Annotated in this window: 41 protein-coding genes, 3 rRNA genes and 1 riboswitch (2 of these 45 cut by a window edge); of the genes, 14 read left to right on the top strand and 30 right to left on the bottom strand. The window is 70.0% G+C overall.

Annotated features, from left to right (window positions below; all coding sequences use genetic code 11):
* Positions 1 to 31 carry the 5' portion of a CPBP family intramembrane glutamic endopeptidase gene (locus OG206_RS27730; protein WP_327120794.1) on the bottom strand. The gene continues 749 nt to the left of window position 1, outside the view, so only the first 31 of its 780 coding nucleotides appear in the window; its start codon is at positions 29 to 31; its stop codon lies beyond the left edge, outside the window.
* 91 nt (positions 32 to 122) lie between these two features.
* Positions 123 to 1,628, bottom strand: coding sequence for a glutamate-cysteine ligase family protein (locus OG206_RS27725; RefSeq protein WP_327120792.1), 1,506 nt, complete (start codon positions 1,626 to 1,628; stop codon positions 123 to 125).
* A gap of 493 nt (positions 1,629 to 2,121) precedes the next feature.
* On the opposite strand from OG206_RS27725, the gene OG206_RS27720 reads away from it, so the two are divergent.
* Both OG206_RS27720 and OG206_RS27715 read left to right on the top strand, forming a co-directional pair.
* Complete coding sequence (locus tag OG206_RS27720; protein ID WP_327120790.1) at positions 2,122 to 2,718, top strand: hypothetical protein; 597 nt, start codon at positions 2,122 to 2,124, stop codon at positions 2,716 to 2,718.
* Between the two features lie 284 nt (positions 2,719 to 3,002).
* Positions 3,003 to 3,209, top strand: a complete 207-nt coding sequence (locus OG206_RS27715; RefSeq protein ID WP_103759919.1) for a DUF5999 family protein — start codon at positions 3,003 to 3,005, stop codon at positions 3,207 to 3,209.
* A 70-nt stretch (positions 3,210 to 3,279) separates the two neighbouring features.
* Here OG206_RS27715 and gcvP read toward each other — a convergent pair whose 3' ends face one another.
* The gene (gene gcvP, locus OG206_RS27710; RefSeq protein WP_327120787.1) at positions 3,280 to 6,165 is read right to left on the bottom strand and encodes an aminomethyl-transferring glycine dehydrogenase; all 2,886 of its coding nucleotides are present in this window, start codon (positions 6,163 to 6,165) and stop codon (positions 3,280 to 3,282) included.
* A gap of 192 nt (positions 6,166 to 6,357) precedes the next feature.
* A riboswitch (glycine riboswitch) is annotated at positions 6,358 to 6,453 on the bottom strand.
* 134 nt (positions 6,454 to 6,587) lie between these two features.
* On the opposite strand from gcvP, the gene OG206_RS27705 reads away from it, so the two are divergent.
* Positions 6,588 to 6,974 (top strand): PRC-barrel domain-containing protein, encoded by a 387-nt coding sequence (locus tag OG206_RS27705; RefSeq protein ID WP_327120785.1) that lies wholly within the window; start codon positions 6,588 to 6,590, stop codon positions 6,972 to 6,974.
* On the opposite strand, the gene OG206_RS27700 is transcribed toward OG206_RS27705, so the two are convergent.
* The 13 genes from OG206_RS27700 to OG206_RS27640 all read right to left on the bottom strand — a co-directional run bounded on the left by OG206_RS27700 (position 6,881) and on the right by OG206_RS27640 (position 22,137).
* A complete protein-coding gene (locus tag OG206_RS27700; RefSeq protein WP_327120783.1) occupies positions 6,881 to 8,344 on the bottom strand; it encodes a DNA polymerase IV in 1,464 nt (487 codons plus the stop codon). The genes OG206_RS27705 and OG206_RS27700 overlap by 94 nt on opposite strands.
* Positions 8,345 to 8,419: 75 nt before the next feature.
* Positions 8,420 to 9,037, bottom strand: coding sequence for a MerR family transcriptional regulator (locus OG206_RS27695; protein WP_327120781.1), 618 nt, complete (start codon positions 9,035 to 9,037; stop codon positions 8,420 to 8,422).
* Between the two features lie 169 nt (positions 9,038 to 9,206).
* Complete coding sequence (locus OG206_RS27690) at positions 9,207 to 9,680, bottom strand: bifunctional nuclease family protein (RefSeq protein WP_006123076.1); 474 nt, start codon at positions 9,678 to 9,680, stop codon at positions 9,207 to 9,209.
* A gap of 53 nt (positions 9,681 to 9,733) precedes the next feature.
* On the bottom strand, positions 9,734 to 10,477 hold the full coding sequence (gene ftsR, locus OG206_RS27685; protein ID WP_327120779.1) for a transcriptional regulator FtsR: 744 nt from the start codon (positions 10,475 to 10,477) through the stop codon (positions 9,734 to 9,736).
* A gap of 42 nt (positions 10,478 to 10,519) precedes the next feature.
* On the bottom strand, positions 10,520 to 11,269 hold the full coding sequence (locus tag OG206_RS27680; protein WP_327120778.1) for an FHA domain-containing protein: 750 nt from the start codon (positions 11,267 to 11,269) through the stop codon (positions 10,520 to 10,522).
* Between the two features lie 190 nt (positions 11,270 to 11,459).
* A complete protein-coding gene (locus OG206_RS27675; protein ID WP_327120776.1) occupies positions 11,460 to 12,281 on the bottom strand; it encodes a DUF881 domain-containing protein in 822 nt (273 codons plus the stop codon).
* A 5-nt stretch (positions 12,282 to 12,286) separates the two neighbouring features.
* Positions 12,287 to 12,619, bottom strand: coding sequence for a small basic family protein (locus OG206_RS27670; RefSeq protein WP_003970459.1), 333 nt, complete (start codon positions 12,617 to 12,619; stop codon positions 12,287 to 12,289).
* Entirely contained in the window at positions 12,616 to 13,536 is a 921-nt protein-coding gene (locus OG206_RS27665) for a DUF881 domain-containing protein (protein ID WP_327120774.1), read from the bottom strand. Before OG206_RS27665 ends, OG206_RS27670 begins: the two co-directional genes overlap by 4 nt.
* Before the next feature lie 98 nt (positions 13,537 to 13,634).
* Positions 13,635 to 16,130, bottom strand: a complete 2,496-nt coding sequence (locus OG206_RS27660; protein ID WP_327120772.1) for a mannose-1-phosphate guanyltransferase — start codon at positions 16,128 to 16,130, stop codon at positions 13,635 to 13,637.
* 109 nt (positions 16,131 to 16,239) lie between these two features.
* Positions 16,240 to 16,848, bottom strand: coding sequence for a CDP-alcohol phosphatidyltransferase family protein (locus OG206_RS27655; protein ID WP_327120770.1), 609 nt, complete (start codon positions 16,846 to 16,848; stop codon positions 16,240 to 16,242).
* A 146-nt stretch (positions 16,849 to 16,994) separates the two neighbouring features.
* Positions 16,995 to 17,111, bottom strand: a 5S ribosomal RNA gene (rrf, locus tag OG206_RS27650).
* 79 nt (positions 17,112 to 17,190) lie between these two features.
* Positions 17,191 to 20,315, bottom strand: a 23S ribosomal RNA gene (locus OG206_RS27645).
* A 296-nt stretch (positions 20,316 to 20,611) separates the two neighbouring features.
* Positions 20,612 to 22,137: ribosomal RNA gene (locus OG206_RS27640) — 16S ribosomal RNA — on the bottom strand.
* The 16S, 23S and 5S rRNA genes sit together here, the layout of an rRNA operon.
* A 685-nt stretch (positions 22,138 to 22,822) precedes the next feature.
* Here OG206_RS27640 and OG206_RS27635 point away from each other — a divergent pair.
* Both OG206_RS27635 and ptsP read left to right on the top strand, forming a co-directional pair.
* Positions 22,823 to 23,272 carry a PTS sugar transporter subunit IIA gene (locus tag OG206_RS27635; RefSeq protein ID WP_327120768.1) on the top strand — a complete coding sequence of 150 codons (450 nt, stop codon included), beginning with the start codon at positions 22,823 to 22,825 and terminating at the stop codon, positions 23,270 to 23,272.
* Positions 23,273 to 23,348: 76 nt separating this feature from the next.
* Positions 23,349 to 25,019 (top strand): phosphoenolpyruvate--protein phosphotransferase, encoded by a 1,671-nt coding sequence (gene ptsP, locus OG206_RS27630; protein ID WP_327120765.1) that lies wholly within the window; start codon positions 23,349 to 23,351, stop codon positions 25,017 to 25,019.
* Positions 25,020 to 25,093: 74 nt separating this feature from the next.
* On the opposite strand, the gene OG206_RS27625 is transcribed toward ptsP, so the two are convergent.
* Positions 25,094 to 26,008, bottom strand: coding sequence for a hypothetical protein (locus OG206_RS27625; protein WP_327120763.1), 915 nt, complete (start codon positions 26,006 to 26,008; stop codon positions 25,094 to 25,096).
* Positions 26,009 to 26,086: 78 nt separating this feature from the next.
* Positions 26,087 to 28,063 carry an acetoacetate--CoA ligase gene (locus OG206_RS27620; protein WP_327120762.1) on the bottom strand — a complete coding sequence of 659 codons (1,977 nt, stop codon included), beginning with the start codon at positions 28,061 to 28,063 and terminating at the stop codon, positions 26,087 to 26,089.
* 221 nt (positions 28,064 to 28,284) lie between these two features.
* Between OG206_RS27620 and OG206_RS27615 the strand changes: the two genes are divergently transcribed.
* Positions 28,285 to 30,654, top strand: coding sequence for a glycoside hydrolase family 31 protein (locus OG206_RS27615; protein WP_327120760.1), 2,370 nt, complete (start codon positions 28,285 to 28,287; stop codon positions 30,652 to 30,654).
* An 18-nt stretch (positions 30,655 to 30,672) separates the two neighbouring features.
* On the opposite strand, the gene OG206_RS27610 is transcribed toward OG206_RS27615, so the two are convergent.
* The gene (locus OG206_RS27610; RefSeq protein WP_327120758.1) at positions 30,673 to 31,170 is read right to left on the bottom strand and encodes an NUDIX domain-containing protein; all 498 of its coding nucleotides are present in this window, start codon (positions 31,168 to 31,170) and stop codon (positions 30,673 to 30,675) included.
* A gap of 60 nt (positions 31,171 to 31,230) precedes the next feature.
* Between OG206_RS27610 and OG206_RS27605 the strand changes: the two genes are divergently transcribed.
* Both OG206_RS27605 and OG206_RS27600 read left to right on the top strand, forming a co-directional pair.
* Positions 31,231 to 32,037 (top strand): M15 family metallopeptidase, encoded by an 807-nt coding sequence (locus OG206_RS27605; RefSeq protein ID WP_327120756.1) that lies wholly within the window; start codon positions 31,231 to 31,233, stop codon positions 32,035 to 32,037.
* 121 nt (positions 32,038 to 32,158) lie between these two features.
* A complete protein-coding gene (locus OG206_RS27600; RefSeq protein WP_327120754.1) occupies positions 32,159 to 32,506 on the top strand; it encodes a DUF962 domain-containing protein in 348 nt (115 codons plus the stop codon).
* A gap of 142 nt (positions 32,507 to 32,648) precedes the next feature.
* Here OG206_RS27600 and OG206_RS27595 read toward each other — a convergent pair whose 3' ends face one another.
* The 4 genes from OG206_RS27595 to OG206_RS27580 are packed head-to-tail and all read right to left on the bottom strand — an operon-like array spanning position 32,649 to position 36,936.
* Positions 32,649 to 33,254: a GTP-binding protein gene (locus OG206_RS27595; RefSeq protein WP_327120752.1), complete on the bottom strand. Its 606-nt coding sequence runs from the start codon at positions 33,252 to 33,254 to the stop codon at positions 32,649 to 32,651.
* A complete protein-coding gene (locus tag OG206_RS27590) occupies positions 33,235 to 33,672 on the bottom strand; it encodes a DUF742 domain-containing protein (RefSeq protein WP_327120750.1) in 438 nt (145 codons plus the stop codon). The genes OG206_RS27595 and OG206_RS27590 overlap by 20 nt, the downstream gene beginning before the upstream one ends.
* A 10-nt stretch (positions 33,673 to 33,682) precedes the next feature.
* A complete protein-coding gene (locus OG206_RS27585; protein ID WP_327120748.1) occupies positions 33,683 to 34,126 on the bottom strand; it encodes a roadblock/LC7 domain-containing protein in 444 nt (147 codons plus the stop codon).
* Positions 34,123 to 36,936, bottom strand: a complete 2,814-nt coding sequence (locus OG206_RS27580; protein ID WP_327120746.1) for a sensor histidine kinase — start codon at positions 36,934 to 36,936, stop codon at positions 34,123 to 34,125. Before OG206_RS27580 ends, OG206_RS27585 begins: the two co-directional genes overlap by 4 nt.
* A gap of 508 nt (positions 36,937 to 37,444) precedes the next feature.
* On the opposite strand from OG206_RS27580, the gene OG206_RS27575 reads away from it, so the two are divergent.
* Positions 37,445 to 37,909, top strand: coding sequence for a hypothetical protein (locus tag OG206_RS27575; protein ID WP_442805905.1), 465 nt, complete (start codon positions 37,445 to 37,447; stop codon positions 37,907 to 37,909).
* Positions 37,910 to 37,928: 19 nt separating this feature from the next.
* On the opposite strand, the gene OG206_RS27570 is transcribed toward OG206_RS27575, so the two are convergent.
* The 6 genes from OG206_RS27570 to OG206_RS27545 form a co-directional block, all read right to left on the bottom strand.
* Complete coding sequence (locus OG206_RS27570; protein WP_327120744.1) at positions 37,929 to 42,665, bottom strand: hypothetical protein; 4,737 nt, start codon at positions 42,663 to 42,665, stop codon at positions 37,929 to 37,931.
* A 65-nt stretch (positions 42,666 to 42,730) separates the two neighbouring features.
* The gene (locus OG206_RS27565; RefSeq protein WP_327120742.1) at positions 42,731 to 43,642 is read right to left on the bottom strand and encodes a hypothetical protein; all 912 of its coding nucleotides are present in this window, start codon (positions 43,640 to 43,642) and stop codon (positions 42,731 to 42,733) included.
* 67 nt (positions 43,643 to 43,709) lie between these two features.
* Positions 43,710 to 45,236: a hypothetical protein gene (locus OG206_RS27560; RefSeq protein WP_327120740.1), complete on the bottom strand. Its 1,527-nt coding sequence runs from the start codon at positions 45,234 to 45,236 to the stop codon at positions 43,710 to 43,712.
* 90 nt (positions 45,237 to 45,326) lie between these two features.
* Entirely contained in the window at positions 45,327 to 48,938 is a 3,612-nt protein-coding gene (locus OG206_RS27555) for a hydantoinase B/oxoprolinase family protein (protein ID WP_327120738.1), read from the bottom strand.
* Between the two features lie 121 nt (positions 48,939 to 49,059).
* Complete coding sequence (locus OG206_RS27550; protein WP_327120736.1) at positions 49,060 to 50,478, bottom strand: HEAT repeat domain-containing protein; 1,419 nt, start codon at positions 50,476 to 50,478, stop codon at positions 49,060 to 49,062.
* A 242-nt stretch (positions 50,479 to 50,720) separates the two neighbouring features.
* Positions 50,721 to 51,113, bottom strand: a complete 393-nt coding sequence (locus tag OG206_RS27545; protein ID WP_327120734.1) for an ankyrin repeat domain-containing protein — start codon at positions 51,111 to 51,113, stop codon at positions 50,721 to 50,723.
* A 319-nt stretch (positions 51,114 to 51,432) separates the two neighbouring features.
* Between OG206_RS27545 and OG206_RS27540 the strand changes: the two genes are divergently transcribed.
* Together OG206_RS27540 and OG206_RS27535 are read left to right on the top strand one after the other, a co-directional pair.
* Entirely contained in the window at positions 51,433 to 51,627 is a 195-nt protein-coding gene (locus OG206_RS27540) for a hypothetical protein (protein ID WP_056787333.1), read from the top strand.
* Between the two features lie 37 nt (positions 51,628 to 51,664).
* Entirely contained in the window at positions 51,665 to 53,290 is a 1,626-nt protein-coding gene (locus OG206_RS27535; RefSeq protein WP_327120730.1) for a hypothetical protein, read from the top strand.
* Between the two features lie 14 nt (positions 53,291 to 53,304).
* On the opposite strand, the gene OG206_RS27530 is transcribed toward OG206_RS27535, so the two are convergent.
* On the bottom strand, positions 53,305 to 54,804 hold the full coding sequence (locus OG206_RS27530; RefSeq protein WP_327120728.1) for an SCO1417 family MocR-like transcription factor: 1,500 nt from the start codon (positions 54,802 to 54,804) through the stop codon (positions 53,305 to 53,307).
* Positions 54,805 to 54,904: 100 nt separating this feature from the next.
* On the opposite strand from OG206_RS27530, the gene yczE reads away from it, so the two are divergent.
* The 3 genes in view from yczE to OG206_RS27515 are tightly spaced (at most 46 nt apart) and all read left to right on the top strand, a layout consistent with a single transcriptional unit that may run on beyond the window.
* Positions 54,905 to 55,573 carry a membrane protein YczE gene (gene yczE / locus OG206_RS27525; RefSeq protein WP_327120726.1) on the top strand — a complete coding sequence of 223 codons (669 nt, stop codon included), beginning with the start codon at positions 54,905 to 54,907 and terminating at the stop codon, positions 55,571 to 55,573.
* On the top strand, positions 55,570 to 56,334 hold the full coding sequence (locus OG206_RS27520; protein ID WP_327120724.1) for a glycerophosphodiester phosphodiesterase family protein: 765 nt from the start codon (positions 55,570 to 55,572) through the stop codon (positions 56,332 to 56,334). Before yczE ends, OG206_RS27520 begins: the two co-directional genes overlap by 4 nt.
* A 46-nt stretch (positions 56,335 to 56,380) precedes the next feature.
* On the top strand, positions 56,381 to 57,671 hold the 5' portion of the coding sequence (locus OG206_RS27515; protein ID WP_327120722.1) for an MFS transporter. It continues 74 nt past the right edge of the window; 1,291 of the gene's 1,365 nt are visible here — the first part of the coding sequence; it begins with the start codon at positions 56,381 to 56,383; the stop codon falls past the right edge of the window.

The following is a 57,671-nucleotide window of genomic DNA, read 5'->3' as shown; positions in this document are numbered from 1 at the left end:
ACGCCTCCTCCCGGGGAATGGTTGCAGTCACGCGACCCGCCTTACCTGTACGCCTGCCGTCGGTTGTGCGTCCTAGCTTGCCCGACGGCGCGGCGGTGGCGGGACACCGGGCGGCCCGCTCCTCAGGGGGCGGGAAAGCCGACGGGCCAGGTGTGGACCGGTTCGCCGACCTGCATCAGCTCGCCGTAGCGCCGGGTCATGGCCGCGAGGGCGCCCTCCCGTTCGAGACCGGCCTCCAGCGCGCGGTGGTAGGTGTCGACCTGCCACGAGGCACCGTTCACGCGGAGCCGGCAGCGCTCCTCGATCACACCGAGGTAGCGGTCCCGGTCGGAGGGCTCGATGTTCCAGGCGTCGAGCCCGGCAGCGGCGAGCGGCAGCAGTTCGTCCCGGACGAGCTTGACGGCGGGCACCTTCGCCACACCTCCCGAACGGCCCGGGCGGGGCCACAGCAGTTCGGCGTCGATGCCGTGGCGGCAGGCCGCGTCGAAGTTCTCCTCGGCCGCCTCGAAGGACAGCCTGGTCCACACCGGCCGGGACTCGTCGGCGAGCGCGCGCACGAGCCCGTAGTAGAACGCGGCGTTGGCGATGACGTCGGTGACGGTCGGCCCCGCGGGCAGGACCCGGTTCTCCACCCTGAGGTGCGGGACGCCGTCGGCCAGTCCGTAGACCGGCCGGTTCCACCGGTAGACCGTGCCGTTGTGGAGGACGAGCTCGCCCAGGGCAGGAACCCCGCCCTGGTCGAGGACCCGCAGCGGCTCCTCGTCCTCGCAGATCGGCAGCAGGGGCGGGTAGTAGCGCACGTTCTCCTCGAAGAGCGCGTACGCCGAGTCGATCCAGCGCTCCCCGAACCAGGTGCGGGGCCGTACCCCCTGGTTCCTGAGCTCGGGCGGGCGCACGTCCGTGGCCTGCTGGAACAGCGGCGGCCTCGACTCGCGCCACAACTCCTTGCCGAAGAGGAACGGGGAGTTGGCGCCGAGGGCGATCTGCACGGACGCGATGGCCTGCGCGGCGTTCCAGACGTCGGAGAAGCGGTCCGGTGTCACCTGCAGGTGCAACTGCACCGATGTGCAGGCCGATTCGGGGGCGATGGAGGCGGAGGTGGAGACCAGCCGTTCGACGCCTTCGATATCGAGGACGAAATCCTCTCCGCGGGCCGCGGCCATTTGATCGTTGAGCAGGGTGTAGCGATCGACGTCCGAGAGGTTCGCGGACACCACGTCGTCCCGTCCGAGTGTGGGCAGGATGCCGATCATCACGATCCCCGCGTCGACCTCGGCCGCCTTGCGATGCGCATAGGCGAGTCCGGTGCGCAACTCCTCGGCGAGCTGATCGAATACCCGGCCGCTCAACCGGTGCGGAAGAATGTTCACTTCCAGATTGAACATCCCCAGTTCCGTCTGGAAATCCCGGCTCGCGATGCGTTGGAGCACCTCAGCATTCCGCATCCTCGGCATGCCGTCGGAACCCGCGAGATTCAGTTCGATCTCCAGCCCCATGAGATTCCGGGGCCGGTCGAACCGTCGCTCCGACAGGAGCCTCTCCAGCCCGCTCAGGCACTGGACGAGCTTCTCGCGGTACGCCTGCCGATCGGACGGGGCGAAGGCTCCCGCCACGATCTTCTCGCCCATCGAAGGGTCCCTCCTCGAGTGGGCGGCCCACGGCACAGGCCGCTCGTATCAGGATCGATAATGCCCCGCCGAGATGATCCGTAACGCCCCCGCGGCCCGCGGACTCCCAGTAGTGTGTCGACTGAGACCGGAGGCACATTCCGTCGGCATGAGGCATATGCAGCGTGCGGTGTTGCGCCGCAAGTGGAAACACCGACGGGTTTCAGCCTACCGCCGTGGAGGGAAAATACCTGGCGGCAGACGTCCGGACCGGACTGAATCCACAGGAACTCCGCAATTCAAAGGCTCGAATCCGCCTTGCGCGCAATGCGCGGGAAGGCTAGCCGAAACATCGTGTGAACATTTGTCGTATAAACTCTGCGGACGAGGCAGAGAGTTGACGCATCGGCCAGTCCGCCCGTCACCGGCCTTCCTCTGGCCCCGTTGCACGCCGACAGCGCCGTCTGCACCCGCCCACGCACCACCGTGTCTCCGAAGTGAGAGGCGACCCACTATGCCGCTGCATGTTTCACCGGCTCCCGCGCCCGCACTGCGCAGCGTTCTCGCGGCACTCGGTTCTCCCACCGCCGTCCGAGAAGCCCACACGCCCGCCCTCCGGTCCGTCCAGGGATCGATGAGCCCCGAACTCCCGCTCCCCGTGCACGTGCTGGACCGGATCGCGCCGCACGAGGCAGCACCCCTCACCCGCCTCGCGGGCTGGCGGTTCCTCATCCGGGGCAAGGAACGCGCCGTCGCCGCCGCGGACACCATGCTGACCGCCGACGGCTGGACCTTCTCGCACTTCTTCGAGGGCCCGTACATCGTCTCCACCGAAATCGCCGTACGCCAGGCGGAGTCGTCGACGACGCACTACCAGCCGCGCCTGCTCTCGATCCCCGAGCTGTACATGCTCACGCTGTGGCTCCACCGCGACACCGAGGACGACGCGGGCGCCGGAGCACTCGCACCGAACGACGTCCTGGTGCCCCTGGCTCCCGCGCCTCCGGGCATCACGCCCCACCGTCCGCACCGGGTCGCCGACCTGCTGCCGGTCATGACCCTGCGTGTCACCCCGGCTCCGCTCCCCGGTCTGCTCGGCACGCCGGCCTGATCCTCGTCGTCACGCCCCCGCCGACCATTCGGCGGGGGCACACGTGTACCCGGCCGGACTAGTCCGGCCGGGTCACCCCGAACCATCCGAACGGACAGTGCAGTTGGATTGAACCGTCCGGCCGGGTGATGCGTCATGGGAGGAGAACAGCAGCTGCCGCGAAATCCCTGCGGATCGACGCCCGTAGGGCAACACTGGGAACGGACCGACTTGATACGGGGACGGCCATGAACACCTCGTCCAGCCGCAGCACACTCGAATCGACGCAGCGAAAGAACCCATCCATGTGCCAGCACCAGCCACCCTGCCCGACCGCCGACTCCAACGACCGGGAGGCGGCACGCCTGATGGCCCACCACCCGGAACAGGGCTGGAGCCTGCTGTGCAACGGCGTCCTGCTCTTCGAGGACACCGGCGAGCTGCTCCCGGACGGCCAGATCATCGCACCTCACCGGCCGCTGAAAAGCGGTCAGGTGATGAAGGCCGCCTGACCGCGGCCGGGGAAACACGGGGGCCGGCCCGGAGGAGTCTCCGAACCGGCCCCGACGCGCGTCCGCGTGCCTACTGGTCGTACGCGTCCAGGGGCGGGCAGGAGCAGACCAGATTGCGGTCACCGAAGGCACCGTCGATCCGGCGCACCGGCGGCCAGTACTTGTCCGAAGGCGTGACGCCTGCCGGGAAGACCGCCTCCTCGCGGCTGTAGGCGTGCGCCCACTCGCCGCCGAGCGCGGCCGCGGTGTGCGGGGCGTTGCTCAGAGGGTTGTCCTCGCCGCTCCAGGTACCGTCGGCGACCTTCTCGATCTCGCCACGGATGGCGATCATCGTGTCGCAGAAACGGTCGAGCTCCGCGAGGTCCTCGCTCTCGGTGGGCTCGATCATCAGGGTCCCGGCCACCGGGAACGACATGGTCGGCGAGTGGAAGCCGTAGTCGATCAGCCGCTTGGCCACGTCGTCGATGCTGACGCCGGTCGCCTTGGAGATGGGCCGCAGGTCGACGATGCACTCGTGCGCGACCAGTCCGGCCGGGCCGTTGTACAGGATCGGGAAGTGCGGCTCCAGCCGCTTGGCGATGTAGTTGGCCGCGAGTACGGCGACCTGCGTCGCACGCTTCAGCCCCTCGCCCCCCATCAGGCGTACGTAAGCCCACGAGATGGGCAGGATGCCGGCGGAGCCCCACGGGGCGGCCGAGATCGGTCCGACACCCGTCTCCGGGCCCGCGGCGGGCTGCAGCGGGTGGTTGGGGAGGTACGGCGCCAGGTGGGCGCGCACGCCGACCGGGCCGACGCCCGGGCCGCCGCCGCCGTGCGGGATGCAGAACGTCTTGTGCAGGTTGAGGTGGGACACGTCGCCGCCGAAGTGGCCCGGCTTGGCGAGACCGACCAGGGCGTTGAGGTTGGCGCCGTCCACGTAGACCTGGCCGCCCGCGTCGTGCACCTCGCCGCAGATGTCGGCGACGTGCTCCTCGAAAACACCGTGCGTGGAGGGGTAGGTGATCATGAGGACGGCGAGCTCGTCGCGGTGCTTGGCGATCTTGTCCCGGAGGTCCGCGATGTCGACCTCGCCGTCGTCGGCGGTCTTCACCACGACGACCTTCATGCCGGCCATCACGGCGCTCGCCGCGTTGGTGCCGTGCGCCGAGGACGGGATCAGACAGACCGTACGTCCGTGGTCCCCGTTGGCGCGGTGGTAGGCGCGCACGGCCAGCAGACCGGCGAACTCGCCCTGCGAGCCGGCGTTCGGCTGGATCGAGACGGCGTCGTAGCCGGTGACCTCGGCAAGGCGCTCCTCCAGCTCACGGATGAGCGTGAGGAAGCCCTGCGCCTGCTCGGCCGGTGCGAACGGATGCAGCGCACCGAACTCGGGCCAGGTGATCGACTCCATCTCGGCAGTCGCGTTGAGCTTCATGGTGCAGGAGCCCAGCGGGATCATGCCGCGGTCCAGCGCGTAGTCGCGGTCGGCGAGCTTGCGCAGGTAGCGCAGCATCGCCGTCTCGGAGCGGTGCTGGTGGAAGACCGGGTGGGTGAGGACGGCGTCGGTGCGCAGCCCGGACTCGGGAAGCGCGTCGGGCTCCGAGGCGTCCAGCGCCTCGATGTCGCCTTCCGCCCCGAAGGCGGCCCAGACCGCGGAGAGCGCGCTGCGGGTGGTGGTCTCGTCACACGCGACGGAGACGTGGTCGCCGTCGACGAGGCGCAGGTTCACGCCGCGGCCGCGCGCGGCGGTGACGACATCGGCCGCCGCGCCGGGGACGCGGACGGTGAGGGTGTCGAAGTACGCGTCGTGCACGACGTCGATCCCGGAGGCACGCAGTCCGCCGGCCAGGATGGCGGCCAAGCGGTGCGTGCGCCGCGCGATCGTGCGCAGGCCGTCAGGACCGTGGTAGACGGCGTACATGCCGGCCATGACCGCCAGCAGCACCTGGGCGGTGCAGATGTTGCTGGTGGCCTTCTCACGGCGGATGTGCTGCTCGCGCGTCTGCAGGGCCAGGCGGTAGGCCTTGTTGCCGTCCGCGTCGACGGAGACACCGACCAGGCGGCCCGGCAGGCTGCGGGCGAACTTCTCGCGTACGGCCATGAAGCCCGCGTGCGGTCCGCCGAAGCCCATGGGGACGCCGAAGCGCTGCGTGGTGCCCACCGCGATGTCGGCGCCCAGTTCGCCGGGCGACGTCAGGAGGGTCAGCGCCAGCAGGTCCGCGGCGACGGAGACGATCGCCCCGAACTCGTGCGCCTGGTCGATGACGGGCTTGATGTCCCGCACCGCACCGGATGCGCCCGGGTACTGGAGCAGCACACCGAACACGCCCCGCTCGGCGATCTCGGCCGGGATACCGGCCGAGAGGTCGGCGACGACCACCTCGACGCCGGTCGGCTCGGCGCGGGTCTCGATCACGGCGACGGTCTGCGGCAGGGTGTCGGCGTCGACCAGGAAGACACCGTTCTTCACCTTGCCGACGCGCCGCGCGAGGGCCATGGCTTCCGCGGCGGCCGTCCCCTCGTCCAGGAGCGAGGCACCTGAGGTAGGCAGCCCCGTCAGGTCGGCGACCATCGTCTGGAAGTTCAGCAGGGCCTCCAGCCGGCCCTGGGAGATCTCCGGCTGGTACGGCGTGTAGGCCGTGTACCAGGCAGGGTTCTCCATGACGTTCCGCAGGATGACCGGCGGGGTGAACGTGCCGTAGTAGCCGAGCCCGATCATCGGGGTGAGCACCTGGTTACGGTCCGCGAGGCTTCGCAGCTCGGCCAGGACCTCGGCCTCGGTGCGCGCCGAGGGAAGGTCCAGGGCCTCGGCGCTCCGGATCACGTCGGGCACCGCGGCGGCGGTGAGCTCGTCGAGGGAGCCGTAGCCGACCTGGGCCAGCATCTTCGCCTGGGCCTCGGCATCGGGCCCGATGTGACGCTGCTCGAAGGGGATGCCCTGCTCCAGCTGGGAGAGCGGAGTGCGACGGGGGGTCATGATGGAGGCCTCCTGGTCTGTCACGACCTGCGAGGGGCGCCACGGCGTGGCTGCCCGAACGGCCTCCCCCTCTGTCATCTCGACCTGAGAGCTTCACCGGCACGCCTGCGGCACGCCGGCTTTCACCGTCGGTGAGGGCGGTGCCCGTCGCGGCGTGTGCCGTACGGACTCCGTCCTGCTTTCCAGAGTGGCCTCGTCCGTGCGGTACGGGGGCCTGAGAGATTCCGGGGAGGAGTTGCTCCTTCGGCGCCTCCGGATCGCTCCGAAGGACTCTCCCGCGCGGGGTCAGCAGCCGTGTTCCAGCCTACCAGCGGGCCGGGCGATGCCCGTCTCGAGTGGCCGATGCCACGGATCTGGCCTTGTGTAGTGCCTGTGGAGCAGTCGCGACCACCCCGACGCAGTTGCGAGCAGTGGGAGGCACCGTGCAGACCGACATCGATCCGCGCAGCCTGATCGGCCGCAAGGCCTTCGACCGCCTGGGGGCCAAGATCGGAACCGTGGACGAGGTCTATCTCGACGACGCGACGGGCGTACCCGAGTGGGCGGCGGTGCGCACCGGCCTGTTCACCCGGGACGCGTTCGTCCCGCTGGAGCCGAGCGAGTTCGTCGACGGCACCCTGGTGATCCCCTTCGACCGGGCGCTGATCAAGGACGCGCCGGACTTCGGGGTGGGCCGCCACCTCTCACCCGAGCAGGAGCTGCAGCTCTACCGCCACTACGGGCTGGACTCCGTTCCGCCCGCCCCGTCCGCCCCGTCCGCCCCGGAGAGGGACCGCGACTTCGGGAAGCTGGCCGGCCAGGAGGAGTAGTCCACCGGGTCACGCACCAGAGGAAGCGGATCGGCCGGGTGGAGCTCCGGGTCGTCGACGCGGAACGTGCGCACCCTTCCCGGCGCCGTCCACGGTTCCTCGAACCGCACGGTGACCCGCCCGACACCGCTGCCCTGAACCCAGCCGTGTCCGTGGACCTCGTGACGTACGTCGTGTCCGGCGGACCAACGGCGGCCGGACAGCAGTGCGGTGCTGTCGAGGGCCGCCTCCTCGGTGGTGACGACGGGTTCCGCCGCGTCGGTGTCCGCCGCGGCGGACACCTCGGCCTGCTCCGCCTCGGCGGCCTGAGCGAACAGGTCTTCCTGCGTGAAGTCTGCGAGCCCCGTGACACCGACCCCGAGGAGGCGCACGCCGCCGGTGGTGTCCACGGCCTCCAGGAGCCTCGCGGCGGCCTCCCGGACCACCCCGGGGTCGTCGGTGGGGCCACGCAGGGTCTCGGACCTGGTGAGCGTCGAGAAGTCGTAGCGGCGCACCTTGAGCACGACGGTCCGTCCTGACCGTCCCGCGCCCCGCAGCCGTCGCACACAACGGTCCGCCAGACGTTCCACCTCGGTCCTGACCCGTACACGGTCGTGCAGGTCCACATCGAAGGTGTCCTCGACCGACACGGACTTCGCGTCGCGCTCCGCGACGACCGGCCGGTCGTCGAAGCCCTGTGCCATGCGATGGAGCGCGACCCCGTGTGCCTTGCCCAGCAGACGCACGAGCTCCGCCTCACCGGCCTCCGCGAGGTCCTGGACGACCGTCATCCCGGCGCGCCGCAGGTGGTCACCGGTGGCGGGCCCCACACCGGGCAGGATCCGCACCGACTTCGGCGCGAGAAGCTCGCGCTCGGTGCCCGGTTCGATCAGCATCAGACCGTCGGGCTTCGCCTCCTCCGAGGCGATCTTGGCCAGCATCTTGGACCCGGCCAGGCCGACGGATCCGCTGAGTCCGGTGACCGCCCTGATGACCGTGCGCAGCTGTACGCCGAGGGCCCGGGCCGAGGCGGAGTCGTCGGCGACGCCACCGGCCTCCAGGTCGACGAAGGCCTCGTCGAGGCTGAGCGGCTCGACGAGCGGTGAGAGCCGGCCGAGCAGTTCCATCACCTGGTCACTGACGGTCCTGTACAGCGAGAAGCGCGGGACGAGGTACGCCGCGTTGGGGGCCAGCCGTCTGGCCTGCGCCGTCGGCATCGCGGAGTGCACTCCCAGGCGCCGGGCCTCGTAGGACGCGGTGGCGACGACGCCGCGCATGCCGAGGCCGCCCACCACCACCGGCTTGCCGCGCAGGCTGGGCTTCGCCGCCTGCTCCGCAGAGGCGTAGAAGGCATCCATGTCCAGATGCAGGATGGTGGGCACGGGTCTCACAGGAACCGATGCTGCCCTACGCCACTGACAACCGCCCCGCACGGCACGTGCGGGGCGGTCGGGGGAGGTGCCTTGTCAGCCCGCGCGGTTGCGCCGCCGGGCCAGTTCATCGGCCGGGTTGTTGCCGACCAGCGTCTCGCCGGTGTCGATGCGCTCACCGTGAAGCTGCGAGAGCGCCACGTCCACGTCACGCCACACGACACCGACGGCGATACCGAAGACCCCCTGTCCCCCCTGGAGGAGGCTGACGACCTCGTCCGGCGAGGAGCACTCGTAGACCGTCGCGCCGTCGCTCATGAGGGTCATGCGCTCGAGGTCCGTGAACCCGCGGGCCCGCAGATGCTGGACGGTCGTGCGGATGTTCTGGAGCGCCACACCGGTGTCCAGGAACCGCTTGACGATCTTGAGGAGTACGACGTCCCTGAAACTGTAGAGGCGCTGCGTCCCCGAGCCGTACGCCGGACGGACGCTCGGTTCCACCAGCCCCGTGCGCGCCCAGTAGTCGAGCTGTCGGTAGGTGATCCCGGCCGCCGCGCACGCTGTGGGCCCCCGATAGCCGATGTCCCCTGCCACTGCCACACCGTCCGCTGCCACCACCGCCGGCTGAACCGGCTGTCTGATGGAGTGGCCGGCCGCACTGCCGTGCTGCCGGTACGGCCCACCCTCAGCCGTACCGTCGCCGCTGCTTCTCACGCCGACCTCCGTCCTTGACCTGCCATCTCGAAGGTAGGCAGTCACCAGGGGTGCGTCAACGATCGCCACACTCGGCACGCCGAGTGATAATCACCCTGAGGGTGGTTTCCCGTGACTGATTCGCGGGAACGGCTTGTCGGATGCGCTGATTCCGGCCGCTGTCGCACGGTCACTGGCTGTTGGTACCGAAGTCCTCCGGCGAGATCTGGTCGAGGAACTCGCGGAACTTCTCCACCTCGTCCTCCTGCTCGTCGGGAATGGCGATGCCGGCGTCGTCCAGCACACCGTCACTGCCGTAGATCGGCGTGCCGGTGCGCAGCGCGAGCGCTATGGCGTCGGAAGGCCGCGCGCTCACCTCGACACCGCTGGCAAAGACAAGCTCCGCGTAGAAGACCCCTTCACGCAGGTCCGTGATCCGGACCTCGGTGAGCTCCTGGCCGACGGCCTCGAGCACATCCTTGAAGAGATCATGGGTCAGCGGCCTGGCCGGAGCCATGCCCTGCTGGGCGAAGGCGATCGCGGTCGCTTCCCCAGGGCCGATCCAAATAGGGAGGTACCGGTCGCCTCCCACTTCACGCAGGAGCACGATCGGTTGGTTGGAGGGCATTTCCACCCGGACACCCACAACGTCGAGCTCGTTCACACAGCAACCCTAGGACGTGCTCGCCATGTTTGGATAGTCGGGCTCCTCCGGGCTCAGCGGAACCCGGCTTTCAGGGCCGTCTGCACGAGCGCGGCGTGGAGCCGGACGGAGAGATCCGCGAGCTCCCTCGCGGTGGCCTCCGCGTGGGCCCTGGTCTGCGGATTCCTGTGCCGGCGCAAGGGCGCGACCACCTGTTCGACCAGACCGGCCTCACGCTCGGCCGCGGCCTTCACGGCCCGCAGATGCCGGGGTTCCAGGCCGAAACGGCCCAGATCCGCCACCAGCCTGGCGACCGTCACCGCTTCGGCGTCGTAGCTGCCCCCCGCGGCCGGGACGACGAGGCCGTACGCCTCCCACTCGACGAGCTGCTCCTCGCTGATCTCGGCTGCCGCCAGGAGCTCGGGCCGTCCGACGCGGGAGGCGGTGGCCCGTCCGGCGTCCTGGTCCCACGGAGGGTCGCCGGGCTCACCCGGGCCTGCGCCGGAGGGCAGAGTGGCCTGCTCACCGCGCTCCAGGGCGTCCAGGTGCTCCCGGATGACCTTGAGCGGCAGATAGTGGTCCCGCTGCATCCGCAGGACCTGGGCCAGCCGCTCGACGTCGGCGGAACTGAACTTCCGGTAGCCCGATGGTGTCCGCTCCGGCTCGACGAGCCCTTCCGCCTCCAGGAAGCGGATCTTGGAGATGGTGACTTCGGGGAACTCGTCGCGCAGCTGGAGGAGCACCGTGCCGATGCTCATCGCGCGCTCGACCGCGGCGGCGGTGCCGTGACCGGCACCGCCTGTCGGTGTTCGCAGCATGGACCTTCCTGGGGGTCCCCCCGGACTGGGTCCGGGGAAGGGTCACACGCCGCGCTGGCTCGCGTAGAAGACCAGTCGGTACTTCCCGATCTGGACTTCGTCGCCGTTGGACAGCGCGACGGAATCGATGCGCTCACGGTTGACGTAGGTGCCGTTGAGGCTGCCGACGTCGCCCACGGTGAAACTACCGTCCGGATTCCTGTGGAACTCCACATGGCGCCGCGACACGGTCACGTCGTCCAGGAAGATGTCACCCTGCGGGTGCCGGCCGGCCGTCGTCAGGTCACCGTCCAGCAGGAAGCGGCTGCCCGAGTTGGGGCCTCGCCGGACCACCAGGAGCGCGGATCCGGCGGGCAGGGCGTCGACCGCGGCCTGGGCCTCCGGCGAGAGCGAGGGAAGGACCGTCTGGCCCGTCGCCTCGGCCTCGTACGCCTCGATGCCGGAGATCGAGATCGTGGACGTCGTCTCCGAGGCGCGCTCGGGAATCCCGCCCCTCAGCGGCGCACCGCAGTTGGAGCAGAAACGGCCGGCCTCGGCATTGCCGTGCCCGCACCTCGGACAGACCAGCCCTCCGCCGGCTGACGGGCCCCCGAAGCCTATGCGTCCTGCACCGGCGGTGCCGCCGGACGACGCGCCGGACCCGCCGGGGGAACCCGGCATCTCATCGCGGAAGAGCGGGCGCTCCGTGCCCTGCTCCTCGGCCCCCTGGCCCTGGCGCGGGGCGCGGTGGCGGGCAGCACTGCCGCTGTCCTCGCGGGCGCTCTTTCCGAACAACTTCGCAAACAACTTCACGGGCGTTTCCCCTTGACCGAAATAGACCCGCCCGTGGGGCAGGACGAACCCTGAACGAACACACCTGCCGACCCGGACATCTTCACAACGTCCGTGTCCACCCGACAGTTTCCACCACGGGCCACCGATCCGTTGCGCCGACCCCCCGCAACCTCGTACCCATGTCCTTCCACCACTGTGCACCACGTCCTCACCGGGACGACGACCGAGCGTAATCAGGCTGCTTCGCCGGACGCAAGGCATCGACGACGATGTCCTCGGCGCGGGCCACCTCCGCCGTGGCCTGCTCCTTCTCCAGCGTCTGCACCACACCGCCGGGGATGTTGAGGGCGGGCTCGAGGTCCTGCGGCTTGCCGATGACCTTGAACTCGTACGGAGCCTCGATCTTGCGGCCGTCGACCTTCAGGTCTCCCCCGTCACCGGAGAAGTACGTGTTGGCGACCACCCGGACACCGTTGATCTCGATGGCCTCGGCACCCGCGGCGCGCAGTTCCTGGATGGTGTCGAGAAGCATGTCGGGCTCGACCGCACCGCTCGGGTCGCTGATGGTCAGCGTGATCCCGGGGCCGTGCGCCGCGACCGTACCGGCCAGGATACCGAGCTGGCGCTCCTTCTCGAGGGTCTGCTTACGCGCCTCCTCCGCCTGGTCGGAGCTGTTCTCCAGCTCCGTGCGCTGGTCGTCGAGGCGCTGCTTCTCGTCCTCCAGGCGCTGCGTGCGGTTGTCGAGCTCGTCGAGAATGCGGACCAGGTCCTCCTGGCGGGCGCCCCGCAGGGCGCTGTTGTCGCTGTTCGACCGGACCTGGATCGCGAGACCCAGGCCAAGGACGAACAGCAGGAGGGCGACGATGAGTTGGGCCCTGCTCACTCTGGGCGGCCAGAGCCCCGCCCTCAGCCGCTGACGGCCGGAGACCCCCTCGGCCGGAGCCGACGGCGCCGACGGCGAAGGCTCGGGCGCCTCCGGCGGGAGCGCGCCGGGCGGTTCCTCGCTGCTCGGGTGCTGTTCGCTGCTCATCGGCCTCAAGCCCGGAAGACATGGCGGCGGATCGCCGCGGCGTTGGAGAAGATACGGATGCCGAGCACGACCACCACACCGGTGGAGAGCTGCGCGCCGACGCCCAGTTTGTCGCCGAGGAAGACGATGAGGGCCGCCACCACGACGTTCGACAGGAACGACACCACGAAGACCTTGTCCACGAAGATCCCGTCGAGCATGGCCCGCAAGCCGCCGAAGACGGCGTCCAGTGCTGCCACGACGGCGATCGGCAGATACGGCTCGACCACCGCCGGCACTTCGGGCCGGACCAACAGTCCGACCACGACTCCCACGACGAGGCCCAGTACGGCGATCACGATGTGCCCTTCCCTGAGTCTGCCGCACCACTTCCCGTGTCTGCGGCCTGAGGCTCTGCTGTACGTACGATCAGGCTGGGCGCGGCAGGCAGACGCACCATCTCCTGGGCGGAGATACTGGTACGGATGTCGAAACTCTCGTGCAGCGCCTGCAGATAGAGGCCGTCCGCGCTGTCGCGGAACGTGCTGACGAGCTTCTTCCCGTCCCCCACCGCGAGCACCGTGTACGGCGGCACCAGCGGCCTGTTGTCGACCAGTATGGCGTCGCCCGCGGCACGGATGGCCGACAGGGCGGTCAGCCTTTGCCCGTTGATGGCGACGGCCTCCGCCCCGGACTGCCAGAGGCCGTTGACGACGCGCTGCATGTCCCGGTCGCGCACCCGCCCCGTGTCGGCGAAGCCGGTGGACTCACGCGGGCCACCACCCCCCTGGTCGGTGTCCTCCGCGTCGTCGATGACCAGCTTGACGCCGGGCCCTTCGACCGGGGTCGCACCGGAGAGCAGCGCCACGAGCCCGCCCTGATCCCCGCCGTGCTGCTCGAGGGCCTTGCGCTGCCGCTCGCCGACGTCCTCGCGCAGGGCCTCGACGTCCTTCTCGAGCGCGTCCGCCTTGGACGTCTCGGCATTGACGCGGTCGATGAGCTCCTCGCGCTCCTTGGCCAGGACAGGCGCCGCGACGCGGGCCTCGGCGGCGCCGAGGGTCACCACGAGGGCGGCGAGCACCAGACCCGCGCCGAGGCCGAGCTTCGCCTTGAGCGTGCGCGGCATACCGGCGCTGCCGTCCGCACTGCGGCGTGCCGAGGCTTCGGCGTATCCCTCGTCGAGGCTGTGCTCCATCACCGTGGTCAGCAGCGACATGGACGCGTCGGGACGGGGAGGCGGCGTTGCGCTACTCCGATCGGGGGGCGGCTGCGACATGCCGCACATCGTCGCACGTCATGGCGGCAGCCGCCGAATGCGCCCGCCATTGGCCCGGAAGCCGCCGCGCAGGGGCTTCCGGGCCGTGGTTCACCTGCTCAGTCGCCCGCGCTGTCCACGACGGCCGCCCACTCGTCGAGAAGCGCCTGGGTCGCCGCGTCGTCGGGTCCTTCCGCCCACAGATGGGTGACCGCCTCGGACGGGTCCGGAAGGACCATCACCCAACGGCCGTCGGTCTCGACGACCCGGACACCGTCGGTGGTGTCCACGCTGCGCTCACCGGCCGCCTCGACGACCCGGCGCATGACGAGACCCTTGACCGCCCACGGGGTGGCGAGGTCCCGGCGCAGCACATGGGCACGCGGAATGCGCGCGTCGATCTGGCTGAGCGTGAGCTGCGTCCTCGCCACCAGACCGATGAGCCTGACGAAGGCGGCGGCACCGTCGAAGACACTGCTGAACTCCGGGACGATGAAACCGCCGCGCCCGTCACCGCCGAAGATGGTGGAGTCCTCCCGGCCCACCCGTGTCAGGTCGTCCGGCGACGTGGTCGTCCACTCCACCTGCGTGCCGTGGTAGGCCGCGACCTGTTCGGCGACGCGTGTGGTCGTCACCGGCAGGGCCACCCGCCCGCTCCGCCGTTCCGCCGCCACGAGGTCGAGCATGACCAGCAGGGCACGGTCGTCCTCGATGATGCGGCCGCGCTCGTCCACCAGCGAAAGCCGCTCGCCGACCGGGTCGAACCGCACGCCGAAGGCGGCACGCGCGGACGACACGATCTCACCGAGACGCACCAGGCCGGCCCTGCGCGACTCCGCGGACTCGGTCGGCCGGGACTCGTCGAGCCCGGGATTGATCGTGAGGGCGTCCACACCGAGACGCCCGAGCAGGCTGGGCAGGACAAGCCCGGCGCTGCCGTTGGAGGCGTCCACGACGACCTTGAGCCCTGCGTCGGCGATACCCGCCGTGTCGACGTTGCGGAGCAGGGAGCCCGTGTAGGAGTCGAAGACGCTCGACGGGAAGTACAGGTCCCCGATCTCGCCGGGGAAGGCCCTGCGGTACTCCTGCCGGGCGTACACCCGGTCCAGCTTGCGCTGCCGCGCCTGCGAGAGGTCGGCGCCCCGTTCGTCGAAGAACATGATGTCGACCGAGTCGGGCACACCCGGCGACGTACGGATCATGATCCCGCCGGCGCTGCCCCTCGCGGTCTGCTGACGCGCGACGGGCAGCGGCACGTTCTCGAGGTCACGTACGTCGATGGCGCTGGCCTGCAGTGCCGAGATGACGGCTCTCTTCAGTGCGCGGGCGCCCCGGGAGTGGTCTCGCGCGGTGGTGACCGTCGCGCCCTTCTTCAGCGTCGTCGCGTAGGCACCGGCGAGTCGCACGGCGAGCTCCGGTGTGATCTCGACGTTGAGGATTCCGGAGACACCGCGGGCTCCGAACAGATGGGCCTGTCCGCGTGACTCCCAGATCACCGATGTGTTGACGAAGGCGCCGGCTTCGATGGTCTTGAACGGATAGACCCGGACGTTGCCCTGGATGATCGATTCTTCGCCGACGAGACACTCGTCGCCGATGACCGCGCCGTCCTCGATGCGGGCTGCCCGCATGACGTCGGTGTTCTTTCCGATGACACAGCCGCGGAGATTGCTGTGCTCACCCACGTACACGTTGTCGTGGACGACGGCCCTGTGCAGGAAAGCACCGGATTTCACGACGACGTTCGAGCCGATCACGGTGTGTTCGCGGATTTCCGCGCCCGCTTCGACCTTGGCGTAGTCGCCGATGTAGAGCGGGCCCCGGAGGACCGCGTCCGGATGGACCTCGGCGCCTTCCGCCACCCAGACCCCGGGGGAGATCTCGAAGCCGTCCAGCTCCACGTCGACCTTGCGCTCGAGCACGTCGGCCTGGGCCTTCACGTAGCTCTCGTGCGTGCCCACGTCCTCCCAGTAGCCCTCCGCGATGTAACCGCAGATGAGCTTGCCGTCCTTCATGAGCTGGGGGAACACGTCGCCCGACCAGTCCACGGAGGTGTCGGCCTGGACGTAGTCGAATACCTCGGGCTCCATGACGTAGATGCCCGTGTTCACGGTGTCCGAGAAGACCTGTCCCCAGGTCGGCTTTTCGAGGAAGCGCTCCACCTTGCCCTGCTCGTCCACGATGGTGATTCCGAATTCCAGAGGATTCGGAACCCGGGTCAGGCACACCGTGACGAGTGCGCCCTTCTCCTTGTGGAAAGCGATGAGATCGGTGAGGTCGAAGTCGGTGAGCGCGTCGCCGGAAATGACGAGGAAGGTGTCGTCCTTGAGGGCTTCCTCGGCATTCTTCACGCTGCCCGCGGTGCCGAGTGGCTTCTCCTCGTTGGCATAGCTGAGCTCCATCCCGAGTTCTTCGCCGTCGCCGAAGTAGTTCTTGACGAGAGAGGCGAGGAACTGGACGGTAACGACGGTCTCATTGAGCCCATGCCGTTTGAGCAGCCTCAGCACGTGCTCCATGATGGGCCGGTTGGCCACGGGCAGGAGCGGCTTGGGCATGCTCGAAGTCATGGGGCGAAGGCGTGTGCCTTCGCCGCCTGCCATCACGACGGCCTTCATGTCGGTAACGTCCTCCTCGAAGAGACGACGGTCGAGCCGACTTCACCCGTCGGGGCAGCACCGGCGATCGGTGCGGGCCGGCGACTCTGCACGGCGCCACGACAACGGGCTAATCGGCTACTGCGTCCGCCTTGACCAGACGGCGGACTTGGACCACGTAGAGGATCCCTGCCCACCAATAGAGGGTTGTACCCCATCCGGCGAACGCCCATCCGAAAATCGTACCCAGCGTAGCCAGCCAACCACTTCCGTCGCTGAGCAGCAACAAGGGGAAGGCGTACATCAGGTTGAAGGTCGCGGCTTTGCCGAGGAAGTTCACCTGAGGCGGCGGGTAGCCGTGCCTGCGCAGGATTCCCACCATGACGAGCAGCATCAGCTCTCGGGCGAGGAGTGCGGCCGTCAGCCACAGCGGCAGGATCTCGCGCCAGGTGAGTCCGACGAGGGTGGACAGAATGTAGAGGCGGTCCGCAGCCGGGTCGAGGAGCCGGCCCAGACTGCTGATCTGATTCCACCTACGGGCGAGCTTGCCGTCGAGGTAGTCACTGACACCGCTCAGCATCAGTACCAGCAAAGCCCAGCCATCGCTGTTGGGCCCCCCGAACACGGGACGAAGAATCAGCCACAGGAAAAGCGGTACGCCGACGAGGCGAGCCATGCTGAGGATGTTGGGGATGGTGAGTACTCGGTCCGTCTGAACTCGAGTCTCCTGGACCTCCACCCGGGGGCCTCCTGTGAAGAACGTGCCAATGATGCCCCCTGACCCTACCCTCAGTCCTCGATCACCGGTGCACAGGGGGGCGGAAGCCGGCCGGAAACGCAGAAAAGCCCCGTGCCACAAGGGCACGGGGCTTTCCCGGAATAATTGTTCGGCGGCGTCCTACTCTCCCACAGGGTCCCCCCTGCAGTACCATCGGCGCTGAAAGGCTTAGCTTCCGGGTTCGGAATGTAACCGGGCGTTTCCCTAACGCAATGACCACCGAAACACTATGAAATTAACCAACACCGGATGAAAACACGGCCGTTCGTTATTTCAGAACTAACACAGTGGACGCGAGCAACTGAGGACAAGCCCTCGGCCTATTAGTACCAGTCAGCTCCACCCGTTACCGGGCTTCCACATCTGGCCTATCAACCCAGTCGTCTACTGGGAGCCTTAACCACTCAAGGTGGTGGGAATACTCATCTCGAAGCAGGCTTCCCGCTTAGATGCTTTCAGCGGTTATCCTTTCCGAACGTAGCCAACCAGCCATGCCCTTGGCAGGACAACTGGCACACCAGAGGTTCGTCCGTCCCGGTCCTCTCGTACTAGGGACAGCCCTTCTCAATATTCCTACGCGCACAGCGGATAGGGACCGAACTGTCTCACGACGTTCTAAACCCAGCTCGCGTACCGCTTTAATGGGCGAACAGCCCAACCCTTGGGACCGACTCCAGCCCCAGGATGCGACGAGCCGACATCGAGGTGCCAAACCATCCCGTCGATATGGACTCTTGGGGAAGATCAGCCTGTTATCCCCGGGGTACCTTTTATCCGTTGAGCGACAGCGCTTCCACAAGCCACTGCCGGATCACTAGTCCCGACTTTCGTCCCTGCTCGACCCGTCGGTCTCACAGTCAAGCTCCCTTGTGCACTTACACTCAACACCTGATTGCCAACCAGGCTGAGGGAACCTTTGGGCGCCTCCGTTACTCTTTAGGAGGCAACCGCCCCAGTTAAACTACCCATCAGACACTGTCCCTGATCCGGATCACGGACCCAGGTTAGACATCCAGCACGACCAGAGTGGTATTTCAACGGCGACTCCACAACCACTGGCGTGGCTGCTTCAAAGTCTCCCACCTATCCTACACAAGCCGAACCGAACACCAATATCAAACTATAGTAAAGGTCCCGGGGTCTTTCCGTCCTGCTGCGCGAAACGAGCATCTTTACTCGTAGTGCAATTTCACCGGGCCTATGGTTGAGACAGTCGAGAAGTCGTTACGCCATTCGTGCAGGTCGGAACTTACCCGACAAGGAATTTCGCTACCTTAGGATGGTTATAGTTACCACCGCCGTTTACTGGCGCTTAAGTTCTCAGCTTCGCACACCCGAAAGTGCACTAACCGGTCCCCTTAACGTTCCAGCACCGGGCAGGCGTCAGTCCGTATACATCGCCTTACGGCTTCGCACGGACCTGTGTTTTTAGTAAACAGTCGCTTCTCGCTGGTCTCTGCGGCCACCCCCAGCTCATGGAGTAAATCCAATCACCAGTGATGGCCCCCTTCTCCCGAAGTTACGGGGGCATTTTGCCGAGTTCCTTAACCATAGTTCACCCGAACGCCTCGGTATTCTCTACCTGACTACCTGAGTCGGTTTAGGGTACGGGCCGCCATGAAACTCGCTAGAGGCTTTTCTCGACAGCATAGGATCATCCACTTCACCACAATCGGCTCGGCATCAGGTCTCAGCCTTAATGTGTGACGGATTTGCCTACCACACGGCCTACACCCTTACCCCGGGAACAACCATCGCCCGGGTTGGACTACCTTCCTGCGTCACCCCATCGCTTACCTAGTACAAGTCTGGTTCGTCGGCTCCACCACTACCCTCAACTCCGAAGAGATCGGGCCGGCTTCACGGACTTAGCATCGCCTGATTCAGTATTGGGCGTTTCAAAGCGGGTACCGGAATATCAACCGGTTGTCCATCGACTACGCCTGTCGGCCTCGCCTTAGGTCCCGACTTACCCTGGGCAGATCAGCTTGACCCAGGAACCCTTAGTCAATCGGCGCACACGTTTCTCACGTGTGTATCGCTACTCATGCCTGCATTCTCACTCGTGAACCGTCCACAACTCGCTTCCGCGGCTGCTTCACCCGGCACACGACGCTCCCCTACCCATCCACACAGGCGTTGGCCCTATATGTGTGAATGACACGACTTCGGCGGTACGCTTGAGCCCCGCTACATTGTCGGCGCGGAATCACTTGACCAGTGAGCTATTACGCACTCTTTCAAGGGTGGCTGCTTCTAAGCCAACCTCCTGGTTGTCTCTGCGACTCCACATCCTTTCCCACTTAGCGTACGCTTAGGGGCCTTAGTCGATGCTCTGGGCTGTTTCCCTCTCGACCATGGAGCTTATCCCCCACAGTCTCACTGCCGTGCTCTCACTTACCGGCATTCGGAGTTTGGCTAAGGTCAGTAACCCGGTAGGGCCCATCGCCTATCCAGTGCTCTACCTCCGGCAAGAAACACACGACGCTGCACCTAAATGCATTTCGGGGAGAACCAGCTATCACGGAGTTTGATTGGCCTTTCACCCCTAACCACAGGTCATCCCCCAGGTTTTCAACCCTGGTGGGTTCGGTCCTCCACGAAGTCTTACCTCCGCTTCAACCTGCCCATGGCTAGATCACTCCGCTTCGGGTCTAGAGCGTGCAACTCAATCGCCCTATTCGGACTCGCTTTCGCTACGGCTTCCCCACACGGGTTAACCTCGCTACACACCGCTAACTCGCAGGCTCATTCTTCAAAAGGCACGCAGTCACGACGCACCGAGCAAGCTCGATGCGCGACGCTCCCACGGCTTGTAGGCACACGGTTTCAGGTACTATTTCACTCCGCTCCCGCGGTACTTTTCACCATTCCCTCACGGTACTATCCGCTATCGGTCACCAGGGAATATTTAGGCTTAGCGGGTGGTCCCGCCAGATTCACACGGGATTTCTCGGGCCCCGTGCTACTTGGGTGTCTCTCAAACGAGCCGTTGATGTTTCAGCTACGGGGGTCTTACCCTCTACGCCGGACCTTTCGCATGTCCTTCGCCTACACCAACGGTTTCTGACTCGTCTCACAGTCGGCAGACTATGAAAGAGAGATCCCACAACCCCGCATGCGCAACCCCTGCCGGGTATCACACGCATACGGTTTGGCCTCATCCAGTTTCGCTCGCCACTACTCCCGGAATCACGGTTGTTTTCTCTTCCTGCGGGTACTGAGATGTTTCACTTCCCCGCGTTCCCTCCACACTGCCTATGTGTTCAGCAGCGGGTGACAGCCCATGACGACTGCCGGGTTTCCCCATTCGGAAACCCCCGGATCAAAGCTTGGTTGACAGCTCCCCGGGGACTATCGTGGCCTCCCACGTCCTTCATCGGTTCCTGGTGCCAAGGCATCCACCGTGCGCCCTTAAAAACTTGGCCACAGATGCTCGCGTCCACTGTGCAGTTCTCAAACAACGACCAGCCACCCATCACCCCACCCTTACAGGTGAGTGCACTGGGGCCGGCAACCGAAGGCAGCCTCACGGCCATACCTTCAGATACCCAACAGCGTGCCCGACCCGACCAACCCGTTCCCGTTTTCCACGCCGAAGCAGTACTCACAAAAACTTGCCGATCGTGCCGAATAGTCAACGTTCCACCCATGAGCTAACCACCGTCGAACATTTGCCGACGTAGTGGCTCTGGATTCCTTGCGGAATCTAGATGCTCCTTAGAAAGGAGGTGATCCAGCCGCACCTTCCGGTACGGCTACCTTGTTACGACTTCGTCCCAATCGCCAGTCCCACCTTCGACAGCTCCCTCCCACAAGGGGTTGGGCCACCGGCTTCGGGTGTTACCGACTTTCGTGACGTGACGGGCGGTGTGTACAAGGCCCGGGAACGTATTCACCGCAGCAATGCTGATCTGCGATTACTAGCAACTCCGACTTCATGGGGTCGAGTTGCAGACCCCAATCCGAACTGAGACCGGCTTTTTGAGATTCGCTCCGCCTCGCGGCATCGCAGCTCATTGTACCGGCCATTGTAGCACGTGTGCAGCCCAAGACATAAGGGGCATGATGACTTGACGTCGTCCCCACCTTCCTCCGAGTTGACCCCGGCAGTCTCCTGTGAGTCCCCATCACCCCGAAGGGCATGCTGGCAACACAGAACAAGGGTTGCGCTCGTTGCGGGACTTAACCCAACATCTCACGACACGAGCTGACGACAGCCATGCACCACCTGTATACCGACCACAAGGGGGGCACCATCTCTGATGCTTTCCGGTATATGTCAAGCCTTGGTAAGGTTCTTCGCGTTGCGTCGAATTAAGCCACATGCTCCGCTGCTTGTGCGGGCCCCCGTCAATTCCTTTGAGTTTTAGCCTTGCGGCCGTACTCCCCAGGCGGGGAACTTAATGCGTTAGCTGCGGCACCGACGACGTGGAATGTCGCCAACACCTAGTTCCCAACGTTTACGGCGTGGACTACCAGGGTATCTAATCCTGTTCGCTCCCCACGCTTTCGCTCCTCAGCGTCAGTAATGGCCCAGAGATCCGCCTTCGCCACCGGTGTTCCTCCTGATATCTGCGCATTTCACCGCTACACCAGGAATTCCGATCTCCCCTACCACACTCTAGCTAGCCCGTATCGAATGCAGACTCGGGGTTAAGCCCCGAGCTTTCACATCCGACGTGACAAGCCGCCTACGAGCTCTTTACGCCCAATAATTCCGGACAACGCTTGCGCCCTACGTATTACCGCGGCTGCTGGCACGTAGTTAGCCGGCGCTTCTTCTGCAGGTACCGTCACTTTCGCTTCTTCCCTGCTGAAAGAGGTTTACAACCCGAAGGCCGTCATCCCTCACGCGGCGTCGCTGCATCAGGCTTTCGCCCATTGTGCAATATTCCCCACTGCTGCCTCCCGTAGGAGTCTGGGCCGTGTCTCAGTCCCAGTGTGGCCGGTCGCCCTCTCAGGCCGGCTACCCGTCGTCGCCTTGGTAGGCCATTACCCCACCAACAAGCTGATAGGCCGCGGGCTCATCCTTCACCGCCGGAGCTTTTAACCCCGCCCCATGAGGGACAGAGTGTTATCCGGTATTAGACCCCGTTTCCAGGGCTTGTCCCAGAGTGAAGGGCAGATTGCCCACGTGTTACTCACCCGTTCGCCACTAATCCACCCCGAAAGGCTTCATCGTTCGACTTGCATGTGTTAAGCACGCCGCCAGCGTTCGTCCTGAGCCAGGATCAAACTCTCCGTGAATGTTTTCCCGTAATCGGGATCACAACACGAGAGCGGAACAACCAGGTCGGAATATGACCGGTTGTTCACAGCGTCCTCGCTGTTGTTGCCTACCGGATCCGAAGATCCCGCAGGACTTTTCAAAGGAACCACCAACCTGCCCAAGCAGGCCGGGGTATCAACATATCTGGCGTTGACTTTTGGCACGCTGTTGAGTTCTCAAGGAACGGACGCTTCCTTCGGTCCCGTTTCACCGGGGCCCTCCGGGCGCTTCCCTTCGTTCTTGCGTTTCCGACTCTATCAGACTCTTTCGTGTCCGATTCCCGGTCGAAGCGGGATACTGCTTTTCGCTTTCCAGTTCTTCGCTTTCGCGTTTCCCTTTCCGGCGAGTCCGACTCTATCAGGCCTTTTCCCTCTCCAGTGACCACGGTCTCGCAGGCATGCGGGAACACAATCAGAGTTAGAGTCTGGGCTTGGAAGTCGCTGCCGACCCCGGACTTGAAGTCCCGATGGGGCCAGGCAGGGGTACGACAGTACAGGCCGCTGTGAGGCGAGGCAAATCGTTTCCTGAGCGCCCCTAGGTCGGCCAACCGGTAGCTCTCGGGCGGAACCGGGACTTCATATGACTTACGCTGCTGATCAGTACGCCGTCCTCCATCAGCCATGGCGGCGACCTACGGATCCCCACCCCCCCTGGAGGCTCTCCATGACCACTGTGACGTCCCCTCTCGCCGGCCGCGTCATCGGGCTCACCGCGGTTCCCGACCCCGTCTTCTCCGGCGCGATGGTCGGTCCCGGTACTGCCATCGATCCCGTGCGCGAGCCCTCCGAGGCCGTCTCGCCGGTCGATGGAATCGTCGTGTCCCTTCACCCGCACGCGTTCGTCGTCGTCGATGACGAGGGCCATGGGGTGCTGACGCACCTCGGGATCGACACCGTGCAGCTCAACGGCGAGGGCTTCGAGCTTCTCGTGAACAAGGGGGACACGGTCACCCGCGGTCAGGGCATCGTGCGCTGGGACCCGGCAGGGGTGGAGGCCGCCGGCAAGTCGGCGATCTGTCCGATCGTCGCCCTGGAGGCGACCACTGATTCCCTCTCCGAGGTCCGCGAGGACGGCGACGTGAAGGTCGGCGACACGCTGTTCGGCTGGCAGTGACAGCCTCATCGCAATAACAGGCCAGTTGGGCGACAACAGCGGTGGCAAGGCCACCCCACGAGCGGAGACGGGTGAAATGGAGACAACGCTGCGAGGCGTCGGCGTGAGCCACGGTGTGGCCATCGGCGAAGTCAGGCACATGGGTACGGCGGTTCTCGAGCCCCCGGCCAAGCAGATCCCGGCGGAAGAGGCCGAGCGCGAGCAGGGGCGTGCCCGTCAGGCCGTGGAAGCTGTCGCGGCCGACCTCATCGCGCGCGGCAATCTGGCGGGTGGCGAGGCACAACACGTGCTCGAGGCCCAGGCCATGATGGCGCAGGACCCCGAACTCATCGCCGATGTCGAGCGCCGTATCGCTGTGGGCAGCACCGCCGAGCGCGGCGTGTACGACGCGTTCGCGGCGTACAGGGCTCTGCTGGCCAACGCCGGGGAGTACCTCGCGGGGCGCGTCGCCGACCTCGACGACGTGCGGAACCGGATCGTGGCGCGGCTGCTCGGTGTCCCGATGCCGGGTGTGCCCGACAGCGACGAGCCGTACGTGCTGATCGCGCGTGACCTGGCTCCGGCGGACACGGCCCTGCTCGACCCCACCCTGGTGCTCGGTTTCGTCACGGAGGAGGGCGGCCCGACCAGCCACAGCGCGATTCTCGCGCGTGCGCTCGGCGTTCCGGCCGTCGTGGCCCTTCCCGGGGCGGGAGAGATCGCCGAGGGTACGGTCGTCGCCGTCGACGGCAGCACGGGTGAGATCTTCGTCGAGCCGAGCCCGGAGAAGCGCGCCGAGATGGAAAGCGCCTCCGCGGCACGCAAGGCGGCTCTGTCCGCGGTGACCGGTCCCGGTGCGACCTCTGACGGTCACAAGGTGCCGCTGCTCGCCAACGTCGGCGGTCCCGCCGACGTGCCGGCGGCGGTCGAGGCCGGCGCCGAGGGTGTGGGCCTGTTCCGGACGGAGTTCCTGTTCCTGGACGACAGCAAGCAGGCTCCTTCCGAGGAGAAGCAGATCGCGGCCTACCGGGCGGTGCTGGAGGCGTTCCCCGAGGGCCGTGTCGTCGTGCGGGTGCTGGACGCGGGCGCCGACAAGCCTCTGGACTTCCTGACTCCGGCGGACGAGCCGAACCCGGCACTGGGTGTACGCGGTCTGCGCAGCCTGCTGGACCACCCCGATGTACTGCGGACCCAGTTGACGGCGCTGGCGCGGGCGGCCGAGGGGCTGCCCGTGTACCTCGAGGTCATGGCGCCGATGGTCGCCGACCGCGCGGACGCCAAGGCGTTCGCCGACGCGTGCCGCGAGGCAGGTCTCCAGGCGAAGTTCGGGGCGATGGTGGAGATTCCGTCCGCCGCTCTCCGGGCCCGGTCGATCCTGCAGGAGGTGGAGTTCCTCTCGCTGGGTACCAACGACCTGGCGCAGTACACCTTCGCCGCCGACCGTCAGGTGGGCGCCGTCTCCCGGCTGCAGGACCCGTGGCAGCCTGCGCTGCTCGACCTGGTGGCTCTGTCCGCCGATGCCGCGAGGGCCGAGGGCAAGAGCTGCGGTGTCTGTGGTGAGGCCGCGTCGGACCCGCTGCTCGCCTGTGTGCTCACGGGTCTGGGTGTCACCTCTCTGTCGATGGGCGCCGCGTCCATTCCCTATGTGCGGGCGACGCTGGCGAAGCACACGCTCGCGCAGTGCGAGCGCGCGGCGTCCGCCGCACGCGCCGCGGACTCCGCCGAGGAGGCGCGCCTCGCGGCGCAGGCGGTGCTGTCGGGCGAGTGACGTGTCACGGCTCGCTCGTGCGGGCCGGGTCGTGAAGGGGTTCCCACCGTGGGCGGTGGGAACCCCTTCGCACGTCAGTGGTGTGCCTCGGGTTCGTCGGCGCCGAGGTCGAATCCGGCGCAGTACTCGACACCCTGCTCGGGCGGGACCGGTTCGCCCGTGTCGGCATCCGTGCAGTAGGCGCTGAAGACCTCCCCCGCCGTGAGCGGGAGGAGGCTGCCGCTCTGCAGACGCCAGCCGTGCACCCGGTCCGGCGTGTCGGGAGCGGTGGTGCGCAGGACGACGCCGCCCGGCGTCCGGAGTGCGACGCCGACGGCGAGCACGGTGGCGAACTCCGCTCCCTCCGAGGCCTCGAGGAGGGCCTGGCCTTCGGTGTCCCGCGAGGTGCGGACGACGGCGAGGAGCTGTTCCGACTGTGCCGGGGTGCTGCACACGATGTGGTGGGTGCCCGGGCCCGCGGTGTCCATGAGCCGCATCAGGAGGTGTGACGCCCGGTCGAAGGCGGCTCTGCCGATGTCCTGCCCGCAGTCGGCGCAGTCACCGAGGTCGGCCAGCAGCAGCGTGGCGTACTCCCAGGTCGCCCGGCGGGCTGCTCGTGAGACCAGGTCGGGGACCAGGGTGTCGATGTGCTGGCCGGTGTACTCCACGGTGGGGCCCGTCGCGGCGATCTCGGCGGTGAAGCGGCTGCGGCTGGCGTGCGCGTCCGGCTCGATGCCGGACTCGGTGCAGAAGTCGGCGTAGTCCCCGGGATCGAAGAGTGCGACGGTGGTGTGCTTCCCCTGTGCCGCGAGTGATCGGAGAAGTCCGTCGATCTGCCGCAGGTAGACGGCGTGATCGTCGAAGGTGAAGCTCCGGTAGTGACGCATCGCCGCGAAGTCCTCGGGGTCGACCAGGAGGCCGACGGTAGTCGGTGCTTCGCGGCGGAGCGCTCGTCGCATGGATGTGTCGGAGCGTTGCCGGATGCGCTTGAACTGCTCGGTGTGCGTCATGAGTCCCCCTGTACGCGGTCGATCGATGCTCACTCAGCGTAATCAGGGGGACTGACAACGGTCCGCGCCGCGGCCGGATCAGCGGCGCTCGCGGGCGAGCTCCTCGTAGAAGTGGAGCAGTTCGAGGTTGTCGATGGATCCCGGGTTGACCGCCTTGGACAGGGCGGTGCCCTGGAGCAGTCGCTTGACGGGGACCTCGATGCGCTTGCCGGTGAGGGTGTGCGGAATGCCGGGCACTTCGATGACCTCGTCCGGTACGTGGCGTGGGGAGAGGTTCTCGCGGATGGTGCGCTTGATGCTGTCGCGGAGGGTGTCGTCGAGCGTGGCGCCTTCGGCGAGGTGGACGAAGAGGGGCATCCAGTAGCCGCCGTCCGGTTCCTCGATGCCGATGACGAGCGACTCGCGGATCTCCGGGAGCCGTTCGACCGCCTCGTAGATGTCCGCGGAACCCATGCGTACCCCCTGCCTGTTGAGGGTGGAGTCCGAGCGGCCGTGGATGACGACCGAGCCCCGGTCGGTGAGGGTGATCCAGTCGCCGTGGCGCCACACGCCGGGATACATGTCGAAGTAGCTGTCGTGGTAGCGGCTGCCATCGGGGTCGTTCCAGAAGCGGACCGGCATGGAGGGCATGGGTGCGGTGACGACGAGTTCACCGACCTCGTCCGTCAGCGGTTCACCGGCGGGGTTCCAGGACTGGAGGTCGGTGCCGAGGCAGGGCGCCTGCAGTTCACCGATGTGGACGGGCAGGGTGGGGACCGCGCCCGCGAAGCAGCTGCAGACATCGGTCCCGCCGCTGACCGAGGCGATCCACAGGTCCTCCGCGACCGCGTCGTGGAGCCAGCGGAAGCCGTCGGGCGGCAGCGGGGAACCCGTGGTGGCGACGCACTGCACGCGGCTGAGGTCCTGGTCGCGGCCGGGGTGGACGCCGGCCTTTCGGCAGGCCATGACGTAGGCGGCGGAGGTGCCGAAGAGGGTCGCGCCCGTCTGCTCGGCGACGCGCCACTGGGCGCCGATGTCCGGGTAGCCGGGGCTGCCGTCGTAGAGCACCACGGTGGTGCCGGTGAGCAGGCCGGAGACGAGGAAGTTCCACATCATCCACCCGGTGGAGGTGTACCAGAAGAAGCGGTCGTCGGGGCCGAGGTCGCAGTGCAGGCCGATCTGCTTGAAGTGCTCGAGCAGGATGCCGCCCTGGGACTGAACGATCGCCTTCGGGAGTCCGGTCGTGCCCGAGGAGTAGAGGACCCAGAGCGGGTGCTCGAAGGGGACCGGCTCGTAGGCGGGTTCGGTGTCGGCGGCGGTGAGTGCCGACCAGTCGAGGGCGCCCTGCGGTGCGTGCGTTCCGAGCAGCGGGATGTGGACGACGGCGCGCAGGGTGGGGAGTTCGTCCCGGAGCTCGGCCACGGTGGCAGTGCGGTCGTGTTCCTTGCCGCCGTAGCGGTAGCCGTCGACGGTGAAGAGGACGACGGGTTCGACCTGCTGGAAGCGGTCCAGGACGCTGCGCGCGCCGAAGTCGGGGGCGCACGAGGTCCAGACGCCGCCGACGGCGGCGGTGGCGAGGAACGCGACGACGGCCTGGGGGATGTTGGGCAGGTATCCGCTGACCCGGTCGCCGGGGCGGACGCCGAGGGCGCGCAGTTCCGCCGCGAGCGAGCCCACCTGGCGCCGGAGTTCGTGCCAGCTGACGGACACCTGGGTGTGGGACTCGTCGACGTACAGCAGGGCGGGGGCGTCGGCGCGGAGCGGGTCGTCGGCCGTGCGCAGGGCATGCTCGGCGTAGTTGAGGGTGGCGCCCGGGAACCACTGGGCGCCGGGCATGGTGCGGTCGCCCAGGACGGCTTCGTAGGGGGTGGAGAAGCGTACGTCGAACCAGTCGGCGACGGCCGCCCAGAACGTGTCGAGCTCGTCGACCGACCAGCGGTGCAGGGCCGCGTAACCGCCGTCGGCGGGAGCGCCGTGATGTTCGGCCGCCCAGCGCTGGAAGCGGGTGACGGCGGCGGCCTCGATGCGCTCGGGCCCGGGCTGCCAGAGGGGGGCGTCGCCGGCTGCAGAGGTCATGGAGGCTCCCTGGAATTTCGGGGTGTACGCGGGGTGTGCGTGCGTCGCGCGCACGGGCTGGGGTGTGCGCGTGAACGGCACTACCGGACGATGCCATGTGATCGTCTTGCGCACCAGGGTCCCCCGGCCATGCTTGTGTGTCCGGCTGTGTGGTGGGGCCACAGGTGAACGGAAGCTGAACGGAGCACTCTCACGTCCCGGCGGATGGCAGGGTGACCCGCATGGATGGTCGTGACCTGGTGCGCTCGGTGAAAATGGTCGGTTCTGTGCAGGGGATGCGCACGGTGCGCTCGGCGTGGCGGCGTCGCCGTGCGGACGCGCGGGCGCTGGCGCCGCGCGGTGCGGAGCGGGCCCGTGTGCCCGGTCTCCTGGTCAGTGCGGAGCCGGGGCCGGGCGGTGGTGTGGTGCGGTTCGCCCGCTCGGAACTGCGGGTGCGGGTGGCGGTGGGCGGTGCGGTGTTCTGGTCGTGGGACGGTGCGGGGCCGCTGCCGTCGTACGCCTTGCCGGGTGACGAGCCGGAGCCGGACGGACGGGCTCGGCTGGAGCCGGACAAGGACGGCGGCTGGCAGGTGGTGTCGGAGCGGCTGACCGTCGCCGTGTCGCGGCACGGTGCGGTGGAACTGCGGACCCCGGGCGGTGTGGTGCTTCGCCGTGACCTGCCGCCGCGCTGGTGGGAGCCGGTGGCGGGCGGTCCGGCCCGGTGGGTGCAGAAGTCCGAAGTGCCCGCCGACGCGTGCTTCTTCGGGCTGGGCGGCCGGGCCGGCGGTCCGAGGCTGCGGGAAGGCACGTACCGCCTGTGGAACACCGATCCCGGGGGCCGTTTCGGTCCTGGGGACGATCCGCTGTACCTCACGATGCCGGTGCAGGTGGTGGTCTCGGACGCGGGGACCCATCTGGCGTTCCACGACAACTCCTGGTCGGGCAGGGTGACGCTGAGGGAGGGGGTGGAGGGCGCGGGGTCGGGGCACGACCGGCCGGGTACGTGCGAAGTGCGGATGGAGGGCGGTCCTCTCCGCTGCTGGGTGGTCGTGGGAACACCGGCCAGGGTGCTGCGCGGCTGGACCGCGCTGACGGGTGCGCCGGCGCTGCCCCCGTCGTGGGCGCTGGGGCCGCAGCACGCGCGGTGGGGGTTCGGCAGCGAACAGGAGGTGCGGCGGATCGTCGCGGGGTACCGGGAGCGGGGTCTTCCGCTCTCGGTACTGCACCTGGACATCGACCACTACGACGGGCACCAGGTCTTCACCGTGGACCGTGAGCGGTTCCCGGGGCTGCCGACGCTGGCCAAGGAACTGCGGGAGGACGGTGTCCGCCTGGTGTCGATCGTCGATCCGGCTGTGCGGGCGTCCCCGGGGAACGCCGTGTTCGACAGCGGCGGGGAGGTCGGCGGGCAGGGCGCGTTCGTGCGTGATCCGTCGGGCCGTCCGGTGCTCGGTGAGGTGTGGCCGGGTGAGTGCGTATATCCGGACTTCACCGATCCGCTGGTGCGGGAGTGGTGGGGCGGCCTGTACGAGGAGCGGCTCGGCCAGGGGTTCTCCGGGGTGTGGCACGACATGAACGAGCCGGTGTCCTTCTCGGCCTTCGGGGATCCGTCGCTGCCCCGGTCGGCGCGCCATGTGCTGGAGGGGCGGGGCGGGGACCACCGCGAGGCGCACAACGTGTACGCCCTGACGATGGCCAGGGCCGGTTACGAGGGGCTGCGCCGCCTGCGGCCCGAGGAGCGGCCGTTCCTGTTCTCGCGTTCCGGCTGGGCGGGGATGCAGCGGTACGGCGGTACGTGGTCCGGTGACGTGGCCACGGGGTGGCCGGGTCTTCGGGCGTCGCTGGCGCTGGTGCTGGGGCTCGGCCTCTGCGGGGTGCCGTACTCGGGGCCCGACGTGGGCGGCTTCGACGGGTCGCCGTCGCCCGAGCTGTATCTGCGCTGGTTCCAGCTGGGTGCCTACATGCCGCTGTTCCGCACGCATGCGGCGATCGACGCGGGGCGCCGGGAGCCGTGGGAGTTCGGGCCGGAGGTGCTCACCCACGCCCGGGGTGTGCTGGAGGAGCGGGAGCGGCTGCACCCGTACTTCGTGACGCTCGCGCACACGGCACGGCTGACGGGCGCTCCGTACGTACGGCCTCTGTGGTGGAACGCCTCCGGGGACCGCGCGCTGCGTGCGTGCGAGGACGCGTTTCTGCTGGGCGACGGGCTGCTGGTGGCGCCGGTGTTCGAGGAGGGTGCGGTCCGCCGGGCCGTCCGGCTGCCGAGGGGCCGGTGGTACGACACGGCGACCGGCCGGGAGTACGAAGGGCCGGGCCAGGTGGTGCTCGACGCGCCGCTGTCACGCGTCCCGGTGCTGGCGCGGGCCGGCGCCGTGCTGCCGGTGCGGGGCGTGGGCGGGGAGCTGGAGCTGGAGGTGTGGGCTCCGTCCCCGGGACGCACCGGCCGAGGGGTGGTCGTGCGGGACGTGGGCGACGGGTGGGAGCGGGCGAAGGTCGAGCGGTACACGTCGCGCCTCGTGGGCGGCCGCGTGGTCGTGGAGCGGGACGGCGGGGAGGGGGCGGTGCCGTATCCGGTCCGGGTGCGCGGTCTGCCGGAAGCAGCCCGGCGGTAGGGACCGCTCGGCCGCGGGTTAGCGGTAGCGGCCCGCGAACCAGGCGCGCACGGCCTCGGTGTGCAGCGGGAAGGCGAGTTCGACCGGTGCGTGGAGCACGTGGTGTCCGGTGGTCTCGTCGGTCGGCACGGAGGGCGGGAGCTCTTCGGCGGGGCGGGCAGGGAGGAGCCCGAAGAGGAGCAGGTGTCCGCCCGGCGAACTGAGGGCGTCGGCGAGGCGTACCTCTGCCTCGTCGGCCGGAATGCCGGTCTCCTCACGCAGTTCGCGCACGACGGCGTGGCGCCAGTCCTCGGTCCGGTCGATGAAGCCGCCGGGCAGCGCGATGCCGCCCACGTGCGGGGGGATGGTACGGGTGATGACGACGAGGCCGGTGCCGTGCGGTGCGATGACCGGCAGGAGCGCGACGGCGACGGGAAGTGGATTGCGGTAGGCGGTGCGGCCGCAGGCCGTGCAGGTGCGGGGCCAGGTGTCGGCGGCGTACAGGGCTCCGCAGGTGCCGCAGTGTGGGTCCTTCACGGGCGGGACTGTATCCGATCACCCTTCTCCTGCGGCCCCGAAGCTGATAGACGGTGGGCCATGACAGGAATCGCTCGTGTCCTCCGTGCCCTGACCGCCGCCGGCTCCGCCCTGCTCGCGTTGGCGGCCGCCGCGCCAGCGGCATCGGCATCGCCCGAACCCAAGGCTCCTCGGGAGTTCGTCGACCTCCGCTCCGTCGATCCGACGATCATCACCGAGATGCGTTACACCACCGCGCACAACTTCATGGGCGAGCCGGTGGACGGCTACCGCCGGCCCGTATGCATCCTCACCCGCCCCGCGGCCCGGGCCCTGCGGACCGCCCAGCGGAGCCTGTTGCGCAAGGGCTACTCACTCAAGGTCTACGACTGCTACCGGCCGCAGCGGGCAGTGGACCACTTCGTGCGCTGGGCGAAGGACCTCGGCGACCAGGAGATGAAGGGCGAGTTCTATCCGCTGGTCGACAAGACACGCCTGTTCGAGGACGGTTACATCGCGGAGAAGTCCGGTCACAGCCGGGGCAGCACGGTCGACCTCACTCTCGTGAAGCTGCCCGCGCTGCCGACGAGGCCGTACGAGCCGGGCGAGGACCTGGCTCCCTGCTACGGCCCGAAGGCCGAGCGCTTCCCCGACAACTCCGTGGACATGGGCACGGGCTACGACTGCTTCGACACCCTGTCGCACACGGACGACCCGCGGATCCAGGGGGTCCAGCGCACGAACCGGCAGTTCCTGCGGAGCACGCTCACCGGCCTTGGCTTCGTGAACCTGGCCGAGGAATGGTGGCACTTCACCTACAAGCCCGAGCTCTTCCCGGACACCTACTTCGACTTCCCGGTGGCCCGGCGTTCCGTCGCAGGCCACTGACGGCCGCCACGCCAGGGGAACGGGCGACCGGGACCACCCCCGTGGGCTCCGACCGCCCGTTCATGTTGACGGACGCGGAACTGCCGTATCCGGTTGCCGCCGGAGCCGTTACGGTGCCTTCATGTCTCAGCAGACGTTCGGTTCGTATGAAGAGTTCTGGCCCTACTACGTCGCCATGCACTCCAGGGCGGCGACCCGGTGGGTCCATCTGACCGGGACGCTGACCGGGCTGGCGATCACCGCCTACGGTCTGGCCCGGGGCCGGAAGCGGTATGTGATGGCGCTGCCGCTGATCGGGTACGGCACGGCGTGGCCGGCGCACTTCCTCATCGAGAAGAACAATCCGGCCACCTTCGGGCACCCGGCTTGGTCGCTCCGGGGCGACGCGCAGATGATCGGGATGATGCTGGCGGGCCGTGACGCGGAACTGGCGGAGACCGCGTCGAAGTGGCTCGCCGAGAACGCCTGACGACCCACCAGGTACCCGGGGTCGGCGGTCCGTCACCCCGGCTGAAGACTCCTTCCGTGCCCGCTGCGGTGCCGCACCGCACGCGCGGCCCGCACCCCGGTCGGCGGGGGTGCGGGCCGCGTTCCGTGCGGTCGCCCGGGCGTCACGTCCTGGCGGGTTCCCGGAGCTGGTCGGCGCGGGCCAGCGCGTGCTCGACGACGGCGACCAGCACGTCCCGTACGGAGGACCGGTCCCGCGCGTCGCAGAGCAGAACGGGTACCCCGGGGTCGAGGTCCAGCGCCGCCCGCACGGTGTCGGTGGGGAACTGCCCGGCGCCGTCGAAGAGGTTGACGGCCACCGTGAACGGGATGCCTCGGCGCTCGAAGTAGTCGACCGCGGCGAAGCAGTCCTCCAGCCTGCGGGTGTCCGCGAGGACGACCGCCCCCAGGGCTCCCTGGGCCAGCTCGTCCCACAGGAACCAGAAGCGGTCCTGCCCCGGCGTGCCGAAGAGGTAGAGGACCAGGTCCTCGCGCAGGGTGATGCGGCCGAAGTCCATGGCCACCGTGGTGGTGTTCTTGCTCTCGACCCCGGCGACGTCGTCGACGGGACGGCCCGCCTCGCTCAGCCGTTCCTCCGTGCGCAGGGGTCTGATCTCGCTGACCGCCCCCACGAGGGTCGTCTTGCCCACTCCGAAGCCGCCCGCGACCAGTATTTTCAGGGTGACGGGCTCGACGGGCCGCTTCCTGCGGCTAGAGCGCCCGAAGGCCATTGATCACCTCGCGGAGAATGTTCACGTCCGGCAGCTCGGCCGGCGGAACGGGACGGGTGACGTGCACCAGTTCGTCCTCGACGAGGTCACCGACCAGGACCCGGACCACCCCGACGGGGAGGTCGAGGCCGGAAGCGAGTTCGGCGATGGACTGGGGCATGTCGCTGCACAGTTCGACGATCTCCACGTGCTCCGGGGAGAGCGTCTGGTCCCGGCCGGGATCGTCGGCCGCCGGTTCGGGGACGACGATCGCGATCAGGTCGAGACGGTGACGGGTGGCGCTGCTGGTGCGCCCCCGGGTCATCGCGTAGGGCCGGACCACCGGCCCCGCATCGGCGTCGTACCAGCGCGAGGCGTCCGCTCCGGTGTTTACGGACGGTCTTCCGGACGCGGCGTCCCGGACGGAGTCGGCGCTCATGCCCTGCCCCTCACCCTCCGGCGGGCATACCGGTGGTCCGGGGGGCGTTGGCCAGGTGGGCGCCCACGCGCTTGACCATGAGGGTCATCTCGTACGCGACCTGACCCACGTCGGAGTCCGCGTCGGCCAGGACGGCGAGACAGCTGCCGTCTCCGGCGGCCGTGACGAAGAGGAAGGCCTGGTCGAGCTCGACGACGGTCTGCCGTACCCGGCCCGCCTCGAAGTGGCGGCCGACGCCCTTGGCGAGGCTGTGGAATCCGGAGGCGACGGCCGCCAGATGCTCGCTGTCCTCACGGGTGAGGTCCTGCGACGTGCCGGTGGCGAGGCCGTCGCTGGAGAGGACCAGCGCCTTGCGGATGCTCGCGACGCGCTCGACGAGTTCGTCAAGGAGCCAGTTGAGCTCGCCGGAGCCCTGGCGTGCGGCGTTGTGTGCTGCGTCGTTCGGTGCGGTCATCGACCGTCCCCTCCCGGAGTGGTTCCTGGTGCTGTCTCGCCGTGGCCGGTCACGTCCTCGGCGTTCTGCCGACGGCCGCGTTCCCAGCCGCGCTGAAGCGAAGCCATGCGATTGCGTACGTCGTCCGCGTCCCGTTCGAGGTCGTCGTCCGTTGCGGCGGGGGCGATACCGGGGGCCCGCGCTGCGGAGTCCTCCCGGAGCTGTGGGGCGAGGCTGGCCTGGCGGATCCTTCGCGGGAGCCCGCCCACGGTGTCCGGCGCGACCGGCCTCGGGGCGGTCCCGGGGCGATCCTGAGTGCGGGGGCGTTCCTGAGCCCCTGTGTCCGCGGGGGCGCCGGCACTCTCCCGGGAGCCGGCGCCCGGTACGGTCGTGAACGCTTCGGGTGCCGCGGGGTGGGAGCGGCCGCCGTGGCCGACTCTGCGTCCCCGGTCCGTGACGAGCGTCGGCGGCTTGCGGCGGGGCAGCGGGACCGGTCCGGCGGGCCGCATGGGCCGTACGTCGGCGGGGCGTCCCTCCGAAGGGTCGAACGCCTGCTGGTGCTGTTCGCGGTCGGCGTCCCGCCGCAGATCACGGGCCCGGAAGATGCCGCCCCGCTCGCTCTCGGTGTCCTCCAGGTCGGACACGCCGTCCAGGACGGGGCCGAGTGCCGGATCGAGGGCGCGGTCCAGCGCCGGGTCGTCGGTGAGTTCCAGTGCGCCCACCGGGCCGTCGAGTTCGATGGGACCGTCGAGGACCGGGGGGTCCGTGAGCCCCGTGGGCACCGGGGCCAGTCCGCCCGGCCTGCCGGGGATGTCCTCGTCCGCGATCCCGTCCCTGCGCGCCTTGTCACTGCCGGGCACGCGGGTACCGGCCCGGCCGCTGCCGAGCGCCTTCTCCGCCCGGCGGTCGAGGCGGAAGCCGGTGCCGTGGGTGTCCGGGGCCTCGGTCAGGAGCTGGGACGGGATGAAGACGACGGCCGTGGTGCCCCCGTACGGAGATGTCTGGAGCGACACCCGGACGTTCTGCCGCTGTGCGAGGCGGCTGACGACGAAGAGGCCGAGCCGGTCGGTGTCGGACAGCTCGAATTCGGGTGTCTCGGCGAGTCGCAGGTTGGCGTCCAGGAGGACCTCCGGCGCCATCCCGAGCCCGCGGTCGTGGATCTCCAGCGTGAAGCCGTTGGCCACGCGTTCACCGTGCACCTGCACCGCGGTGTGCGGGGGCGAGAACACCGTCGCGTTCTCCAGCAGTTCCGCGATGAGGTGGGTCAGGTCGGCGACGGCGGGGCCGCCCACGCCGATGCGGGGCAGGCGCCTGACCTCGATACGTTCGTAGTCCTCCACCTCCGCGACCGCCGCCCGTACCACGTCCATGAGCTGGATGGGTTTGCGCCACTGCCGGGACGGGGCCGCCCCGGAGAGGATCACGAGGCCTTCCGCGTGCCGGCGCATGCGGGTGGTGAGGTGGTCGAGACGGAAGAGGTCGGCGAGTTCGTCGCTGTTCTCCGTGCGACGCTCCATGGTGTCCAGGAGCGTCAGCTGACGGTGCAGGAGCACCTGGTTGCGGCGGGCGAGGTTGACGAAGACCTCGGAGACGCCCCGGCGCATGTCCGCCTGCTTGACCGCGGCCTCGACGGCGGCCCGCTGCAGGGTGTTCAGCGCCTGGCCCACCTGGCCTATCTCGTCGCGTTCGTAGCTGAGGTGCGGAGCCTCGGTCTCGACGTCGACGTGTTCGCCGGCGGCGAGCCGCCGCATGACGCTCGGCAGTCGCACCCCGGACACCTCGTGGGCGTCCTTGCGAAGGCGGGAGAGGTCGCGAATCAGCTCACGTCCCACCCGCACGGATACGAAGACCGAGACGAGCAGAGCGACGAACCCGAGTACACCGGCGACACCGGCCCGGATCAGGACGCGGTAGCCGGCGGGCTCGGCCCGGTCCTGGAAGCGGTTGGACATCTCCGTGCCGTCGTTGGCCAGGTGCTCCAGGGCCGGCGGAGCGGCCTCCTGCCAGCGTTCGATGTCGACGGCGCCCGGCTTCGTGAAGGGGCCCGCGGCGATGAGCTTCTGCTCCGCGGTGCGCAGGGGCTCGGAGTCGGGGCTGCTCCAGTACTGCTCCATGCGCGCGCGCTCGCTCTCCGGCAGGAGTTCGAGGTTGACGTCGTAGAGGAGAGTGCGGCTGGCGGCGAGGTCGGAGACGACGCGCAGCTCGGGGGCGCCGAGCCGGCCGGCGACGAGGCCGGACGCGACCAGTGCGTCCTCGCGCGAAAGCATCTCGCGGGCACGGGACACGCCGACCAGGGCGCGGACCTGCTTGTCCATCGACACGTTCTCCATCTGGTGGAGACCGTTCAGGAAGCGGTAGCAGGGGTCGACGAGGCCGTTGTAGAAGTCGAGCGCCCTGGTGCGGTCGATGGTGCGCTTCTCCACCGATCCGCGCAGCGCGTCCAGCCCGTCGACCTCACCGAGGATCGACTCGAGCCGGGCTTCGGACTCGGGGCTGAGCTTGTCGCGGACGTCCTTGCTCCGGGCGCTGAGCCGGACGTCGGCCACGATCCGGTCGGTCGCCGCGCGCTGACGGCGCAGCAGGGGGAGGGCGTCGGAGGCCCGTGGGTCGGCGAGGTAGACGAGGGTCTGCCGGCGTTCGTCCTGGACGGCGCGGATGGTGTCCTCGAGTGGGTGCCCGACCTTCTCCACGATGGCGCCGGCGCCCATCAGCTCGTTGGCCTCGCGCCCGGTGACGTAGGTGGCGAAGACCCACAGGCCCGTGAGGGAGGCGAGCGGCACCAGGAGCAACGCCACGATCTTCCTGCGGATGGACTTCCCGCGAAAGCGCATGGCCTCCCCCAGCTCGGCCCCGCGTGACGGGGGTGCTTGTGTCGGTGTTCCGGTTGGTGCGTGTTCCCTGTTCTGCCGGTCGGCCCGTGCTCCTGCCGCGGTCTCCGCCGCGCATGCGTCGGTGTTCCGTCAACAAACGGCGCGAGCCTACTACTGACTTGCGGGTAACTCGAAGGCGTGTCCGGGTGCTTTCCGGCCTCCCGGGCCGGAGTTGCTCACCATTTGTTCCGGTATTCCCGGTGAAGAAATTCGCGAAAGCGACAGAGAAGCCCTGGCCGGAGACGGTGCATCCTCACACGGCAGTTGGCTGGAATTCTTCGTTCCGTCACCATGAGGGGCTTGATGGGGTGCACGACGGGAATCTTCACGACCTGGCGTTCGTCCAGATGTACGGGGCAGAAGGACCTCACGGGGGTACGTGCGACAGGCGGATGGCCTCGCCCGCGTAGAACGGGCGCCGGCCGGGCAGCCACCCCTGAGTCGGACTGCGGTGGGGAGTTGAAGGTCCTTGGATACGGAAGAACGCAGGGGGGCGGCGCCGCCGGAACAGCCGGGGGCGGGGTCCGCGGAGGCGCACGGCACGATCCCGCGGCAGCTGTGGATCGAGGAGCCGGCGATACGGCGGAGGATGCCGGACCCGGTGCGTACGGCGGCCGTGCGCGCCGTCCTGATCATGTCGTTGACGGTCATTCAGGCCATGGTGGCCTTCCTGTGCACCCTGGCCGGGTCCTGGCTCGCCTTCCCGATGGTTCTGATCGGTGTGGCGGGCACGGTGGGCGCGACGTGGTCGGTGCTGGACGTGTGGGTGACCCGGCAGGTGTGGAACCAGCGCAACGGAGTGGTCTCCTTGCCCGCCAGCACGGCCCGCCGCATGCGCCGGGAGCGCCGGGCGGCCAGGCGCGCGGCCAAAGCGCGGATACGCAGGGAGGACCGGATACGGCGACGGGGCGAAGGCCGGCTCTCCCGGGCCTGACCGGCGCCCCGGTCCCCCGCTACGGCGTCTCGGCCGCCTCGGTCCGCCGCGCCGGAGTGCCGGTCATCTCCGCGCGCATCTCCGGAACGGCCGAACCGGCGGCCGTCTGGCCGCTCCGCTTGAACATGCGGGTCGCCGTGATCTCACCGTGGACGGTCTCGCCCTCGGGGTCCTGCTGCGGCAGTCCGGGCCTGAGGTGTTCCTCCACGCTGATGTACTTCAGCCCCGCCCGCAGGTCCGCGTCGTTGCGGAGCCGGATGACGAGCGGGAACTCCGCGAGCGCCGTGGTGTCGAACAGGCCGGTCGTGTAGAGCAGCTGTACCCCCAGCGCATCGGACACCGCGCGCTGCAGCTCCAGCAGATACGTCGCGTTGGCGCGCCCGATGGGGTTGTCGAGGAACAGCGTGCCCGCGTGGCGATGCCGGTCGCGCCCTCGGTCGTTGCTGCGCAGGGCTGCCATCGTGCAGTACAGCGCGATGGCGGCGGTGAGCAGCTGTCCCCCTGAGAACACGTCACCCATCTGCCCGACCGGAACGCGCTCGGCGCGCAGCACCGCGTCCGGCTTGAGGATCTCCACGGCGATGCCCTTGGGCTCCAGTGCCGCCTGAACACCGCGCAGCAGAAGGGACATCCCGTCCCTGCGCAGGTCGGAGTTCTTCTTGAGGGCGGCGTGCGTGGCCTCGTCGACGACCTCTCCGAGCCTCTCGGTGAGCGTGGCCTGATCGGGCTCCTCGAAGCGGATCCGGAGGAACTCCTGACCGGACCACTCCCCCAGCCCCTCGGGGAGCCGCGACAGCCGCTGGGCGGAGCGGAGTGTCGTGAGGGCGGACTCGACGAGACCCCTGAGCCGGTCGACGATGGAGTCACGGTTGCGCTCCAGCTGGGCCAGCTCGTCCGTGAGGACACGCAGCCTGGGCGCGAAGGCCGCCGCCCACTTCTCGGCGTGGTCGGGCAGCGCGGCCGCCGGGAGTTCCCTGATCTGCTGCCGCGCTGGCGTGCGGACCTGCTCGTAGCGGGTGGAGTTGGCGTGGCGTACGAGCACGTCGCTCGCCTCCCGCACCGAACTCTCCGCCGCGGAGAGATCGGTTGCGCAGCCGCGCAGGGAACGGCGGGCCTCGGCCGCGGCCTGCCTGGCCTCCTCCAGGGTCCCGGCGTACGGGTCGGGAGATCCGGTCTCGTCGTCCGCACCGTGGTCCCTGAGCAGGTCGCGCAGGAGCGCCGCCGTCTCGTCGAAGCCGCCGGCCGAGTCCTCGGCGGTGCGGTGCGCGCGCAGGAGTTCGGCGTGGACGCCTCGCGCGGTGTCCAGCGCCTCGGTGGCGGAGGCCAGTTCGGCCGTGGCCGTGCGCAACAGGCTCTGGGCCTCTTCGGCGTCGGCGGGGACCAGACCTTCGGGAAGCTCGGTGTGGCGGGACGTGTCGTCGGCGGGGGCGAGGCGCTCGGCCTCACCCCGCAGCCGGCCGAGCTGTTCGCTGGCCGTGGACGCCCGGGTCTCCAGGAGCTGTACGTGGGACTCGGCGCGGGCCGCGGCGGCCTGTCGCGAAGGCCCGTCGGCCCCGTCCGTGCCTTCCAGGAGCTGGGCGGCGCGGGTGCGGACCTTGTTGGTGAGACGGTCGAGTTCGGCCAGGGCGGCGCTCTCGTCGCTTTCGGCCCGCGCCTGTTCGGCGCGCAGGTCGGCGCCGACACCCACCTTCTCGTAGAGCCGGGAGGCGGCGCGGTAGGCCTCACGCAGCGCGGGGAGCGAGATCCGGGCGGTCGGGTCCGCCGGTTCGGGGAGGGTTTCCGGGACGCCCGCGATCTCGGCACGCTCCGCGCGCAGGGCGCGCGCGGTGCGGTGGGCGTCGTCCGCGGCGCGCTGGGCGGCCCTGCGGTCCTCGTCGGCGGCGCGGGCCCGCTCGAGGAGCGTGGTGGCGCGGGCCTCGGACTCGGCCGCCTCGTCCGTCAGTTCACGCAGCCGCGCCTGCCAGCCGGCCCGGTCGCGCAGGCGGTGGGCGAGACCCGCGAGTGCGTCGGCGGCGCGGCGGGCCCGCTGGGCGGCTTCCTGCCGCTCGTCGCGGACGCGGGAGGCCTCGGCCGCTGCCTCGTCGGCCTCGGCCCGGACGGTACGGGCCTCGGCCAGCGTGGCTTCTGCGGCCTCTGCGGTGGTCCGGGCGGTGCGCGCGGCCTCGCCGAGTTCGCCGAGCATGCCGGGTGGGCAGTCGGCGCGCCAGGAGCCGATGCGGGCGGCGAGGGAACGGTCGGCGGCGAGCCGCGCCGCGAGTGTCCTGATGTCCTCGTCGCGGGCGGCGGCGCGGACCCTGAGTGCCTGGCGCTCCTCGTCGGCGGCGTGTTCGTCGTGCATCGCCGGGTTCGGGGGCACCAGGAACACGTCCTCGGCCGCGGACCCGCCGGGCGCCGGGACGGGGGCCAGGAGAGCGGCGGTCGTCCCGACGGCCACGGCCGAGCGGGGCAGCAGGGCGGCGGCGGCGAGAACCTCCCGTGCGCGGGTGTGTGCGTCGGGGTCGGTGATGACGACTCCGTCGACGAGTTCGGGCCGTGCGGCCAGCACCGCGGCGTGGTCGGCGGGATCAACCGCCTGCGCGAGGTAGCGCCATCCCGGGAGCGCCGGGATGCCGTGCTCGCCAAGGTATTCGACGGTGGTGAGCACGTCCGGTCCGGGGGGCAGCAGCCCGCCGTCGCCGAGGGCGCCGAGGATGCGTGAGTCGTCGGCCGCGGCGGTGCGGAGGTCGAAGAGCCTGCGCTCGGCCGCGGCGACACCCTGGTCGAGGAGTTCCCTGAGCTCGTCGGCGCTGTTGTCGAACTCCTCGGCCGTCAGGGGCCGCGCGTCGGCGCCGTGGGCGTCGTGCACGCCGTGGCCGTTCTCCTCCGCACCGGACGCGGCACCGCGGGGGCGCGGGACACCCGCGCCGGTGGCGGCCGGAAGACCCAGAAGGTCCCCGAGCCGGGGGTCGGCGGCGATCGACTCGGCTGCCTTGCGCTCCGCATCGTAGGACTGCTCCGCGGCCTGTGCGCCGTCCGCGGCGCGGGCCGCGGCGAGTTCGGCGCGGCTTTCCGCCGCCGCCGCCTCGCGTGCGTGGTCACCGGTGGCGCGGGCGGCCTCCCGTGCGGTGTCCCATGCGGCGACCGCGGCCTTCTCGGCGTCGTTCGCGGCGAGGGCGGCACGGGCCGGGTCGGCGTCCGGCGCGGTGTCGTCGAGCCAGCCGGCGCGCACGGCCTCGGCGGTCTCCTGCTCGACCTCGGCGAGCCGCTGGCGCAGGTGGCCGGCCTCGCTGCGGGCCCGCTGGGCCTCGGTGGCGGCGGTGGTGGCATCCCGGTGCGCCGTCTCGCCGGTCGCCTGGAGGACCGCGGAACGCTCCTCCTCCTCGTTCGCCACCCCCTCCCCCGCCTCGGCCGCTGTGTGGAGGGCGCGTACGAGGTCGGCGGCGGCGGTGGCGCGTGCGGCGAGAGCGGGGGCGGCGTCGCGCTCGGCCTCGCGGATGGCCACGGCGACACGGGCGGAGCGGTCTGCCGCGGCGCGGTGGCGCAGGACCGCTTCGGCGGCCTGCCAGGCCGCGTGCAGTGTGCGCGCGTCGCCCAGTTCGCGGCGCTGGGCCGCCGCACTCCGCTCCGCGGCGGTCAGGGCCAGGGAGGCGTGGCGGTAGGCGAGTTCGGCCGCGATCAGGTCACGGTCGCCGCGGGCCGACTCGGCCTCGGTGACGGTGTGGGCCGCGGCGGTCACCTGCTGGGACAGCTCAGCCGTGCGGCCGCGCTCCTCGGCCGCGCGGCCCGAGAGCCTGCGGACGAGGGTCCGGGTGCGGCGCTCGGCTCCGGCGTGCACGTCCCGGCTGCGGGCCCTGGTCGCGGTGGCTTCGACGATACGGCCCAGCAGGTCGACGGAACCGGCGGTGAAGTCGCACTCGGCGGTGAGTTCGGCCCGGCGGCCGAGCTTGTTGCCGAAGCCGCTCACGAGGTCGGCGAGCCCGTCCGTGTCACGGGTGTCGGTGACCGCCCGGAGCAGCAGGTCGGTGAAGTCGGAGTCCTTCTTGACGGCGAAGAGACCGGCCGCCTCGCCCTCGTCGGCGTTCATCTCCCGCTGGTAGCGGAAGAGTTCCGGGTCGAGCCCGAGGTCGCCGAGGTGCTCGTTCCAGCGGTCGTGGATCTCTTCCCAGTGCACGTCGAGGTGCGGGTAGAACTTGCCCGCGTCCGTCAGGGCGTCGCGGAAACCCTTCATGGTGCGGCGCCGGCCCCGCGCGCCCGAGACGCCCTCGGCGGGCCGCCCCACCGAGGTGGCCTCTGCGACGGGGAGGCTGTCGAGACCGAGGCCGGGCCCGGGCCGGAAGGAGTACCAGGCCTCGGCGAACTTGCGGGGGTCGTTGGACACCTGGCGCCCGCGCCATTCGCTGACCTTGCCGACGACGACGCATTCCCCGGTGAGCGTGTGCTGCCACTCCAGGGCGACGTGTCCGCAGTCGTCGGCGAGCAGGAACTTGCGCAGGACGCCGGAGCTGGCGCCTCCGAGGGTGTTGCGGTGCCCCGGCAGCATCACGGAGAAGATCAGCTTGAGCAGGACGGACTTGCCTCCGCCGTTCTCCAGGAACAGCACACCGGCCGGCGCCGGGCGGCGTGGCGGGCCGACGGGCTCGTCCTCGAAGAACTCCGCCTGCGCCGGGGCGGGGCTGGGGACGGGTTTGCCGACTCCGCGCAGGTCGAGCACGGTGTCGGCGTAGCGCGCACCGGCGGGTCCGATGGAGTAGAGGCGGACCCGGGACAACTCGTACATGGCGGCGGACTCTCGTCGTTCAGGCGGCGGGCGGGCAGCTGTGGGGGCGGGGGCGCGGGGCGGGGTCAGGAGTGGAAGGGAAGACCCGCGTCGGCGGCCAGCTCCAGGCCCTCGGCGTCGGGCGGGGGCAGGAGGGTGGCCGAGCCGTCCGTGACGGGGACGACTCCGAGCTCCAGCAGTTCGGCCATCGCGGCGCCGCCGGCCATGTCACGCACCTGGAGCTGGTAGCGGGCCGTGGTGCGGTACGCGCCGCCGGCGTCGTCCCCGGTGCGCTGGAGGAAGCCCGAGTCGGTGAGGAAGGCTACGGCCTTGCCGATGATGCCGGTGGTGGATCCGGCGAGCCTGCGGGCGTCCTTGGTCGCCCCGGTGGAGCTGCGGCGGGCGTAGATCCGCCATCCCGCTTCCAGACCGGGGGCCTCGGTGGCGGGGTCGGTGTTGTCGCCCTGTTCCTCGGCGCGTTCCTCCAGGCGCCGGCAGGCCTGGCGGACGAAGGCGTCGACGCCGTTGACGGTGATGCGGCCGATGTAGGAGTCGTCGGCCAGGTCCTCGGGCCGGGGGAAGGCCATGGCTGCGACGGCGAGGTGGGCCAGCCCGTGCAGGAAGCGGTCGGCCGAGTCCGGGGAAGCGCGCCGGGCGTAGTCCCCCATGCGCACGGCGAAGACCGAGTCCTCGCCCGCGGTCACGGCCATGCCGGCGCGGGTGGAGACCTCCAGCACGACGAGACCGAGCCCGGTCGCGACGGCGTCGGCCAGCCGCGCGAAGGCCGGCTCCTCGCGGTAGCGGCGGAGCAGTTCGGTGTACTCGGTGTCGCGGGCGGGCATCAGCTTCGGCTGCAGTCCGAACGAGACCAGCCGGGCGGCGTCGGCCGCGTCCGCGGGTGTCACAGCTGCGGGAGCGGCCGCCCGTGCGGCCTCGGCCGCGTACGTGGGGGGCTGGTCGCCCCACGCTTCGGTGTGCTCGGCGTACTGCTCGCTCAACTCGGTGACTCCTCGGTGCGGGTGCCGCGCTCGGGCGGCTGCGGTTGGGTGCTCGGTCCGGGGACGCTCATGAGGCGTCCTTGCGGTCCGCGGCCATGCCCGCGGCGTCCAGCAGGGCCATGCCCACTATCAGGTCGGCCCCGCCGAATTCGCGGTCCTCCAGGACCGTGCCGTCGTCGACGGCGAACAGCAGCCGTCGCTCACCCTGGCGGTACGCCGTGCCGACGGGCGGGCTGGCCGCGTGCACAGCCAGCAGGGCGACCAGATAGGGCAGTTCGGGGTCCCGCAGCCGGGCCTCGGTGAGGAGTCCGGAAAGCCGGCGGGGGGCGTCGTGCTCCAGATCGAGCAGCTCCATGGCGCTCGCGAGCTGCTCCTCGCTGAACCGGCTGTCGTCCGGGGTGGCGATGAGGTCGGGTTCGGGCATCTCGGCACCCAGGTGCTCACGTTCGACCGGGGGCATCAGAAGCAGGTCGACGAGGTCGCCGACGCGGACCGAGACGGGGGTGCGCAGTCCGGTGCCGTGGGTGAAGAAGGCGTCGCTGACCCGGGTGGCCTCTTCGACCGGGAGGGGGAGGAGGGGTACGACGAGCTGGCCGTACAGGTCGAGGCCCGCCTGTGCGGTGGGGGTGGCGAAGGCCTGCCGGTCCTGCTCGGCACGGAACAGCGGACCGGCGTCGAGCAGCCTGGACTGCAGCTGGGTGTGGCGGCGGATGCAGTCCTTCACGATGTCGACGAGCTCCGCGGCACGGCGCTTGTTCTCGGGCTCCTCGGCCTCGTCCCTGGCCTTGCGGATGTTGGTGAGGATCGCGTTCTCGTGGCGGTAGCGGTCGGCGACGTGGTCCAGTGCCTCGGCGATCATGTCGGGGACGGCGTTGAGCCAGTCCACGGCGCGGACGTTGCGGCGGGTGGCGTCCAGGGTCCTGCGGAGCGTCTCGGCGTACTGCACGGTGCGGTAGCGGGCCTGTTCGGCCGCGAGCTGGGCGTCGGCGAGGCGGCCCCGGCTGACGAGCACCTCCAGCTTGACCTCGGCGGCGATCTGGGCGCTGGTGACGTCAGTGTCCAGGGCGCCGACCAGGACGTTCACCGCCTCGTCGGTGGCGCGGAGATAGACGGTGCCGCCGTGGCCGGGGACTTCCTCGATGAGCTTGAAGTCGTAGTCCCTGCGGACGTAGACGCCGTCCGGCCCGAAGGTGCCGTACACGGCCCGGAAGCCGCGGTCCACGCTCCCGACGTTGATCAGGTTCTCCAGCACCCAGCGCGCGACCCGCTCGTGCTCGGTGACCGGCCGGCGCGGGGCCTGGGCCGCGACCCTGGGGAGCAGTCTGGCCACTATCTGGTCGTGGTCGGCCCCGGTGTCGAAGTCCATGTTCAGGGTGACCAGGTCGATCGCGGCGAGGGCGACCTCGGCCATCGCGTACACCGTGTACTCGCCGGCCAGATTCGCCTTGCGCACGTCGAGGTCGTGCAGCGGGGCGGTGCAGGCGAGCGCGCGCAGCCGACGCGAGAGTCCCTCGTCGGCGGCGGGGCCGGGCGCGGGCCTCGGTCCCCCGCTGAGCTGGGGCGCAGCGCTGAAGGTGTCGGCAGGCGAAGTCACGCTGCACAGATTAGGTCCTCGCACCGACAACGGTCGAAACGGCGCAGAAGCGACCGGCGGCCCGGGCCGGACCGCGCGTGCACCGCCCCGTCAGGGTGACCCGTAACCGCCGCCGCCCGGAGTGCGCACGACGAGGACGTCGCCGGCGGCCAGCTCGGCGGTGTCGCAGCCTTCGAGCGGGGTGACGGTCGTGCCGTCGGCCCGTTCCACGTGCTGGTCCCCCAGTGCTCCGGGGCCGCCGCCCGCCATGCCGTACGGCGGAACCCGGCGGTGTGACGACAACAGGGCCACGGTGACGGGTTCGAGGAAACGGATCCTGCGCTCCACCCCGTCGCCGCCACGCCGCCGGCCGGAGCCGCCACTGCCCTCGCGCACGCGAAAGCTCTCCAGCAGCACCGGGTAGCGCCACTCGAGGATCTCCGGGTCGGTGAGCCGCGAGTTGGTCATGTGGGTCTGCACGGCGTCGGCGCCGTCGAAGCCGTCTCCGGCGCCGGATCCGCTCGCGAGCGTCTCGTAGTACTGCACGCGGTCGTTGCCGAAGGTGAGGTTGTTCATCGTCCCGGAGCCCTCCGCCTGGACGTCCAGGGCCGCGTAGAGGGCTCCGGTGACGGCCTGCGAGGTCTCCACGTTGCCGGCGACGGTCGCCGCCGGATGGACGGGGGCCAGCATCGAGCCGTCCGGGACGCGGATGTCCAGGGGCTTCAGGCAGCCGCTGTTGAGCGGGATGTCCTCGTCCACGAGTGTCCGGAACACGTAGAGGACGGCCGCCGTGACCACGGACCTGGGGGCGTTGAAGTTGCCGCTCTGCTGGGCCGAGGTGCCGGTGAAGTCGAGGACGGCGCGGCGTGCCTCGTGGTCCACCGTCACGGACACCTCGATGACCGCCCCGTTGTCCGTCTCGTAGCGACAGGAGCCGTCACGCAGCCCCGCGATGATCCGGCGCACCGACTCCTCCGCGTTGTCCTGGACGTGGCCCATGTACGCCTCGACGACGTCACGGCCGAACTGCGCGGTCATACGCCTGAGTTCCGCGATGCCCTTCTCGTTGGCGGCGATCTGGGCGCGGAGGTCGGCGAGGTTGGTGTCGGGGTCGCGCGAGGGGTGAACGGCGGAGGTGAGCAGGTGCCTGGTCTCCGCCTCGCGGAGGACTCCGCCGCGCACGAGCGGCCAGTTGTCGAACAGGACCCCTTCGTCGTGGATCGTGCGGCTGAAGGCGGGCATGGAACCGGGTGTGATGCCGCCGATCTCGGCGTGGTGACCGCGCGAGGCCACCAGGAACCGCAGCCGGGGCTCCGGGCCGTCGGACGGTTCGTCGAACACGGGGGTCACGACGGTCACGTCGGGCAGGTGGGTCCCTCCGTGGTACGGGTCGTTGACGGCGTAGACGTCACCGGGGCGCAGGGAGCCCGCGTTGCGGCCCAGCACCTCCTTGATGGTCTCGCCCATCGATCCCAGGTGGACCGGGATGTGCGGCGCGTTGGCCACCAGATCACCGTCCGCGTCGAACAGCGCGCAGGAGAAGTCGAGCCGCTCCTTGATGTTGACGGAGTGCGCCGTGTTCTCCAGTCGCACGCCCATCTGTTCGGCGATCGACATGAAGAGGTTGTTGAACACTTCGAGCATGACCGGGTCCACCCGGGTGCCGACGGCCGTGCGCCCGGGCCGGGGGTCCACCCGCTTCAGCACCAGGTGGCCTGCCGGGCCGGCCGCGGCCTGCCAGCCGGGGTCGACGACGGTGGTGGCGTCGTGCTCGGTGACGACGGCCGGGCCGGTCACGGTGTCGTCGGGGCGCAGCTCCGCACGCCGGTACAGGGCCGCGTCACGCCACCCGCCTCCGGTGAAGACGGGGACGGTCCCGAGCGGCGCGAGCGGTCCCTCGCGGCCGGCCGTAGCGGTGTCGGGCGGAACGTGCGGTCCGGCCGTGCCGGTGGCCTCCACGGAGACCGCCTCGACGACGAGGGGTTTGTCCATGGTGAACCCGTAGCGGGCCCGGTGGGCTTCGGTGAACTCCGCGGTCATGGCCGAGGGTGGGCCGTGGTCCACGGGCAGCGGGGCGTCCGTCCCGGCGTAGCGCAGCAGGATCCTGGCCCGGGTGTGGATGGCGCCGTCGGGCACACCGTCGGCGCGGAGGTCGGCGCGCGTACGTTTCGCCAGTCCGTCGCAGATCTCAGCGACCCGGGCCGCGGTCCTGTCGTCCAGTTCGGATTCGACGGACTGCTCGCGCATCGCCGTGGCGTCGGCGAGGCCGATCCCGTACGCCGAGAGGACCCCGGCGAGCGGTGGTACGAGGACGGTGTCGATGCCCAGGGCGTCGGCGACGGCGCAGGAGTGCTGCCCGCCGGCACCGCCGAACCCGGTGAGGGCGTAGCGGGTGATGTCATGGCCCCGCTGGACGGAGATCTTCTTGACGGCGTTCGCCATGTTGAGCACGGCGATCTCCAGGAAGCCCGCGGCGACTTCGGCCCCCGTGCGGGACCGGCCCGTGGCGGACGACACCTCCTCGGCCAGCGCCTCGAACCGTTCGCCCACGAGCCGCGCGTCGAGGGGCTGGTCGCCTCCCGGGCCGAAGACCGCCGGGAAGTGTTCGGGGCGGACGCGTCCGAGCATCACATTGGCGTCGGTGACGGTGAGGGGCCCGCCCCGCCGGTAGCAGGCCGGGCCCGGGTCCGCTCCTGCCGAGTCGGGGCCGACGCGGTAGCGCCGTCCGTCGAAGTGCAGGACGGACCCGCCGCCCGCGGCGACGGTGTGGATGCTCATCATCGGGGCGCTCATCCGCACCCCTGCCACCTGTGTGCCGAGCTCGCGCTCGAACTCCCCGGCGTAGTGGGACACGTCGGTGGAGGTACCGCCCATGTCGAAACCGATGACCCGGTCGTATCCCGCCTGCTCCGACGTACGGACCATGCCGACGACGCCTCCGGCCGGGCCGGAGAGCACCGCGTCCTTGCCGCGGAAGTGGGCCGCCTCGCGCAGTCCGCCATTGGACTGCATGAACATGAGCCTGATCCCGGCGAGTTCACCGGCGACCTCGTCGACGTAACGGCGCAGGATCGGTGAGAGGTAGGCGTCGACGACGGTGGTGTCGCCGCGGGGCACGAGCTTGATCAGCGGACTGACCTCGTGCGAGCAGCTGATCTGGGTGAAACCGGCGGTCCTGGCCTCCTCCGCGACGGCCCGTTCGTGCTCCGGGTGGCGGTAGCCGTGCATGAGCACGACGGCCGCGCTGCGGATGCCCTCGTCCGCGGCCGCCCGCAGGCGCTCGGCAACGGCGGGGCGGTCGAGGGGCCTCACGACCGCTCCCCGGGCGTCGACGCGTTCCGGGACCTCCACGACCCGGTCGTAGACGGCCTCCGGGAGCAGGATGCGGCGGTCGAAGAGGCGGGGCCGGTTCTGGTACGCGATTTTCAGGGCGTCACGGAAGCCCTCGGTGATGACCAGCACGGTCGGCTCGCCCCGCCGCTCCAGGAGGGCGTTCGTGGCGACGGTGGTGCCCATCTTGACCCCGGCGACCCGGTCGGCCGGAACCGGCTCCCCGGGGCCGAGGTCCAGCAGCAGCCGGATACCTGCGACGGCGGCGTCACGGTAGCGGTCCGGGTCGTGCGACAGCAGCTTGCGGGAGACCAGGCGTCCGTCGGGATCACGTCCCACCACGTCCGTGAAGGTGCCTCCGCGGTCGATCCAGAACTCCCACCGTCCGGTCATCCCTCCATTCTGGCGTCAGGGACGGACCCGCGCAGGGAGGGCGAGGGCGGCGAGGTGCCGGGCGGTCCGCAGGGGCCGGCCGACGCGCGGCTCCGGCCCCGGGTGTCCCGGAGTCACCGTCTCAGAGTGCGGGTGCGTCCGGTCCGATCCTGCTGCGTACGGCCGTCTGGACCTCGGCCTCCTCGGCGGGGTCGGCGGCGAGCCTGCGCAGGCGTTCGGCGACCCGGATGTCCCCGGTCTCGGCGTGCAGCGCGGCGAGCTCCCTGGTGGTCTCCTCGCAGTCCCAGAGGCATTCGACGGCGAATCCGGTGGGGAAGGAGGGGTCCGTGGCTGCCAGGGCGCGGGCGGCACGTCCCCGCAGGTGCGACGAGGACGTCTCCCGGTACACGTGGCGCAGCACGGGTGCGGCGCAGGCGATGCCCAGACGTCCGGTGCCGTCGACGAGGGTCCACAGGCGCGGCGCGTCGGGACCGTCCCCGCGTACGGCCTCGCGCAGGGCGCCGAGGACGAGCTGCGCGTCCCCTGCCGTGCCCCGGCAGGCGAGGACTCCGGCGGCGGAGGCTCCGAGGGCGTCGGGCCGGTGGGCCCAGCGCCGCGCACGGTCGACCGCCGCGTCCCCGATCATGCGCTCGAAGGCGGCCACGGCGGCGTCGGCGACCAGGGGCGACGGACCGGCGACCGCCTGTTCGACGAGGTCGAGCACGTCGGGATCCTGGACCTGGGCCAGGTAGTGCAGGGCGGCGCACCGGGCGCCCTCGGTACCGCTGCGCGCGGCCTCGACGATCACGGACCGGTCCTCCGCGCCCGCGACGGCGGCGAGGCAGCGGGCGGCGGGGACGTGGAGCACGCTGCCGCGCTCCAGCCCATCCTGGGCCCAGTCGAGCACCGCCTGGACGCTCCACCCGGGGCGTGGGCCGCGGGGGCTCATCTGGCGTTGCCAGCGGTCGAAGGAGCCCTGCTCCGTCGCCGCCCTGATGCGGGCGCCGACCGCCGTGCGGGGGTCGTCGGCCCAGAGCCGCCAGGGGCGGGGTTCGAAGGCGTCCCGCACGGTGGCCGCGAGTTCGGCGGAACCCTCGGCCGTGGCGGGGAACCGGGCCAGTACCGGTTCGGCGAGGGAGCGCAGTCCGGCGTCGTCGTCGCGCAGGGCCAGCTCGTCGAGCGCCCAGGCCCAGTTGGCACCGGTCGCCGCGTAGCGCCGGAGGAGGGCGAGGGCGTCACCGCGTCCGTAGGAGGCGAGGTGCCCCAGTACGGCGAGGGCCAGGCCCGTGCGGGAGTCGTCGGTGTCGAGGTGGTCCCCGGGGTCCGACAGGTGCCGCTCGATCTCCTCGACACCGCCGTCGAGGTCGAGGTAGAGGCGGGCGTAGTAGAGGCTGCGGTTCTCCACCTGCCAGTCATGACGCGGATCGCTCAGGACGCAGTGGTTGAGAGCCGCGAGGGCCTCGGGGCGCGGTGCGGCGAGCGCGTGGAGCGTGCCGTCGCCGCGGCCCCTCTGCAGCAGGCCGAGCAGTGTGCCGCTCGGCGCTATGAACGGATCGAACATGGGGAAAGCCTCACATCAAGCTGTCGACGCAACCGGGACTGTGCTGTTCCATGTGCCGGGGAGACATCTCCTAGGCCGCGCAGCAACATGATCGGCCGACCGCCGTCTTCTGCCTGGTGCTCATCTTCCTCTGCCTCTCGTCGGTGGCCCGGAGCGGGCCCGCGACGTCATGATGACCCAGCCATTTCGCCGACGCGACCACATTTACGGCGCAACGCCCCGCAGGCGGTCCGGGCGGCGTCTCAGCGCGCACCGAAGAGTTCCAGCAGGTCGTCCTTGCCGAACATGCGCGCGGTGTCCACCGCGGAGGGTGTTCCGGCGGCAGGATCGGCCCCCGCCGCGAGCAGTGCGTCGATCACCGGGCGCTCGCCTTTGAAGACGGCTCCGGCCAGCGGGGTCTGCCCACGGTCGTTGGCGCGGTCGGGGTCGGCACCCCGGTCCGCGAGGGCCACGACGGCGCGGGCGTGCCCGTGGTACGCCGCGAGCATGAGCAGGGTGTCGCCCCGGTCGTTGGTGAGGTTCGCGGGGACGCCCGCGTCGACGTAGGCGGCGAGCGTGTCGCTCTCGCCCCGGCGAGCCAGGTCGAAGACCTTGGTCGCCAGTTCGATCACCTCGGGATCGGGGGTTTCGCTCATCGGACGGACCGCCTTCCGTTGCCGTTGCCGACCTGGTGGGGGAGTACGGCGGGGGGACCGTACGAGTGAATCGACAGGGTACTGCTCCCCGGCCGTCGTCAGTCTGCCCCGATGCGGTGGAAGGTCACGGTGGTGGGTGCCACTTCCCCCGCGGAGACGGGTGGCGAGGGAGCCGCGGAGCTCTCCGGGACCCCCTTTCTGCCCTCCGGTCAGGTGAAAACGAAGGATATTCACTCACTTGCACCTTTTATCGTATTGATACATCTTGTGATCCTGGAAGTACTCATGGTGACTGTCCCCTCAACCAGGAGAACCGCTCATGATCCTCTCCATCTCGGGCGTGGTACTGCTCGGCATCATCGCCTTCCTGTTCTTCAAGAAGGACGGGCTCAAGGCCTCCCACGGCCTCATCTGCGCGCTGTTCGGCTTCTACCTGGCCGGCACCGCCATCGCCCCCAGCATCACGGCCGGCGGGGCGAGCCTCGCCAGCATGCTGGGCGGGATCAAGTTCTGACGCTCCGAAACCCTCCCCACCCCTCCAGGAGACAGACGTGGCCCGGCGACCCCTCCCCCGCATTCTGAGCAGCGGCAGCGCTTCGATCACCCGCAGTCGGGAGATCGCGCGCACGGCCGCCGACAACGCCACCGACGTCCTTCATCCGCTGATCACGGTCACCCGTGGGCTGAGGCTGCTGGCGGGATCGGGGCGGCAGAAGTGGGCCGCGACACCCAGGGAACGGCGCGGACAAGCGCTGTTCCTCGTCGCGGCCTGCGTACTGGCGGTGGCGCTCATCCCCTACGGGCCGCTGCTGGCCCTCATCTCGGTGATGGGCGCCGCCGCGTGGCAGGGGCGCGACCGCACCCCTGCGAGCACCGGCCCCGACGAGGCGGGGACCGCTCGCCTGCGGGCCCTGTACGAGGCGCTGGTGCCGCACTTCTCCGTGGCCGACGACCCCGGTCCGCTGTTCTCCCACGGCGGCGACTGGGAGAAGGCCTTCGAGACGTCGTACGCCTTCGACGACGACGGACGGCTCACCCGGCTCCGGGTGAACTACCCCGCCTACTTCACCGACGGCGATCCCGGTGCCCGCGCCCGGGTCGAGCAGGTGCTGCACGCGAAGTCCGGCCGGGGCCGCGAATACCACTTCGCCTGGGACGAGGAGGCCAACCATCTCTCGATGACCGTGCTCCCCGCCCTCCCCACCACCATCGCCGCCCAGCGGTTCGTCACCGCGCCCGGCGAGGCCGTGCTGGGCTTCACCGATCCCGACGCGGTGCCGCGCACCGTCCCGGTCCAGGACGGCGACGCGACCCGCGACGCCTCACCGGTGATCTGGCGGACGGGCGCCCGGTCCACGGAACCGCATCTGCTGGTCGCCGGGCACCCCGGCAGCGGCGCCACCACCCTGATGCGCTCGCTCGCCCTGCAGGCCCTCCAGCACGGCGACGTCCTCGTCGTCGAGGGAAGCGGCACGGGAGAGTTCGGCTTCCTGGCCGGACGGGACGGCGTACTGGCCGTGGAGCGCGGTCTCGCCGGGGCCCTCGCGACCCTCGAATGGGCCGCGCACGAGACGGAACGGCGTCTCATCGCCGCGAACCGGGCCCGCCAGGCGGGGCACCCCGAGCCCGAGGACATCCGGCGCCCCCTCTGGATCCTCCTGGACCGGCCGAGCGCCCTGGGGCACCTGGCGGCGGCGGACGGCAGGCAGGACCCGCAGGAACTGCTCCAGGTGCCGCTGCGCCACGGCCGCGCCGCCGGTGTGACGGTGGTGGTGGCCGAGCAGCTCGACAGCCTGGACACCCTCACCGATGCCGTACGCACCCACACCCGGGCACGGGCCGTCCTCGGTCCCGCCACCTGCGAGCAGGTCGAGTCGGTGCTGGGCGCCCAGCCGCACACCACCCCGACCGACGACGTACCTCCCGGCCGCGGCTACACGCGGCTCGGCGCGGGGCCGGTACTGCGCCTCCAGGTCCCGGCCACTCCGGACCCGCACGACGACGCCACGAGCGACGCGCACCGGCAGGCCGTGCTCCACCTGCTGCCGGGCGGAGCGCCCGCCGTGGAGAGGAACGCCGGCACGAGCATGGAGAAGGCTCCCCCCGCTCCCGCCGGCGAGCCCTCGCCCCTGCACGCCGATCCGCTCGTCGCGGCCCCCGCCGTCGCGGAGGGATGAGCGCGGGCGGCTCCTCAGGCCACGAACGACCGGGGCGTCTCCGCCCCTGCCGCGGCTCCCGAGCGGACCAGCTCGGCGGCCGCGGACAGCCGCAGGGCCGCCTCGTCCGCCACCGGACCGCCCACGGTGAACGGCAGGCGCACATATCCCTCGAAGGCGCCGTCGACCCCGAACCGGGGGCCCGACGGGACACGCACGCCGACCCGCTCGCCCGCCACCGCCAGCCGGGAGCCGGAGAGCCCGCCGCTGCGCACCCACAGCGTGAGGCCGCCGCGGGGCACCGCGAACTCCCACTCGGGGAGTTCGCGGCGCAGCGCCCGCACCAGGTCGTCCCGGTTCTGCTTCGCCTGACCGCGGCGTACGGCCACAGCCTGCTCCCAGCCGCCCGTGCGCATCAGCCAGTTGATGGCGAGCTGCTCCAGGACGGGTGTGCCCATGTCCGCGTAGGCACGCGCGGCGACCAGGCTGCGGATGACGTCGGGCGCCGCCCTGACCCAGCCGATCCTCATGCCGGCCCAGAACGCCTTGCTGGCGGATCCGACGGTCAGGACCGTGCTGCCGGCGGGATCGAAGGCGCAGACCCGGCGCGGCATCTGCACGTCCGCGTCCAGATGGAGTTCGTGCATGGTCTCGTCGACCACGAGGACCGTGCCCGCGGAACGGGCGGCCTCGACGAGGGCACGCCGCTGCTGCTCGTCGGCCAGGGCGCCGGTCGGGTTGTGGAAGTCCGCGACGACGTACGCCAGCCGCGGGGCCGCGTCCCGCAGCACCTGCCGCCAGCGGTTCATGTCCCAGCCGCCCAGCCCCTCCTCCATCGCCACGGGGACCAGCCTGGCGCCCGCCTCCCGCATGAGCTGGAGGATGTTGGCGTAGCTCGGGGACTCGACGGCGATGCGCTCACCACGCCCCGCGAAGAGGTGGCAGATGGCGTCGATGGCCCCCATGGCCCCCGTGGTGACCATGATCTGTTCCGGCATCGTGGGGATGCCCCGCTCGGTGTACCGGTCCGCGATCATCTGCCGCAGGGCCGGGAGGCCGGCCGGGTAGTCCCCGTGGGTGTGCGCGTACGGGGGCAGTTCCTCCAGCGCGCCCTGCACGGCCCGGGTCAGCCACGGTTCGGGGGCGGGCAGCGAGGCGCAGCCGAGGTCGATCATGGAGCCGAGCGATTCGGGGGGCAGCGGTTCGAGGCCGCGGGCGGGCAGCGGGTTGCCCGCCGGGACGGCGGTCCAGCTGCCGGCACCACGGCGCGACTCCAGGAACCCCTCGGCGCGCAGCGCCTCGTAGGCGGCGGCCACGGTGGTCCGGCTGTGGGACAGCGCGAGCGCGAGTTCGCGCTCGGCGGGCAGCCGGGCGGCGACCGGGACCCGGCCCTCCAGGACGAGCAGGCGCACCCCGTCCGCGAGCGCCCGGTAGGCGGGCGGTTTGCGGCCGCCCGGCGACAGGGGACGAGCCTGCTGCGCCCGGAGCTGCCGGGCGAGCTGAGCCGCGCCGACCGTCGAAGTCCACTGCGCCATCGAAATCAGTCCACCTTCCTCGGATTGGCCGTAGTTGGCAGCCAATCCCCCGCCACAGAGTGACATGCAGCAGTCCACTACGACCATACGGGGGCACCATTTGTCCGACATAACCGCCCGGAGCGGCACTCGGCTCGCCCGGCGGCTGACCCACCTGTACGTGGGCCTGGCCCTGTACGGGGCGAGTTCGGCGCTCCTGGTCCGGGCCGGCCTGGGACTCGAACCGTGGGGCGTGCTGCATCAGGGGCTGGCGAAGCGGACCGGCCTGTCGATCGGTGTCGTCTCGATCCTCGTCGGAGCGGTCGTCCTCCTCCTGTGGATCCCCATCAGGCAGCGCCCCGGGCTCGGCACCGTGTCCAACGTCTTCGCCGTCGGACTCGCGATGGACGGCACGCTCGCCCTCGTACCGGACGTGCACGGCCTCACGGCCCGCATCCCGGTGATGGCCGCCGGCATCGTGCTCAACGGGGTCGCCACCGGGCTCTACATCTCGGCGCGTTTCGGCCCAGGACCGCGCGACGGCCTGATGACCGGCCTGCACCGGCTGACCGGCCGCTCCATCCGGCTGGTGCGTACGGCGATCGAAGTGGCCGTCGTCGCGACCGGCTTCCTGCTCGGCGGCTCGCTCGGCGCCGGCACGGTCCTGTACGCGCTGGCGATCGGCCCCCTCGCACAGCTCTTCCTGCGCGTCTTCGACCTCCCCGCGCCGGACGCGGGCCGTGCGGACGTTGCCGGACGGCCACCGTCGGAGGCCATACTTCCGCAGTGACCCCTGGACGCCATCCCTATCTGGACCATCCCTCGCCGATCCCCTTCGCCCACCGCGGCGGGGCGGCCGACGGACTGGAGAACACCGCCGCCGCGTTCCGGCGGGCGGCCGGAGCCGGTTACCGCTACTTCGAGACCGACGTGCACGCCACGGCCGACGGCCGTCTCGTCGCCTTCCACGACCCGACGCTCGACCGGGTGACGGACGCGCACGGCCGAATCGCCGATCTCCCCTGGGACGAGGTCCGACGGGCCAGGGTCGCCGGCCGCGAGCCCCTGCCGCTCTTCGAGGAGTTGCTGGAGGAGTTCCCCGGGGCGCGCTGGAACGTGGACATCAAGTCCGGGCGGGCCCTCGTCCCGCTCGTCGAACTGATCCGCCGGACCGGCGCCTGGGACCGGGTGTGCGTGGGGTCGTTCTCGGAGGCCCGGGTCGCCCGGGCGCAGCGCCTGGCAGGTCCGCGCCTGGCCACTTCCTACGGAGTGCGCGGCGTCCTCGGCCTGCGCCTGCGCTCGTTCGGCATCCCGGCGGCGCTCAGGGCGGGCGCGGTCTGCGCGCAGGTCCCGGAGAGCCAGAACGGCATCCCCGTCGTCGACCGGAGATTCGTCCGTACCGCGCACGCGCGCGGGCTGCAGGTCCACGTCTGGACGGTCAACGAGGCGGCCCGGATGACGGCGCTCCTGGACCTCGGGGTGGATGGCATCATGACCGATCACATCGAGACGCTGCGCACGGTGCTGAGCGGGCGTGGGGCGTGGGCCTGACGCCGGGACCTGCCGCGTCCGCACGGGACGAGCGAGGGGGCGCGGCGTGAGCACCGACACCGCAGGAACGGCTGGGCAGGCCGAACAGCCGGCGGGGACCGCCGAGCGCAGGCGGGAGCAACGGGGCTGGTACTTCTACGACTTCGCGTGCTCCGTGTACTCCACGAGTGTCCTCACGGTCTTCCTGGGCCCCTATCTGACGTCCATAGCCAAGGCGGCGGCCGACGCGGACGGGTTCGTGCATCCGCTGGGCATACCCGTCCGGGCGGGCTCGCTCTTCGCGTACGCCGTGTCCGTGTCCATCGTCGTGGCCGTGGTCGTCATGCCGGTCGTGGGCGCCGCAGCGGACCGCACGGGACGCAAGAAGCCGCTGCTCGCCGCGGCGGCGTACACCGGCGCGACGGCGACGGCCTGCATGTTCTTCCTGGACGGGCACCGCTATCTGCTGGGGGCGTTCCTGCTGATCGTGGCGAACGCGTCGATCTCGGTGTCGATGGCCCTGTACAACGCCTATCTGCCGCAGATCGCCACGCCGGACGAACGCGACGCGGTCTCCTCCCGCGGCTGGGCCTTCGGGTACACCTCGGGAGCGTTCGTCCTCGTCCTGAACCTGGTCCTCTACACGGGCCACGACTCGTTCGGGCTCTCGGAGTCCGACGCGGTCCGGATCTGCGTCGCCTCGGCAGGGGTGTGGTGGGGCGCCTTCTCCCTCGTGCCGCTGCGGCGGCTTCGGGACCGCCGGGTGACCCCCGGCGGTGCGGGCGCGGTCGGCTCGGGCTGGCGCCAGCTGCGGGCGACGCTGCGCGACATGCGGCGCCATCCGCTCACGCTGTCCTTCCTGCTCGCCTATCTGGTCTACAACGACGGCATCCAGACGGTGATCTCCCAGGCCTCGCTGTACGGCTCCGAGGAGCTGGGTCTCGACCAGACGACCCTGATCACGGCGGTGCTGCTCGTCCAGGTGCTCGCGGTGGCGGGTGCGCTGGGCATGGGACGGCTCGCCCGGCTGTACGGCGCGAAGCGGACCATTCTGGGCTCGCTGGCGGTGTGGACCCTCATCCTCGCCTCGGCGTACGTGCTGCCCGCCGATGCGCCGGTGTTCTTCTACACACTGGCCGCCGCGATCGGCCTCGTGCTGGGCGGCAGCCAGGCCCTGTCGCGGTCGCTGTTCTCGCACCTGGTCCCGAGGGGGAAGGAGGCGGAGTACTTCTCCGCCTACGAGATGAGCGACCGGGGACTCAGCTGGCTGGGGCCCCTGGTCTTCGGTCTCGGCTATCAGCTGACCGGCAGTTACCGGGATGCGATCCTGTCCTTGGTGATCTTCTTCGCCCTCGGTT

The sequence above is a fragment of the Streptomyces sp. NBC_01341 genome, assembly GCF_035946055.1.
Classification (GTDB): domain Bacteria; phylum Actinomycetota; class Actinomycetes; order Streptomycetales; family Streptomycetaceae; genus Streptomyces.
This window is presented reverse-complemented; position numbering and strand designations above follow the sequence as displayed.

Coding starts and splice junctions, on each gene's coding strand:
- OG206_RS27615 (WP_327120760.1), top strand. CDS start 28,285: ATGGATGGTCGTGACCTGGTGCGCTCGGTGAAAATGGTCGGTTCTGTG.
- OG206_RS27585 (WP_327120748.1), bottom strand. CDS start 34,126: ATGACCGCACCGAACGACGCAGCACACAACGCCGCACGCCAGGGCTCC.
- OG206_RS27580 (WP_327120746.1), bottom strand. CDS start 36,936: ATGCGCTTTCGCGGGAAGTCCATCCGCAGGAAGATCGTGGCGTTGCTC.
- OG206_RS27540 (WP_056787333.1), top strand. CDS start 51,433: ATGATCCTCTCCATCTCGGGCGTGGTACTGCTCGGCATCATCGCCTTC.
- ptsP (WP_327120765.1), top strand. CDS start 23,349: ATGGAGACAACGCTGCGAGGCGTCGGCGTGAGCCACGGTGTGGCCATC.
- OG206_RS27665 (WP_327120774.1), bottom strand. CDS start 13,536: ATGTCGCAGCCGCCCCCCGATCGGAGTAGCGCAACGCCGCCTCCCCGT.
- OG206_RS27590 (WP_327120750.1), bottom strand. CDS start 33,672: ATGAGCGCCGACTCCGTCCGGGACGCCGCGTCCGGAAGACCGTCCGTA.
- OG206_RS27605 (WP_327120756.1), top strand. CDS start 31,231: ATGACAGGAATCGCTCGTGTCCTCCGTGCCCTGACCGCCGCCGGCTCC.
- OG206_RS27675 (WP_327120776.1), bottom strand. CDS start 12,281: ATGAGCAGCGAACAGCACCCGAGCAGCGAGGAACCGCCCGGCGCGCTC.
- gcvP (WP_327120787.1), bottom strand. CDS start 6,165: ATGACCCCCCGTCGCACTCCGCTCTCCCAGCTGGAGCAGGGCATCCCC.
- OG206_RS27720 (WP_327120790.1), top strand. CDS start 2,122: ATGCCGCTGCATGTTTCACCGGCTCCCGCGCCCGCACTGCGCAGCGTT.
- OG206_RS27725 (WP_327120792.1), bottom strand. CDS start 1,628: ATGGGCGAGAAGATCGTGGCGGGAGCCTTCGCCCCGTCCGATCGGCAG.
- OG206_RS27715 (WP_103759919.1), top strand. CDS start 3,003: ATGTGCCAGCACCAGCCACCCTGCCCGACCGCCGACTCCAACGACCGG.
- ftsR (WP_327120779.1), bottom strand. CDS start 10,477: ATGCTGCGAACACCGACAGGCGGTGCCGGTCACGGCACCGCCGCCGCG.
- OG206_RS27570 (WP_327120744.1), bottom strand. CDS start 42,665: ATGTACGAGTTGTCCCGGGTCCGCCTCTACTCCATCGGACCCGCCGGT.
- OG206_RS27635 (WP_327120768.1), top strand. CDS start 22,823: ATGACCACTGTGACGTCCCCTCTCGCCGGCCGCGTCATCGGGCTCACC.
- OG206_RS27550 (WP_327120736.1), bottom strand. CDS start 50,478: ATGTTCGATCCGTTCATAGCGCCGAGCGGCACACTGCTCGGCCTGCTG.
- OG206_RS27620 (WP_327120762.1), bottom strand. CDS start 28,063: ATGACCTCTGCAGCCGGCGACGCCCCCCTCTGGCAGCCCGGGCCCGAG.
- OG206_RS27625 (WP_327120763.1), bottom strand. CDS start 26,008: ATGACGCACACCGAGCAGTTCAAGCGCATCCGGCAACGCTCCGACACA.
- OG206_RS27545 (WP_327120734.1), bottom strand. CDS start 51,113: ATGAGCGAAACCCCCGATCCCGAGGTGATCGAACTGGCGACCAAGGTC.
- OG206_RS27555 (WP_327120738.1), bottom strand. CDS start 48,938: ATGACCGGACGGTGGGAGTTCTGGATCGACCGCGGAGGCACCTTCACG.
- OG206_RS27600 (WP_327120754.1), top strand. CDS start 32,159: ATGTCTCAGCAGACGTTCGGTTCGTATGAAGAGTTCTGGCCCTACTAC.
- OG206_RS27595 (WP_327120752.1), bottom strand. CDS start 33,254: ATGGCCTTCGGGCGCTCTAGCCGCAGGAAGCGGCCCGTCGAGCCCGTC.
- OG206_RS27660 (WP_327120772.1), bottom strand. CDS start 16,130: ATGAAGGCCGTCGTGATGGCAGGCGGCGAAGGCACACGCCTTCGCCCC.
- OG206_RS27530 (WP_327120728.1), bottom strand. CDS start 54,804: ATGGCGCAGTGGACTTCGACGGTCGGCGCGGCTCAGCTCGCCCGGCAG.